The organism is Candidatus Kaistella beijingensis (assembly GCF_020084865.1).
In the GTDB taxonomy this organism is placed as follows: Bacteria; Bacteroidota; Bacteroidia; order Flavobacteriales; family Weeksellaceae; genus Kaistella; species Kaistella beijingensis.
The window spans coordinates 1-57,671 of record NZ_CP071953.1 but is presented as its reverse complement, the minus strand read 5'-3'; the positions used below and the strand labels follow the sequence as shown (position 1 = coordinate 57,671).

Annotated in this window: 41 protein-coding genes and 3 tRNA genes (1 of these 44 running past the window's edge); 26 read left to right on the top strand and 18 right to left on the bottom strand. The window is 37.8% G+C overall.

Annotated features, from left to right (window positions below):
• The 3 genes from J4771_RS00220 to J4771_RS00210 all read right to left on the bottom strand — a co-directional run.
• Positions 1–2,131: the 5' portion of a M16 family metallopeptidase gene (locus J4771_RS00220; protein WP_224135486.1), read on the bottom strand. It extends 785 nt beyond the left edge of the window; only the first 2,131 of its 2,916 coding nucleotides appear in the window; its start codon is at positions 2,129–2,131; the stop codon falls past the left edge of the window.
• Between the two features lie 147 nt (positions 2,132–2,278).
• Positions 2,279–3,673, bottom strand: a complete 1,395-nt coding sequence (gene aspA, locus J4771_RS00215) for an aspartate ammonia-lyase (protein WP_224135485.1) — start codon at positions 3,671–3,673, stop codon at positions 2,279–2,281.
• 122 nt (positions 3,674–3,795) lie between these two features.
• Positions 3,796–4,815 carry an N-acetylmuramoyl-L-alanine amidase gene (locus tag J4771_RS00210; RefSeq protein ID WP_224135484.1) on the bottom strand — a complete coding sequence of 340 codons (1,020 nt, stop codon included), beginning with the start codon at positions 4,813–4,815 and terminating at the stop codon, positions 3,796–3,798.
• A gap of 134 nt (positions 4,816–4,949) precedes the next feature.
• Between J4771_RS00210 and J4771_RS00205 the strand changes: the two genes are divergently transcribed.
• The 4 genes from J4771_RS00205 (at position 4,950) to J4771_RS00190 (ending at position 6,124) form a co-directional block, all read left to right on the top strand.
• A tRNA-Ser gene (locus J4771_RS00205) sits at positions 4,950–5,034 on the top strand.
• 20 nt (positions 5,035–5,054) lie between these two features.
• Positions 5,055–5,129: transfer RNA gene (locus J4771_RS00200), tRNA-Pro, on the top strand.
• A gap of 39 nt (positions 5,130–5,168) precedes the next feature.
• Positions 5,169–5,242 (top strand) — tRNA-Arg (locus J4771_RS00195).
• A 186-nt stretch (positions 5,243–5,428) separates the two neighbouring features.
• Positions 5,429–6,124, top strand: a complete 696-nt coding sequence (locus J4771_RS00190; protein WP_224135483.1) for an ABC transporter ATP-binding protein — start codon at positions 5,429–5,431, stop codon at positions 6,122–6,124.
• 61 nt (positions 6,125–6,185) lie between these two features.
• Here the strand turns inward: J4771_RS00190 and J4771_RS00185 are convergent, their stop codons facing one another.
• Positions 6,186–6,572: an SRPBCC domain-containing protein gene (locus tag J4771_RS00185; RefSeq protein ID WP_224135482.1), complete on the bottom strand. Its 387-nt coding sequence runs from the start codon at positions 6,570–6,572 to the stop codon at positions 6,186–6,188.
• A 32-nt stretch (positions 6,573–6,604) separates the two neighbouring features.
• Between J4771_RS00185 and J4771_RS00180 the strand changes: the two genes are divergently transcribed.
• Positions 6,605–7,210, top strand: coding sequence for an NUDIX hydrolase (locus J4771_RS00180; RefSeq protein ID WP_224135481.1), 606 nt, complete (start codon positions 6,605–6,607; stop codon positions 7,208–7,210).
• Here the strand turns inward: J4771_RS00180 and J4771_RS00175 are convergent.
• Positions 7,207–8,481 (bottom strand): UDP-N-acetylmuramoyl-tripeptide--D-alanyl-D-alanine ligase, encoded by a 1,275-nt coding sequence (locus J4771_RS00175; RefSeq protein ID WP_224135480.1) that lies wholly within the window; start codon positions 8,479–8,481, stop codon positions 7,207–7,209. The two genes, J4771_RS00180 and J4771_RS00175, sit on opposite strands and share 4 nt — an antisense overlap.
• A 64-nt stretch (positions 8,482–8,545) precedes the next feature.
• Positions 8,546–10,153 (bottom strand): gliding motility lipoprotein GldJ, encoded by a 1,608-nt coding sequence (gldJ, locus tag J4771_RS00170; RefSeq protein WP_224135479.1) that lies wholly within the window; start codon positions 10,151–10,153, stop codon positions 8,546–8,548.
• A gap of 162 nt (positions 10,154–10,315) precedes the next feature.
• Between gldJ and porU the strand changes: the two genes are divergently transcribed.
• The 3 genes from porU (at position 10,316) to J4771_RS00155 (ending at position 17,703) form a co-directional block, all read left to right on the top strand.
• Positions 10,316–14,236 (top strand): type IX secretion system sortase PorU, encoded by a 3,921-nt coding sequence (gene porU / locus J4771_RS00165; protein ID WP_224135478.1) that lies wholly within the window; start codon positions 10,316–10,318, stop codon positions 14,234–14,236.
• Positions 14,237–14,264: 28 nt separating this feature from the next.
• Positions 14,265–15,395: a type IX secretion system outer membrane channel protein PorV gene (gene porV, locus J4771_RS00160; RefSeq protein WP_224135477.1), complete on the top strand. Its 1,131-nt coding sequence runs from the start codon at positions 14,265–14,267 to the stop codon at positions 15,393–15,395.
• A gap of 73 nt (positions 15,396–15,468) precedes the next feature.
• Complete coding sequence (locus tag J4771_RS00155; RefSeq protein ID WP_224135476.1) at positions 15,469–17,703, top strand: FUSC family protein; 2,235 nt, start codon at positions 15,469–15,471, stop codon at positions 17,701–17,703.
• 94 nt (positions 17,704–17,797) lie between these two features.
• On the opposite strand, the gene J4771_RS00150 is transcribed toward J4771_RS00155, so the two are convergent.
• Complete coding sequence (locus J4771_RS00150; protein WP_224135475.1) at positions 17,798–18,409, bottom strand: 4'-phosphopantetheinyl transferase family protein; 612 nt, start codon at positions 18,407–18,409, stop codon at positions 17,798–17,800.
• A 97-nt stretch (positions 18,410–18,506) separates the two neighbouring features.
• Between J4771_RS00150 and J4771_RS00145 the strand changes: the two genes are divergently transcribed.
• The 6 genes from J4771_RS00145 (at position 18,507) to J4771_RS00120 (ending at position 27,192) form a co-directional block, all read left to right on the top strand.
• Positions 18,507–18,881 (top strand): hypothetical protein, encoded by a 375-nt coding sequence (locus tag J4771_RS00145; protein WP_224135474.1) that lies wholly within the window; start codon positions 18,507–18,509, stop codon positions 18,879–18,881.
• A gap of 132 nt (positions 18,882–19,013) precedes the next feature.
• Positions 19,014–20,096 carry an efflux RND transporter periplasmic adaptor subunit gene (locus J4771_RS00140; protein WP_224135473.1) on the top strand — a complete coding sequence of 361 codons (1,083 nt, stop codon included), beginning with the start codon at positions 19,014–19,016 and terminating at the stop codon, positions 20,094–20,096.
• A 13-nt stretch (positions 20,097–20,109) separates the two neighbouring features.
• Positions 20,110–23,310 (top strand): efflux RND transporter permease subunit, encoded by a 3,201-nt coding sequence (locus J4771_RS00135; protein ID WP_224135472.1) that lies wholly within the window; start codon positions 20,110–20,112, stop codon positions 23,308–23,310.
• Positions 23,294–24,745, top strand: coding sequence for a TolC family protein (locus J4771_RS00130; protein WP_224135471.1), 1,452 nt, complete (start codon positions 23,294–23,296; stop codon positions 24,743–24,745). Before J4771_RS00135 ends, J4771_RS00130 begins: the two co-directional genes overlap by 17 nt.
• Positions 24,746–25,024: 279 nt before the next feature.
• Complete coding sequence (ahcY, locus tag J4771_RS00125; protein WP_224135470.1) at positions 25,025–26,338, top strand: adenosylhomocysteinase; 1,314 nt, start codon at positions 25,025–25,027, stop codon at positions 26,336–26,338.
• Between the two features lie 236 nt (positions 26,339–26,574).
• Positions 26,575–27,192, top strand: a complete 618-nt coding sequence (locus J4771_RS00120; RefSeq protein ID WP_317196382.1) for a GDSL-type esterase/lipase family protein — start codon at positions 26,575–26,577, stop codon at positions 27,190–27,192.
• A 6-nt stretch (positions 27,193–27,198) separates the two neighbouring features.
• Here the strand turns inward: J4771_RS00120 and J4771_RS00115 are convergent, their stop codons facing one another.
• From J4771_RS00115 to purM, 7 genes are all read right to left on the bottom strand, one after another.
• On the bottom strand, positions 27,199–28,551 hold the full coding sequence (locus J4771_RS00115) for a DEAD/DEAH box helicase (protein WP_224135469.1): 1,353 nt from the start codon (positions 28,549–28,551) through the stop codon (positions 27,199–27,201).
• A gap of 117 nt (positions 28,552–28,668) precedes the next feature.
• The gene (gene guaA, locus J4771_RS00110; protein WP_224135468.1) at positions 28,669–30,198 is read right to left on the bottom strand and encodes a glutamine-hydrolyzing GMP synthase; all 1,530 of its coding nucleotides are present in this window, start codon (positions 30,196–30,198) and stop codon (positions 28,669–28,671) included.
• 246 nt (positions 30,199–30,444) lie between these two features.
• On the bottom strand, positions 30,445–31,680 hold the full coding sequence (purD, locus tag J4771_RS00105) for a phosphoribosylamine--glycine ligase (RefSeq protein WP_224135467.1): 1,236 nt from the start codon (positions 31,678–31,680) through the stop codon (positions 30,445–30,447).
• Positions 31,681–31,876: 196 nt separating this feature from the next.
• A complete protein-coding gene (gene purH, locus J4771_RS00100; RefSeq protein WP_224135466.1) occupies positions 31,877–33,430 on the bottom strand; it encodes a bifunctional phosphoribosylaminoimidazolecarboxamide formyltransferase/IMP cyclohydrolase in 1,554 nt (517 codons plus the stop codon).
• Positions 33,431–33,667: 237 nt separating this feature from the next.
• The gene (locus J4771_RS00095) at positions 33,668–34,651 is read right to left on the bottom strand and encodes a helix-turn-helix domain-containing protein (protein WP_224135465.1); all 984 of its coding nucleotides are present in this window, start codon (positions 34,649–34,651) and stop codon (positions 33,668–33,670) included.
• Positions 34,648–35,214, bottom strand: a complete 567-nt coding sequence (purN, locus tag J4771_RS00090; protein ID WP_224135464.1) for a phosphoribosylglycinamide formyltransferase — start codon at positions 35,212–35,214, stop codon at positions 34,648–34,650. Before purN ends, J4771_RS00095 begins: the two co-directional genes overlap by 4 nt.
• 74 nt (positions 35,215–35,288) lie before the next feature.
• A complete protein-coding gene (purM, locus tag J4771_RS00085) occupies positions 35,289–36,278 on the bottom strand; it encodes a phosphoribosylformylglycinamidine cyclo-ligase (RefSeq protein WP_224135463.1) in 990 nt (329 codons plus the stop codon).
• 354 nt (positions 36,279–36,632) lie between these two features.
• On the opposite strand from purM, the gene J4771_RS00080 reads away from it, so the two are divergent.
• The gene (locus J4771_RS00080) at positions 36,633–37,523 is read left to right on the top strand and encodes a DUF808 domain-containing protein (RefSeq protein ID WP_224135462.1); all 891 of its coding nucleotides are present in this window, start codon (positions 36,633–36,635) and stop codon (positions 37,521–37,523) included.
• Positions 37,524–37,589: 66 nt separating this feature from the next.
• Here the strand turns inward: J4771_RS00080 and metG are convergent, their stop codons facing one another.
• Entirely contained in the window at positions 37,590–39,623 is a 2,034-nt protein-coding gene (metG, locus tag J4771_RS00075) for a methionine--tRNA ligase (RefSeq protein ID WP_224135461.1), read from the bottom strand.
• A 367-nt stretch (positions 39,624–39,990) separates the two neighbouring features.
• Here metG and J4771_RS00070 point away from each other — a divergent pair, with 367 nt between their 5' ends.
• The 11 genes from J4771_RS00070 to J4771_RS00020 all read left to right on the top strand — a co-directional run bounded on the left by J4771_RS00070 (position 39,991) and on the right by J4771_RS00020 (position 54,793).
• The gene (locus tag J4771_RS00070) at positions 39,991–42,720 is read left to right on the top strand and encodes a SusC/RagA family TonB-linked outer membrane protein (protein ID WP_224135460.1); all 2,730 of its coding nucleotides are present in this window, start codon (positions 39,991–39,993) and stop codon (positions 42,718–42,720) included.
• 10 nt (positions 42,721–42,730) lie between these two features.
• On the top strand, positions 42,731–44,323 hold the full coding sequence (locus tag J4771_RS00065; RefSeq protein ID WP_224135459.1) for a RagB/SusD family nutrient uptake outer membrane protein: 1,593 nt from the start codon (positions 42,731–42,733) through the stop codon (positions 44,321–44,323).
• A 15-nt stretch (positions 44,324–44,338) separates the two neighbouring features.
• Positions 44,339–45,466, top strand: coding sequence for a SusE domain-containing protein (locus J4771_RS00060; RefSeq protein WP_224135458.1), 1,128 nt, complete (start codon positions 44,339–44,341; stop codon positions 45,464–45,466).
• A gap of 19 nt (positions 45,467–45,485) precedes the next feature.
• Positions 45,486–46,922, top strand: coding sequence for a SusE domain-containing protein (locus tag J4771_RS00055; RefSeq protein ID WP_224135457.1), 1,437 nt, complete (start codon positions 45,486–45,488; stop codon positions 46,920–46,922).
• 81 nt (positions 46,923–47,003) lie between these two features.
• Positions 47,004–49,160: a glycoside hydrolase family 97 protein gene (locus J4771_RS00050; RefSeq protein WP_224135456.1), complete on the top strand. Its 2,157-nt coding sequence runs from the start codon at positions 47,004–47,006 to the stop codon at positions 49,158–49,160.
• Between the two features lie 37 nt (positions 49,161–49,197).
• On the top strand, positions 49,198–51,054 hold the full coding sequence (locus tag J4771_RS00045; protein WP_224135455.1) for a glycoside hydrolase family 13 protein: 1,857 nt from the start codon (positions 49,198–49,200) through the stop codon (positions 51,052–51,054).
• A gap of 106 nt (positions 51,055–51,160) precedes the next feature.
• Positions 51,161–51,670 carry a nuclear transport factor 2 family protein gene (locus J4771_RS00040; RefSeq protein WP_224135454.1) on the top strand — a complete coding sequence of 170 codons (510 nt, stop codon included), beginning with the start codon at positions 51,161–51,163 and terminating at the stop codon, positions 51,668–51,670.
• 71 nt (positions 51,671–51,741) lie between these two features.
• Positions 51,742–53,127, top strand: a complete 1,386-nt coding sequence (locus tag J4771_RS00035; protein WP_224135453.1) for an MFS transporter — start codon at positions 51,742–51,744, stop codon at positions 53,125–53,127.
• 125 nt (positions 53,128–53,252) lie between these two features.
• Complete coding sequence (locus J4771_RS00030) at positions 53,253–53,789, top strand: NADPH-dependent FMN reductase (RefSeq protein ID WP_224135452.1); 537 nt, start codon at positions 53,253–53,255, stop codon at positions 53,787–53,789.
• A gap of 49 nt (positions 53,790–53,838) precedes the next feature.
• Entirely contained in the window at positions 53,839–54,312 is a 474-nt protein-coding gene (locus J4771_RS00025) for an Mpo1 family 2-hydroxy fatty acid dioxygenase (protein WP_224135451.1), read from the top strand.
• A gap of 82 nt (positions 54,313–54,394) precedes the next feature.
• Positions 54,395–54,793, top strand: coding sequence for a hypothetical protein (locus J4771_RS00020; protein ID WP_224135450.1), 399 nt, complete (start codon positions 54,395–54,397; stop codon positions 54,791–54,793).
• Position 54,794: 1 nt separating this feature from the next.
• Here J4771_RS00020 and J4771_RS00015 read toward each other — a convergent pair whose 3' ends face one another.
• From J4771_RS00015 to dnaA, 3 genes are all read right to left on the bottom strand, one after another.
• Positions 54,795–55,493 (bottom strand): SAM-dependent methyltransferase, encoded by a 699-nt coding sequence (locus J4771_RS00015; RefSeq protein WP_224135449.1) that lies wholly within the window; start codon positions 55,491–55,493, stop codon positions 54,795–54,797.
• Between the two features lie 106 nt (positions 55,494–55,599).
• On the bottom strand, positions 55,600–56,052 hold the full coding sequence (locus J4771_RS00010) for a low molecular weight protein-tyrosine-phosphatase (protein ID WP_224135448.1): 453 nt from the start codon (positions 56,050–56,052) through the stop codon (positions 55,600–55,602).
• Between the two features lie 164 nt (positions 56,053–56,216).
• Positions 56,217–57,671: a chromosomal replication initiator protein DnaA gene (dnaA, locus tag J4771_RS00005; RefSeq protein WP_224135447.1), complete on the bottom strand. Its 1,455-nt coding sequence runs from the start codon at positions 57,669–57,671 to the stop codon at positions 56,217–56,219.

The following is a 57,671-nucleotide window of genomic DNA, read 5'->3' as shown; positions in this document are numbered from 1 at the left end:
CTTCAGATTTAATGGCGTTCAGTCTTTCTTTTGAAACCACATCTGTAAATCTTGATTCTTTACCGAATTTGGCATAATTAGAAAGTGCGTTCATAATTCTTGCCTTGTCTTTTTTGGCAACATCGCGACTTTCCAATATGGTTTTCACCGTTTCCTGATATATTTTTTGGTCAGGTTTTGCGTTTTGCATCCAACTTTTCAAAAGCTCGATTCCTTTCGGCATATTTTCTTCCAAACCAGTTAATGAAATGATTAATTGATCAGGTGCAGTTCGGAAATCGTTGGTAATTCCGATCTTAAAGAATTCCTTCTTCAAATCTTCTGCAGAAAATCGATCGGTTCCCAAATATTGCAAAACTTGTGTCGCCAAACCAAGCTCTTTATCATGATCGCTTCCAAACGGAAAAATGTAGTGAACTTGCGCAATATCGTTGTATTTATTCGCAACAAAACTTACCTTTTTGTCACCAATTTTATCGGTTTTAATGGCTTTTGCATAATCGATGAATTCCGGTTTTATTTCAGACGATTTCTCGTTCAAAATATTTTTCAAGAATGGCGATTGCGATTCTTTGTTGAGTTTTATCGGCGTAATTCCCGGATTTTCAACTCGAACCAATTTGTCGTTTACACCTTTTTCTTTTTTAATGACTACATAATTGTCTTTAAAGAAATCGTTCGCAAACTTCACCACATCGGCTTTGGTGATTTTTTCATACTCATTGATTTCATTCAGTTCTTGTTCCCAATCTTGTTTGTTGATATAGGTTTCGTAAAGTTGTGTCGCCAAACCATCCGCAGTTTCATAACTTTTCATACGTTGGATTTTCATGTCGTTCACGATTGCCGGAATTAGCCAATCAGGAAAATCACCTTTCTTAACTAAATCAATTTGCTCCAACAACAATTTTTTGGCATCATCTAAAGTTTGGTTATTTTTCGGAACAATCACCATCGAGAAAGCTCCATAATTTTTGAAAGCAGATTCATAAGCCAATGCGCGCAACGCTTTTTGTTTTTGGTTGATGTTCAAATCAATCAAACCTGATTCGCCGGAATTGGTCAAGATATTGGCAACCAAATCTGCAAGTCGAGCTTCCTGAGTTCCGTAAGAATCAGTTCTCCACGCCATTTGAAGTCGTGGTGCGGAAGGACTTTTCACTGTTCTTTCCACGATTTTGGTCATCGGTTCTTCAGAAACCATTTTCTTCATCGGCAATTCCTTGAATTTAAAAGTCCCGAAATATTCATCAACCAATTTTATAGTTTTGTCGAAATCTAAATCACCCACCAAAACCATTGCGTAATTATTTGGTACGTAATACTCGTCAAAATATTTGTGAATTGCGACCATTGAAGGGTTTTTCAAGTGTTCCGATTTTCCGATCGTAGTTTGTTGTCCGTTCGGATGTTTTGGGAAAAGTGCGTCCATCAATTCATAATTCACCAAACGGGAATCGTTGTCTTGAGCCCGGTTATATTCTTCGTAAACCGCCTCTAATTCGGTATGGAACAACCTCAATACCAATTCTGAAAATCGCTCTTTTTCAACTTTCAGCCATTTTTCGAGTTCGTTGTTTGGAATGTTGTTTTTGTAAACGGTCTCGTCCAACCAAGTGTGTGCATTCGTTCCGGTTGCTCCGAGTGAAGAAATGGCTTTGTCGTATTCGTTTGCAATAGCGTATTTACTCGCTTCCTGGGAAACTTCGTCGATTTTTTTGTAAATCGCCTTCTTTTTTTCGGGATCTTTTTCGGCTTTGTGTTTTTCGTACAAATCAGAAATTTGGGCAATCAGGACTTTTTCTTTTTCCCAATCGGAACTCCCCAATTTAGAAGTTCCCTTGAACATCATGTGTTCCAAATAATGCGCTAAACCCGTATTGTCCGAGGGATCGTTGTTGCTCCCCGTTCTTACAGGAATATAAGTCTGAATTCTCGGTGCGTCATCATTTTTTGCCAAATAAACCTTGAGACCGTTTTTTAAGGTATAAATTCTTACTCCGGTTTTGTCGTTTTGTACAGTTTCGTAAGTGTAACCGGATTTATCGGTGATTTTTTTTGTTTCAAATTTTTGTGCGTTCGTCATTAGTATCGCTCCTATTATTGATAATGTTGTTAAAAATTTCTTCATTTATTTTTATTAAAATTATTGATTTTAGTTATTAAATATTTATTAAACAAAAAAATATTTACTAAAGGTTGTCAATTTTGGCTAAAGCCAATGGAATTTCCACTATTTAAAAACGGGCTAAAGCCCGTTCCTACTGTTATTTTCAAATTAATGTGGATTCAACATGTTTTCGGGATCCAAAATTTCGTCTAATTTTTCTTGTGACAAAACTCCTTTTTCCAAAACCAAATTATAAACGCTCTTTCCTGTTTCTAGAGCTTCTTTCGCAATTTCGGTAGAATTTTTATATCCAATGTATGGATTTAAAGCCGTTACAATTCCGATGCTGTGTTTCACCATATTCAGGCAAACTTCTTTATTGGCGGTGATTCCGTTAATGCATTTTTCCCTTAAGGTATCTAAAGCATTTCCGAGGAAAATATTGCTTTCCATGATGGCATGAGAAAGAACGGGCTCCATCACATTCAATTGAAGTTGTCCTGCTTCTGAAGCGAAAGTAACTGTTAAATCATTTCCGATCACCTTGTAACAAACCTGATTCACTACTTCCGGAATTACAGGATTTACTTTTCCTGGCATAATCGAAGAACCGGGTTGCATCGGCGGAAGGTTGATTTCAAAAAATCCTGCTCTTGGTCCCGAAGAAAGCAATCTCAAATCATTACAAATTTTTGAAAGTTTTACCGCAAGACGTTTCATTGCCGAAGAATAAATCACATAAGAACCTGTATCAGGAGTTGCTTCCACTAAATTTGGTGCGGAAATAATTGGAAAACCTGAAAGTTGGGCTAAATTCTTCGCACACAAATTCGCGTAACCAAGCGGCGCATTCAAACCCGTTCCTATTGCAGTTGCACCCATGTTGATTTCTACGAAAAGATTGGCGTTGGCGTTGAGTTTCGAAATATCTTCTTCCAAAGTTGCCGCAAAAGCTTCAAATTCCTGTCCCAAAGTCATCGGAACCGCATCTTGAAGCTGCGTCCTTCCCATTTTGATGACCTTTGAAAACTCCTTCCCTTTTGCACGGAAAGCTTCAACAATTTTTTTGAGTTTTTCCACCAATTCGATGTTCATATTCAACAACGCAATTTTGATGGACGTTGGATAAGCGTCATTGGTGGATTGTGATAAATTGATATGGTCGTTTGGCGAACAAAACTGATAATCGCCTTTCTCTTTGCCTAATTTTTCTAAAACTACGTTTGCGATGACTTCATTCGCATTCATGTTCACGGAAGTTCCTGCACCACCCTGAATCATGTCGATTGGAAATTGATCGTGGTATTTTCCGGCAATCAGTTCATCGCAGGTTTCTGCAATTTTTTGGTAGAGATTCTCCTCCAACAAACCCAATTCATAATTGGTTTTTGCAGCGGCTTTTTTCACCATTCCTAATGCCGCGATAAAGTGAGGATAAGAGGAAAGATGTTGCCCCGAAATTTTGAAATTATCAATCGCTCTCTGTGTTTGAACTCCATAATAAGCATTAAGCGGAACCTGTAATGTGCCCAATAAATCGCTTTCATTTCTGAAATTTTCCATAAAAATAATTTGTGGAAAAGATAAGATTTTTTGTGGAATCCTTAAAATTGATTTTCACCGATAACAAAATAAGAAACGGGCGATTGAATGTCGCCCGGATTATTCTGAATTGAAATTTGAATTTATTTATTAGGATATTTCTGGTTTAAAGCCTGTAAAATTGCCCAAGTTTCGGCATCCATAATTCCATCATATTTCTGTGGACGGAAATGATATTGAAAAGCCTCGATTGTCTTTTTCGTAGCATCATCAATCGTTCCAGATGCAGCCAAATCATAACCAAAAGTTTTCAAGGCTGACTGAAATTTATAGATAAATTGTGGTGTATTTTGTTGCAAAGCAAAATCTTCGGAATTGGCTTGGTTTAAAAATGCATCTTTAGAAGCATCATCATACCACATCCCTATTTGGAATTCGTCATACAGTTTTTTCCACGGAAATTTCGGACCGGGATCCTGTTTTCTTGTGGGCGCAATATCGGAGTGCGCTAAAATATTGGTCGGCGGAATCATGTAACGCGTTGCAATATCTTTTACCAAAGCTGCCACTTTTTTCATCTGATGTTCATCAAAATCAGGGAAAATTTTTGCTCCCGAAGCATCGGTCGTATAACCGGGATTTACGATTTCAATTCCTATCGAGGTGTCATTCAGCATTTTGTCATTCCTCCAAGCACTGATTCCCGCATGATAAGATCGTTTATTTTCGTCAACCAACTGATAAATATCCTTATCACCTAAATTGTTAACTAAATAATGCGAACTCACCGATTGTTGTGTTAAAACGGAAACCGATTTTTCATCGTTCAACGCCGTATAATGGAGGATGATGTATTTCTGCCTAAAATTTTGAGCCACCGCAGGAAAATAATCCTTTACCACTTTAAAACCTTGTGGATCAGCAGAAACGATTGAGCCGTAACTGATTGTATTGTCGTTTTTGCTTACATCTCCAATATTGGTTTTGTAAAAATCATAGCTGCCTTCGTGCTTCACTTGCGGCTTTTGCGGAACGGGAGTTTTTGGAGTTGGATTGGTTGTTATTGATGTTTTTGGTTTAGCTTCAACTTTCTGTACAGGTTTCTGTGAACCGCAAGAAAATAGTAATGAAGTTAAACCGATGAAATATAACGAATTACGCATTGTTAAATGATTTATGATGATTTAAGTTTCAAAAATACAAAAAAAATTAAGCAAAAAATTTTGGTTAATATTGAAAACTATTATATATTTGCACTCGCAATTACAGAAAAGAAGTTCTTACAAAATATTGCAAAGGAGGGTTGCCGGAGTGGTTAACGGAGCAGTTTGCTAAACTGTCGACCCGCAAGGGTCGCGTGGGTTCGAATCCCACACCCTCCGCAACCTTTGGACAAAATTCTCGGGGCGTAGCGTAGTCCGGTCATCGCGCCTGGTTTGGGACCAGGAGGTCGCAGGTTCGAATCCTGCCGCCCCGACTTTTAGTAATTCCTTCGGGAATTTTTTTTTACCGCAATGGGTGCGTAGCTCAGCTGGATAGAGCATCTGCCTTCTAAGCAGACGGTCATAGGTTCGAATCCTATCGCGCTCACTTTACAATCAAAACCTTCTTTTCCTAGGAGGTTTTTTTCATTTTTTAGAGATTCTTCTCTGTAATTTTAAGACTTCTTAATTTCATAACAGCAAATCAATTACGGTGCCGATGAATAAAATTAAATTTTAAATTATCCTAAATTTCCTTAATAAATGTAAATTTGCATTCCATTAAATATCATTTATGTCACTTCAAGTTATTGAACTAACCAAAAAATTTGGGGAGCAAACTGCATTAAGCCAAGTTAACATTGAAATTGGAAACAGCGAAATCATTGGGCTTTTGGGACCAAACGGCGCTGGAAAATCAACGCTGATGAAATCGATAGTCGGAGCTTTGAAAATTGATGAAGGACAAATTCTCTTTAATGGAAAAGATATTACAGAAAACGATATTGAAAGTAAAAAAAACATAGGTTTTCTCCCCGAAAACAACCCGCTTTATCAGGAAATGTACGTGAAGGAATACCTGAATTTTGTTGCTGATCTTCACAAAATTCCAAAAGAAAGGCTTGATGAAGTCATTGCGCTCGTAGGAATTGTACCAGAAAAATCGAAGAAAATTTCTCAGCTTTCAAAAGGCTACAAACAGAGAGTGGGTTTGGCTCAAGCAATCCTGCACTCACCGGATTTGCTGATTTTAGATGAGCCGACGAACGGTCTTGACCCCAACCAAATCATCGAGATTAGAAATGTGATAAAAGAAATTGGGAAAGAGAAAACGGTGATTCTTTCTACACACATCATGCAGGAAGTGGAAGCACTTTGTTCGAGAGTGATTCTAATTCACCAGGGAAAAATCATGCAAGATTCGCCCATTGAGGAATTCAAAGGAAAGTTTGGAAGTTTGGAAGAAGCCTTTGCGAGTTATACGAACTAATGAAAAATTTGAACATAAAAATCCCTGAAACCAATAGATTTCAGGGATTTTTAATTGAACCTTACAGTTTTTCAATATTATCTGTAAGTGAATTGATAAAATTCTGTAGTGGCTTCTCAACCATCATTTTGATGAACGGATTAAATTTTCCGTCAAAAAGCAGCTGAACTTCTGTTTGATTTTCGTTTACCGGATTCATCGCTCCAGTCAAAGCAAAATCCAAACTTGAACTTGCGGATTTCAACACGATTTGCTTGTCGGAAACCTCATCGATAGTCAAGGCGATTTCCGGCATTCCTTTTAAACTGAATTTAAAACCGTTGTCTCGAACTTCGAAACTTTGCAGCGATTCCGGCATCAAATTTTTGTAATCTTCGGGCTTGTTTAGCATTTCAACCAGCTCATTTACCGATTTATTTACCACAACTTTACGTCCTTCTAAATTCATTTTTATATTTTTGTATGATTAAAACGCTGCAAATGTATAAAGTTTTTGTGAATGAAAAAAAATTAACTTTAAGTAAATATCCGGAAGACATAGAAAAGAAACTGCGGTTCGAGGGTTTTGCCACTTTGGAAATTGCGGTGGATCTTTTGGAGAACACTTCGTGCCCGGAACTTAACGTTTATGGTGAAAATATCGAGGATTTATGGGAAGATTTCACTCACATGTTCAAAGTAGTTGAAGCTGCAGGTGGCGTTGTAAGCAATAAAAATGGCGAAATTCTCTTTATCCGACGAATGGGAAAATGGGATCTTCCGAAAGGTAAAATCGAGAAGGGCGAATCGCTGGAACAAGCTGCAATTCGCGAAGTGGAGGAAGAAACCGGAATTAGGGAATTAATTTTAGAGGAATTTCTCAACAATACTTTTCATATTTATAATGAAAGAAACGGGGAAAAAATCCTCAAAACGACCTACTGGTTCCGAATGAATTTTGTAGGAGACGAAACGCCTGTTCCTCAAATAGAAGAAGGGATTTCTGAGGTTTCCTGGAAAAATAGGGAGGAAATTATGAGTGACGTTTTCCCGATGACTTTCAAAAATATCAAACTTATTTTGAACGATTATTGGGATTTGAATTAATTGATAAATTCCAATGCTTTTTCCAAAGCGATTCCGCGTGAAGCCTTTAACAATACATTTTTTGAGCTGATTTTTTCAGATTGTAAATATTCTGAAAGTGCTGCCGAATTTTCAAAAGCTTGCGATGATTTATTTACGTTTTTGAAATGTTTACCAACGGTAATGATTTCATCAAAACCCATTGAATTAGCCAATTCCAGAATACTTTGATGTTCCACTTCAGATTCAGTTCCTAATTCAAGCATATCGCCGATAATGATGGTTTTTGAGCCCTCGAATTTGCTAAAATTTTTAAGAGATTCCGCCATCGAACTTGGATTGGCGTTGTACGTATCCAGAACAAAAGTTTTCCCGTTCTTTTCTAAAATTTGGGAACGCATATTGGTTGGCGTATAATTTTGGATCGCAGCTCTTATTTGGGCGAACTCTAATCCAAAATGAAAACCTAAACTCGCTGCAGCACAGAGATTGGTAAAATTGTAATTTCCTGTTAATTTCGATTGTGCCTTATTTCCGTTAAAACTTAAACCAACGAAATTGTCTTTTGAAAATTCTTCGAAGAAATAATCCGAACCTTCTTTTCCAAAGGTGATTTTGGGTGAATAGTTTTCCGTTTTTTCAAATTGAATAGGATCATTTTCATTGACTAAAATCGTTTGCCCATTTGATTTTAGATCATCATATAGTTCTGATTTTCCTTTAATTACGCCTTCAAATCCGCCAAAACCTTCCAAATGTGCTTTTCCGAAGTTGGTGATATAGCCAAAATTGGGTTGTGCGATTTTACAAAGAAGTTCAATTTCTTTTTGATGGTTCGCTCCCATTTCGATCACCGCCATTTCGTGTTCAGGTTTAATGGAAAGCAATGTTAGGGGAACTCCGATATGATTATTAAGGTTTCCGAAAGTGTACTGAACATTAAATTTTTGCGACAAAACCGCGTGGATTATTTCTTTTGTAGTCGTTTTTCCATTACTTCCTGTTAAAGCGATAACTGGAATTTTCAACTGATTTCTATGGTACGTCGCCAATTGCTGCAAAAATTCCAAAGTCGAAGGAACATAATAGATTTTTCTCTGCTTATTTTCGAATTCTCTCTGTTCCACAATAACCGCGAAAGCTCCTTTATTTATGGCATCTTCTGCAAGAGTGGCCGCGTTGAAATTTTCACCTGAAAAAGCAAAGAAAATGTCATTCTTTTCAATTTTTCGGCTGTCGATGGTTATTTTGGATGACTGTAAAAATAACGGATAGAAAGTTTCTGGATTCATTGTTCAAAAATAAAAAAATCCTTCTGCAATTGCGGAAGGATTTATAAAATATTTTTCTAAAAAATTATCTTTTTGTTCTGCCTTTACCGGAGGATTTAGCGTCCTGTGCAACACGGAAACCAACCCACCCGAAAGATTTTGCCTCGTCGCGGAATCTTCTTTGCCCTGGATCTAACCAGTAAGCTCCGTCTAACCAAGACCCTCCTTTAATAACACGTACTTCATTGGAAATTCTGGTAGTTCTTGAAAGTGGGTCTTTTTGTAAAATAACTCTTCCTCTTTCATCTACGATAAATCTTTTCTGCTTGGAGTTATACATATTATAGCCCATCGTTGTACTGTCTTCTGCTCTTCCGTAACCTGCATCAAGCGAGGATTGGAAATCCCCGTCACGGAAATTTCTGTTATCCGCAACTGTTTCTCTTTCATACTGACCAGGAAGACCTTTATAAACTAATCTTCCGTCGGCAAGTGTATCGTATTTAGCAGCGTCAATTTTTTTGAAAGTACCGTCAGCATTTTTCACCACTTCTTGTGGAACGTTTCCTCTGTAGTAGTTGAAATCACTCGCTTCTTCGTCAATAATTGGTCTGTAAACATCTGCTGTCCATTCTGCAACGTTACCGAACATTCCAAAAATACCTAAATTGTTTGATGGATACTGTTTCACGTCAGCTGTTGTAGGAGAACCGTCATTTTTCCAACCTGCAACTCCGGAATAGTCACCTCGTCCTTGCTTAAAGTTTTCAAGATACATCCCACGATTCTTACCTTTTTTACCTTTCAATTCTTCGATTTCAGGTTTTTTGTTTTGGTAAAGGTTGTATTCTCTCTCTTTTTGCATTCCTAAAGCAGCGAACTCCCATTCCACCTCTGTTGGAAGCCTGAATTTCTCAACAACACCAGCTGTAGCATTACGGTTTGCCGCCATAATTCTCTGATTGCTGGTTTTGATCCCTGATTTTTGCTGCAATCTTTGCTGATTGATGTACGCTTCCATTTCAGGATCATTTGCTTTGAACTTGTCTAAGTTAAATGAGTTTGGACCTTGATTGTTCGCATCGTTGGTATAGAAATCTTTTGAAATGACACCTTGTTCCATCAAAGCCTTCTCGTTTGCTCTGTCGGTTAACCAATCGCAATATCTGGAAGCTTGCAGCCATGAAACTCCTACTACAGGATAGTAATCATATTCTGGCCTGCGGAAATAAGTTTCCGCGAAATCGTTTCTGGAGAGCTTATTGTTCCACACCAATGTATCAGGAAGCGCTCCTTTGTAAATTTCTTTAAAACTAGGATCAGATGGAGGAAATACAAATTTTAACCAGGTAACGTATTCACGATATTCGTAATTGGTAATTTCAGTTTCACCAATAAAAAATGAGCTAACCTGCATTCTTCTAGGGGTATTGTTCCAGTCATGCATTACATCGTCTTTCACCAATCCCATGGTAAAGGTACCGCCTTCTACATAAACCATTCCCGGCCATCCTTTTTGTTTCTGTTGTTTTCCGGTGAAGAACCAACCTTTCTGATCGTTGGGTTTCCAACCGGTTTTACTGGTAAAACGTTTTGTACCACCGCCCTTCTTTCCGCCGCCGCTACCGCCGCAACTTACTAAAAGCATAGTGGAACTCAACGCTATTAAAGAAAACAACTTAAGTTTATTCATAGTCAATATAGATATTTTCAGAGTACAAAGAAAAAAGAAATTATTTAATAAATCAAATTATGTATTGATTTTTTTGCAAAACGTTAACAAATTAATTTTATTGTATGATATTATTATTTATTATTTTTCGTTTAATTTGTAACCGCGAAAAAAAAACTTCAGATGAAACGAATTTTAACTTTATTATTAATCAACATTTTTATCATATCGGCTTATTCTCAAAACGTCAAAATTGAATGGGAAGGAAGCCGGATCATGGATTTCGGGAGCTATAGTGTTACCGTTCCGTCATTTAAGAATGATGGTTTTGTGTACGAAGAAGGTTCTGTTTTTTATCGTTCGACCAGTAAATATTCAGGGGCGGACCAACAAATATCCAATATTGTTTGGGAAAAAATAAGTCCGAAAGAACTTTTCGAAATCAGCAGCAATCGCATTCCTTCAAAAGATTTTGCGGACGTAAGTTACTACACCAATCCTTACACGAAGGAGAAAACGACCAATCTTCGGGTTTCTGTCTTAAAAAATGAAAACGGAAACTTTTACCGCCTGACTTCTTTCAGTATTGTGAACAGTGGTACCAATTCTTTAAACCAAAACTTGACGAAGAGATCCGGAACTACCGATAATCCACTAAAATCTGGAAACTTCTTTAAAATTAAGGTTGATAAAACAGGGGTTTTCAAGATTACAACCAAGTTTTTACGCGATAATGGAATCAACCCGGCAAATATCAACCCGAAAAACTTCCGAATCTATGGAAACGGCGGATTAACCTTGCCAGAACACAACCAAGATTTCCGATTTGCGGCTTTACAGGAAGACGCAATACAGGTTGTGGGAGAAAATGACGGTGTTTGGAATGAGGATGATTACGCTCTTTTTTACGCACAGGGACCTCATGGATATAATGTTTTCAAAACTTCCAATGACAGAAACGGAAACGGAAACCGAAGATTTGAGACTAGAGCAGACAATTCTTATAACTTTATGAATGTATATGAGGATTTCGCTTATTATTTCATCAATTTTGATTTAGGTCCCGGAAAAAGAATTCAGGATAGCGATGTAAACGTAAACTCCAACATTATTTCAAGGTATGATGAGTATCAATATATTAACGAAGAGAAATTCAATTTGATGAAAGTAGGCCGTATTTGGATTGGAGATTCTTTTTCCGAACCTAAGACAGTTACCTTTACCACAAGATTCCCTCTTCAGACAACAGACGTTATAAAATACCGTGCAAGACTTATTGGATATCAATCAAATGGCAACAAGGTTGATTTCAATTTAAACAATACGGAATCCGGAGTATTTGCCGTTCAGGCTACCGAAAAAAATGAGTATGTCATGGGTTACTTTTTTGGTAATACCTCCAACTTTAGCGGCAATCAGCTTAGTTTTAATTTTACTCCCAGCTTTTCAGCAAATCCACAGGGAAAATTTTTCTTCGACTATGCAGAAGTTCAGTATAAGCAGGATTTAAAGTTCAATAATACACAGATGAATTTCCGAAGTTATGATATCTCCGAAGGCAGCGGTACTACTTATACTTTTAGTATGAGCGATGCTTCATCAATTGAGCAGGTTTGGCAAGTTTCGGATGTTACCAATGTTACAAGAAAAGTGAACAAGTCCGGAGGAAATGCAAACTTCGATTTCGGGTATGTTGCAAATAGCGACCTTTTCGTCAATGAATTTGTGGCTTTCAAGAGTGCAGACGCATTTTTACCATCATTTGTAGGGAAAACTGAAAATCAGGACTTATCAGGTCTTCAAAATGTGGATTACCTTATGATAACAGTTCCAGAAATGATGGGGCAAGCCCAGAGATTAGCAAACTACTACCAAAATAAATACAACGTAGCCGTAGTTGATGTCAACAAAATTTACAATGAATTCAGCAGTGGAAGTAAAGATATTACAGCCATTCGAGATTTTGTCACCAAACTCAATACTCCTGCTGGAAAATTAAAATATGTGTTCATTTTAGGCGACGCCTCTTATGACCACCGTGGTAAAAATAACCCTGGTTCAGACATTGTGCCTAGTTATGAAAGTGAGGAAAGTGCTACCTATTCTAATTCTTTCGTAACGGACGATTATTTTGTGATGACCGCTCCGCAAATCGCGCCACTTAATCCTGCAGAACCACCAACCTATATTTATTCACTTCTACCCGACTTGCCGATAGGAAGACTTCCTGCAGCTAATGTTTCAGAAGCAAAACTTTTGATCGACAAAACCCTTGCCTACTACAACGCTCTTCCAGGCCAGTCAACACCTTTTGGTGAATGGAGGATGAAATTAGATTTTGTGGCAGACGATGATGCGGACAATGTTCTTCCATTCCACAATACAGTGAATACTGCAATTGTAAATTCTTTTGAGACAGGAACCGAACGTAAGGAATATAACGTACGAAAATTATTTTTAGATTCATTTGCGGCTCAGTCAGCTTCTGGCGGACAGCGGTATCCGCAAGTGAACCAAGCTATTTCTAATGATGTAGGAAACAGTTTGTACCTCCTTTATTTCGGTCATGGCGGTATTAACGGTTGGGCGCAAGAAAGAGTCTTGAGCATCGATGATATCCAAAATTTCAATAATTACAATAACGTTTATTCACGGTTTCCTTTGGTTTCCACGATAACTTGTGAGTTTACTTTGTGGGATGAGCCAGGAACTTCTTCCGCAGGTGAACAGGTGATCAAGCACAAAACGGGTGGTGCCGCAACAATGATCACCTCTAGCCGTGCAATTTCGGTGGTTTACGGGGAACTGTTTAGCTCCATATTGATAAAGAATATTTTTGCTCTAAACAATGATCAATTCAGCACGCTTGGTGATGCGCTTTTAAAAGCTAAAATTGAAAAAGGTCCGCAAAGTGACCACTTGAAGGTAAATTTCCTCGGTGATCCTGCCGGAACTTTGAGCCGACCAAAACGTTTACTGAAAATTGACAACGTTGAATCTCCTGTTCCTGGACAGCTCCGCGCTCTTGATTTTGTAAAAATTACAGGACATATCAATAAGGAAGACGGTACTTTGGACAATACTTTTAACGGAAGAGTAGCCATTAACATTTTTGATAAAAGGCTTAACAAGAAAACACTGAATAACGACGGATCACCAAAATTAAATCCGGTGCTTCAGTACACCGAAGAGGGTTCGCCTATTGTAAAATCTTCTGGAGTTGCCAAAGATGGGGTTTTCACTGTAGAGTTTTACGTACCGAAAGACATCAACTATACTTTAGGAACAGGTAGAATTTTAGGTTATGCAGACAACAAGGTGTTTGACGTATTTACCAACCAGGCGCAAACCATTGGTGGAATTAATCCCGATGGAATTAATGATAATGATCCACCAAAAGTGAAACTTTATATGAACAACACTAATTTTGCAGATGGCGGTATTACCAATGAAAATCCAACTTTGTTAGCTTGCGTCACCGATGATAAAGGAATCAATTCTACAGGATCTGGAATTGGCCACGACATTACTGTAGTTCTCGATGGAAAAATTATCGACACGGTGGTCTTGAACGACTTCTATTTTTCTGGGGAAGGAAATGGCTGTACAAACCCTAGTTTAGCAGATTATCAGAAAGGGAATGTAAATTATCCTTTCCGAAATTTAACCCCCGGTCCGCATCAATTAACTTTTAAAGTGTGGGACATCAACAATAATTCCACAACTGCCACGTTAAACTTTGTAGTTAAGGGCGAAAACGACCAAAATTTAGTGGTTAACAAACTGCTAAACTGGCCAAATCCATTTACCAATAAGACGTATGTTCAATTTGAGCATAATTGCAATGATATTTTAGATGTAAATGTGCAAATTTTCACCATCACTGGAAAACTGGTAAAAACCATTTCTACTGCTGTAACGGCAGAACCTTTCTTCCAAGGTTTCCGCACGCCAAGAACCGCGATTGAATGGGATGGAAAAGATGATTTTGGGGATTCGGTTGGAAAAGGAACCTACATCTTCAAAATTTACGCTAAAAGCCAGAACCAGGATAAATGTAAAGGAAGTGCTACAGCTGTTGAGAAAATGGTATTATTAAAATAAAAATTCTATAAACGAAAAAAACGATTTTATGACATTGACTAAAAAACTCTTTTTAGGTTTGGGATTAGGGATGAGTGTCGCCGCTTATTCTCAAATTGGAAATATTTACCCGGTACTTACCGGAGCTCCCTTCTTAAGAATTTCTCCTGATGCAAGAGCAGGTGGAATGGGTGATCAAGGTGTGGCAACTACAACAGACGCTTTTTCCCAGTTTTGGAACGCAGCAAAATACCCCTTCAGTAAAACAACTTCTGCTGTAGGAGTTAACTATACTCCTTACATGAGTAAACTTACTAATGATGTATTTTTGTTATACGGTGCCTATCATCAATTTTTAGGAGATGAGGAAAGAGCCACCATTTCCGCAAGCATCTATTATTTCAACATGGGTTCTGTGGATTTAACAAAACTTGTTGGGACGGAAGTTGTTCAGGAAGGTACCGCAAAACCAAATGAGTTTTCTATTGACGTTGCGTACGGATTAAAGCTTTCAGACTATTATTCCATGGCGGTTACAGGTAGATTTATCCGTTCAGATTTGTCTGGTGGATTCAATTCCGACAATACTTTAAAACCAGCGAATTCCTTTGCAGTAGATGTTTCAGGATATTTTCAATCCGAAAAACACACCAGTATCAACGACTTTGAAGGCCGTGCAAGAGGTGGTTTTGCCATCCAAAATCTAGGACCAAGACTGGATTATACCGGAGATGACGAGTCAAGATCTTATTTGCCGACAATGGCTCGATTAGGAGCGGGCTACGATTTATTTATTGATGATTTAAATCGCGTGGGAATAAATTTCGAAGCGTCAAAACTTTTGGTTCCTGGACCCGATAAAACTGGAAACGTACCAAATGTGGGCGTAATGTCCGGAATCGGGAAATCTTTCAGCAACCCGAAAAGCTTAATGCTAAGTGGCGCTGTGGAATATGAGTACGACAACGCTTTCGCAGTAAGAGGAGGTTACTTCCATGAAAGTCCTGAACAAGGGGGAAGACAATACGCAACCGTTGGTGTTGGATTAAAATACCAATCTTTTGGTTTGGATATGTCTTACCTCATCAATACATCAAAAGTAAATTCCGCTTTGGACAACACTTTAAGATTCGGGCTCACCTGGAATATCGGCGAAGAATCATCCAACGCAGATTACTAATCAAAATCAGATTTAAAACAAAGTCCCGATTCGTTGGGACTTTTTTTGTGGAATAAAACTTTAAATTTGTACAATGAACTACGCCACCGAACTTAAAAAATTTGCAACCAGCCAGTCGATTTATTCCGGCGTGCGAATTTCTTTGGCAATTGTAATTCCAAGTATTATTTTGGCGCATTTCGGTTTGCTGAAAGAATTCTTCCTGTTTCCGCTTGCAACCAGTTTTGTGGGATTAACTGATCAAGCCGGACCATTTATCAGGCGAAGGAATGCTTTGCTTCTCGCAATTTTCAGTTTTTTAATAGTTGCGACCGTGGCGAGTTTAGTTAAAGATTTTCCTCTACTAATTTATCTCGAAATCATTCTCTTCGGAATGTTTTTCTCACTGATTGGTGTTTATGGACAACGATTGGCGGCAGTTGGCGGACTTTCGTTGGTCGTTCTCGGCATCTTTATCGACGGACATTTAACGGGGCAAAACATCTTTAAAAGTTTATTGATATTTTTTGCCGGATCGGTTTGTTATTTTCTGATATTTCTGATTGTTTCTAAAATTCAGCCTTACAAATTGGCAGGACAAATGATTGGTGAAAACTATCTTGAACTGGCAGAATATTTAAAAATTAAATCCAAATTCTATCTAGAAAACCCTGATTTTGATGAGCTTCACCGACACGTCATCTCGCAACAGATAAAGATTAAAAATTTACAGGAAGAAACCCGCGAAACCGTTTTTAAGACCCGACAAATTGTAAACGAATCTACCACGACAAGCCGTCTTTTAATGTTGATGTTTCTAAATTCAATCGATTTGCATGAAAAACTGATGACTTCGGAAACCGACTACCGAAAAATGCAGGAAAGTTTCGGGAAGAGCGGTTTTTTGAATTCACTGAGTGACTACTTGTCTAAACTCTTAGAAGAACTTACAAACATCGGCATCGCCTTACAAAGTGGAATTAAGGCTAAACCAATTCATCATATCGACTCTGAACTCGAAAAAATTTTTGAAGAATATTTCGATTTAAGGAACGAGAAACTAAATCCCGAAACTCTTGAAAACTTCATGATCATGCGTCTGATTTTGGTTCGGATTACCGACATCGCGGATGAAATCAAAACGATGTACAAAGTTTTCAGTCAAGACAAAAACTTGGCGAAAAGTCTTTCGAGCGGCCTTGATTTAGAAAAATTCGTGACCAACAACGAAAAGCTGAACATGAAAGTTCTGCTAAGCAACTTTTCATTAAAATCATCACATTTTCGACATTCAATTAGAATCACAATTGCTTTGTTAATCGGTTATTCCATTTCCAAATTCCAATTTTTGGGAATTGGTCATTCGTATTGGATTTTAATTACGATTGTTGCGATTATGCGACCTGCATATTCCACGACAAAACATAGAAATCTGCTTCGTTTGTACGGAACTGCTGCAGGTGCCGTAATTGCTTATGGAATTTTATTTTTTGTGAAAGACACCACTGCACTTTTAGTAATGCTTTTTTTTAGTATGATTATGTGTTTCAGTCTTTTAAAGGAAAAATATTCTTGGGCAGTTTTTTTTATGACGATCTATATTTTTCTGAGTTTTAATTTCCTCAATCCCGGAAATGTAAACCTTATTTTTAAAGATAGAATTCTTGATACGGCAATTGCAGGAATTGTCGCTTTCGTCGTCTCCTATTTCGTTCTTCCTGTTTGGGAACATACACAAAATATCGATTTGATGAAACGGTCATCCATCAGTAATCTAGAATATTTTAGGGCGGTGATGGATCTTTTCTCAGAAAAAAAATTAGGGGTTGAAAACTACAAGCTGAAAAGAAAAGACGCCATCATCAGTTTGGCAAATCTTTCCGATAGTTTTCAACGCATGATTTCCGATCCCAAAAACCAGCAGAAAAGGCTTGAAAATGTACACCAATTCGTCAACACAGGGCATTTGATTACCGCCTATATTGCTTCTCTTTCCCAATATACAAAAAGTGCAGACCAATACCCTGAAATTGATTTCGAAGGTTGGAACACCAAAATTTCGGCGGAACTCCGTGCAACTAATCTCATCTTGAATCAAGAGACTGCATTTGAGCAAACACTTCATGAAAGCCAAATTCAACCTGAGGATTCCGTAGAAAAACTCTTGGAAAGAAGAAAAAAAGAAATCAGCGAAACCGAAGTTTTCAACCGTCGCGACCCGAATAGAATCACTCATTTAACGGAACTGAAAAACTTAAGCGAAATTCTCGACCTGCTTTACGATGTGGCAAAAGAACAGCGTAAAGTGGCAGAGAAATTAGGCTTGTGATTTTGTGGGTGAGTCGTTGAGTTTTGAGGAATTAAGAGTTTGAGAATGGAAGTTTTTGAGTTTATTAAAAAGCTGGCATCTCGTATCTCGAACCTCAATCCACAATGGTCAAACAATAGTTGTCAAAAAATTCAACTCGGGCTTTAAACAAATCGGAAACTTTTTCGTCGTGAACCCTGCACCTAATTCCGTAAGGAAAATCCAGGTCGAAAGGTTTTACCTCATAATGCTTTTTTAGCGACCAATAATTCGAGTGGTGAATTTTGTAAAGGCTCTCTTTCAGCGACCAAATCACCGTGAGATAAGCAACTTCCCTACTCTTTTCAATAAATTCGGCCTCTTCAGGAAAAAGAAATTTGTCTTTAATCCTTAAAATTTTCTGGTTAAAAGGTTCGATATCGATTCCTACTTTATTTTTTGAAATTGCCAAAGCCGCAAAAGGAAAGGAATGGGTAATTGAAATCTCAAAATCTTTGGGATACAGCAAAGGTTCTCTTTCTTTGTAAAGAATTTTGTGATGGGGTAAAACTGATTTCAAGATCTTTCTTACCAAAAGATGTTCCTTTAACTTCGTTGGGTGATAATCTTTAATCTTTTCGTAGTCTTCCTTATCCAAAAGAAATTCTTCATTCAATTCCTCATTTTCGTCATACTTCCATAAAAGAATAGTGGCATTTTGGTCAGAAAAATCTCGGTAAAGCGGCATTGTTATTAAATTTTAACAAATATATGAAAACATTAAATTCTCATTAAATTTTGTCATCTGGATTGTAGCTTTATATTAAGCTTTGTAATTTTGTACCGTGAAAAAGGGAATAATTTACTTTTTAGCCGTAATTTTTGCAGTATTTATTGTAGGAAATAGTTATGAAATGGCATTAGGTCAGGAAATTTCAAACACAACAATTTCTCTACAAACAACCGCAAAAAATTCTCACTTTCACCAAAATGTCGAAAAAAAGCAGCACAAGAAAAATTTTGAAAAATTCTTAAAAACTACGGTGACTGAGGATAATTTTCAGGGACTGGATACCGACATTATTACTTTTGTTGCTGCACTTTCACTTTTTTCAAGTCTGATATTTTTACTCAACGGAAAATCAGATTTCACTGGTTTTAATCCTGAAGTTGTCCTTACTTCAAAACGTTATCTCGTTCTGAGAAACCTCCGTATTTAAAATTTTTATTTTCTTTTAAGAAGTTGATTATCAGTAATAATCAGCGGAAAATTTTGTGTTTAATTTTATGAATTGAATACATAAGTCACATTAAAAAATTCAAAATTATCTTTCTAAAAACGTAATCAACTTATGTTTAAATTATTTTCAGGCATTGCTTTGTGCAGCGCGTTACTGTTGGTTTCCTGCTCCAAAAAAGAGGAAAAAAATGAAGAAGCCGCTGTTTACCCCATCACCAATCCCATAAAACAAGACACCGTTCTCACCAAAGAATATGTCGCCCAAATAAAATCGGTAAAGAATATTGAACTTAGGGCGCAGGAAAAAGGTTTTCTGCAAAAAGTTTTTGTGGATGAAGGTCAATATGTGCATCAAGGACAGGTGATGTTTCAGATTATGCCGCAAATTTATCAGGCAGAGTATTTGAAAGCGAAAGCCGAAGTTGCACAAGCACAAATCGAGTTGCAAAACGCATCGACTTTATCCAAAAACAATGTCGTTTCTCCGCAGGAAAGAGCGATGGCGAAAGCAAAATTAGACGGCGCAAATGCCGAAATGAGATTGGCGCAACTCCACCTTTCTTTTACAAGTGTAAGAGCGCCGTTTTCGGGAATTATCAACAGACTACCTTTAAAAATTGGAAGTTTAATTGATGAAGGCGATTTGTTGACCACGCTTTCCGACAATTCCGGAATTTTTGCCTATTTCAATGTCGCTGAACCGGAATACATCAATTATATGACGCATTCATCTGAAAATCAACAAACTTCAGTTTCATTAATGATGGCAAATGGTGAAAAATTTCCGGAAAATGGTTATGTTCAAACGGTTGAAGGTGAATTTGACAATGAAACAGGAAACATCGCATTCCGTGCGAAATTCCCCAATTCTAAAGGTATTTTGAGAAACGGCGAAACTGGAAAAATTCAGATGGCTGTTCCTTTGATTGGTGCGATTATCATTCCACAAAAAGCAACTTACGAAATTCAGGATAAAACTTATGTTTTCGTGATTGATAAAAACGGTCTCGCAAAATCCAGAGAAGTAAAAATCGGAAACGAACTTCCAGATATTTACATCATTTCTTCAGGATTGACCGAGAATGACAAGATTTTGTTGGATGGCGTTCAGAAAGTGAAAGACGACCAAAAACTGAAAGTGAAGTTTGAAAAACCTTCCGATGTGTTCAGAAATTTGAAATATAAAGCGAATTAAAAACAGAGAAAAAATGTTTAATAAATATATTCGCAGACCAGTTCTGTCCATCGTCATCTCGCTAATTATCGTGTTTTTGGGAATTTTATCATTATTAAAACTTCCTATTACCCAATTTCCGAGCATTTCGCCCCCAAAAGTAAATATCACCGCAGAATATCCCGGAGCAAACAACGAACTTTTAATAAAATCAGTCATTATTCCTTTGGAACGCGCCATGAACGGAGTTCCCGGAATGAAATATATGGAAAGTGACGCCGGAAACGACGGTGAAGCGTCCATCAATTTGGTTTTTCAATTGGGAACCGACCCGAATGTTGCAGCGATTAATGTACAAAACCGCGTTTCTTCGGCGATTAACAAACTTCCGCCGTTGGTTGTTCGTGAAGGTGTGAAAATTACTCGTGAAGAACCGAACATTTTGATGTATGTAAATGTGTACAGCGACGACAAAAAAGTGGACAATAAATTTGTTTACAATTTTGCCGATATCAATATTTTGCCGGAATTGCAAAGAATTCCAGGGGTTGGTGAAGCCGATATCGTAGGAAACCGCGATTATGCGATGAGGATTTGGCTGAAACCGGACAGAATGACGGCTTACAACATTTCTGCCGATGAAGTAATGGAAGCATTAAGCGCACAAAGTTTGGAAGCGTCGCCCGGAAAAACAGGCGAAAGTTCGGGGAAAAAATCTTCAACTTTTGAGTATGTCATCAAATATCCCGGAAGATACACCAACGAAAAGCAATATGGCGAAATCATCGTAAAATCAAATTCCGACGGGCAATTTATCAGATTAAAAGATGTTGCCGATATTGAATTTGGAAGCAGTATGTATGATATTTACACCACATTGGATGGGAAAACTTCGGCTGCAATTACCATCAAACAATCTTACGGTTCCAATGCGAGCGATGTAATTACCAAAGTAAAAGCATTGATGGAAGACATTGGAAAACACAACCTTCCGAAGGGAATGCACTACAAAATCAGTTACGATGTTTCCCGATTTTTGGACGCGTCGATTGAAAAAGTAGTTCACACGCTTTTTGAGGCATTTGTTTTAGTGGGAATTGTGGTATTTCTGTTTTTGGGAGATTGGCGTTCCACGATTATTCCGATTATTGCGGTTCCGGTTTCGTTGATTGGCGCATTTGCGGTGATGTCGGCGTTTGGAATTACTTTAAATTTAATTTCACTTTTTGCTTTGGTAATGGCAATTGGTGTCGTTGTAGATGATGCAATTGTCGTCATAGAAGCAGTTCACTCCAAAATGGAACATGAAGGACTTTCGCCTTTACGAGCGACGGAAAAAGCGATGCACGAAATCAGCGGTGCAATTGTAGCGATTACTTTGGTGATGGCTTCGGTTTTCATTCCGATTGCGTTTATGAGCGGTCCGGTTGGCGTTTTTTATCGTCAGTTTTCCATCACAATGGCTTCTGCGATTATCCTTTCGGGAGTTGTGGCATTGACTTTAACACCGGCTTTATGTGCTTTAATTTTAATAAATAATCACGGAAAAGAAAGAAAGAAAACGCCGATTAATCTGTTTTTAGATAAATTCAACAATATCTTTAACCTCGGACAGAAAAAATATGAAAATGTTTTAAGCAAAACCGTTTCCAGAAAGATGATTACGCTGCCTTTATTATTACTTTTTTGTGGATTGATTTATCTTCTGGGCAACAAACTTCCGTCCGGATTTATTCCTCAGGAAGACCAAGGAATGATTTACGCCATTATCCAAACTCCGCCCGGTTCAACTTTGGAAAGGACAAATAATATTGCGCTTCAACTTCAAAAAGTGGCAGAAAAAGTAGAAGGCGTTCAATCCGTTTCTTCATTGGCAGGTTTTGAAATTTTAACGGAAGGAACCGGCGCAAACTCCGGGACCTGTATGATTAATTTGAAGGATTGGAAAGACCGAAAACTTTCCGCCCAAGAAATCATTAAAGAATTAGAGGAAAAAAGCAAAGATATTACAGGAGCCGACATTGAGTTTTTCCAACCGCCGTCAATTCCCGGTTATGGAGCAGCAGGAGGTTTCGAGATGCGACTTTTGGATAAAGCCGGAAGCGGCGATTTCCATATGATGGAAAAAGTGTCTAAAGATTTCGTGAAAGAATTAAAAAAACGCCCCGAAATTGGTGAAGCCTTCACTTTCTATTCCGCAAGTTTTCCGCAATATTCCCTCAACGTTGATAATGACATTGCGCAACAAAAAGGCGTTACTTTGGACAATGCGCTCAACAATCTCTCAACTTTAATTGGTTCCAATTATGAAACTGGTTTCATTCGTTTTGACCGTCCTTACAAAGTGATTGTTCAAGCAGGTCCGCAATATCGTGCAATGCCGCAAGATTTGTTGAAATTGTATGTGAAAAACAACAAGGATGAAATGGTGCCTTATTCCGATTTTATGAGTTTGAAAAAAACCTACGGATTGTCGGAAATGACGCGCTACAATATGTACAATTCCTCGGAAGTAAGCGGAAACCCCGCATCAGGATACAGTTCGGGAGAGGCGATAAAAGCCATTCAAGAAGTTGCCGACAAAACTTTGCCGAGAGGTTATGGAATTGATTGGGCGGGAATTTCAAAAGACGAAGTTTCGCGCGGAAACGAGGCGATTTATATTTTCTTGGTCTGTCTCGGATTTGTTTACCTTATTTTATCGGCGCAATATGAAAGTTTCATTCTTCCGTTACCAATAATTTTATCGTTACCGACGGGGATTTTCGGGGCATTTCTGTGTCTGCAATTATTCGGTTTGGAAAATAATATTTACGCCCAAATCGCAATGATTATGTTGATTGGCTTGCTTGGAAAAAATGCAGTTTTAATTGTAGAATTTGCCGTTCAACGAAAAAATGAAGGAATTTCTGTTCGTGATGCTGCTTTGGAAGGTGCTTCATTGCGTTTCCGCCCAATTTTGATGACTTCGTTTGCATTTATCGCAGGTTTGCTTCCTTTGGCAATGGCGACAGGACCAGGCGCAGTTGGAAACCGAACCATTGGAACGGCTGCAGCAGGAGGAATGCTTTTGGGAACGATTTTCGGGCTGTTTTTAATTCCGGGACTTTATTATATTTTCGGATTGATTGCCGCGAAATCACGATTGGCAAATTATGAAAAAGACAATCCTTTGAGTGAAGAATTGGATGACCACAATACAAGTTTAATAAGAGGAGATGAAGAACAAATTTAATTTTAAATATTTTGGCGTTGCAATTGGTTTTTTGGCTTTAATGGAAAGTTGCAAAGCACCGATGGCGACCGTAATTGCAAGTAAAGCGAAGGAAGAAGTTCCGCAAACGTATCAAAATCAGGAAAACAATTCCGAACAAAAAAATAGCGGTTTAATTCCGTGGAAACAGTTTTTTACCGATGCAGATTTGACGAATTTGATAGAAATCGCTTTGAAGAATAATCAAGATTTAATGATTACGCTTCAAGAAATCGAAATCGCGAAAGCCAATGTTCTGTATAAAAGCGGCTCATTGAAACCAACCGTTTCTGCAGGTGGAGGAATTGGCGCAGAAAAAACGGCGAGATACACTTCTTCCGGAGCCGGAAATGCTTCAACAAAAATGGAAGGCGACAAAAACATTCCAGAACCGCTTCCGGATTTCAGGTTTGGTTTGTCGGCAGATTGGGAATTCGATATTTGGCATAAATTAAGAACGGAAAAAGAAGCGGCAGTTGCGCATTATCTTTCCACGGTGGAAGGAAAAAATTTCGTACTTTCTTCTCTGATAGCTGAAGTTGCGGATAATTATTATGAACTTTTGGCTTTGGATAATCAGTTGGATATTATTCAGAAATACATTGTTTTGCAGCAAAAGGCGTTGGAAGTTTCCAAAATCCAAAAACAGGCAACAGCGACGACGGAATTGGCGGTAAAGAAATTTGAAGCCGAACTCGCCAAATCAAAAGCAGCGAAATTCGACCTCAACCAACAAATTACAGAAAAGGAAAACATCATTAATTCTCTTTTGGGAAGATTTCCGCAACCAATTGTGAGAAATAAGGAAAACTTTATGAAACTCGTTCCGCAAGCCGTTTACACCGGAATTCCGAATGAACTTTTGGACAACAGACCCGACATCAAAGCCGCTGAATTGGAATTAAAATCCGCAAAATTGGATGTGGAAGCCGCAAGAAAAGAATTTTATCCGTCGCTGCATATTGGTGCGACTTTGGGTCTGCAGGCGTTTAATCCGACTTATTTAACCAAAATTCCAGAAAGTATTGCATCAAATCTTGTTGGAGATATTGCTGGTCCGTTGATTAACAAAACCGCAATTCAAGCAAATTTTAAAACGGCGGATGCGAAACAAATTCAGGCGCTGTATGAATACGACAAAACGGTTGTGAATGCTTATTTGGATGTTTCGAGTTTGATGTCGAAAATTAAAAATATGGAAGGTTACTATAAATTGAAAGCGGAACAATCCAAAGCGTTGGATGATAGTAATGAAATCGCAGTTTTGCTATTCAAAAATTCCCGCGCCGATTATTTGGAAGTTTTACTGAATCAACGCGATGCTCTGGACGCCAAAATGGAACTGGTGGAAGCGAAGAAAAACCAGTTGAACGCGGTGGTAGATATTTATAAAGGATTGGGTGGTGGTTGGAAGTAATTTTTTGAAAATTTTTTGAAAATCTCTGATGTCGCCACTTCGTGGCTTCTTTAATCGAAAAATTTCATTTTTCTCTATAAACCGAAACTCCGTCGCGAAATTTTTGTGGCGGAGTTTTTTTGATATTAAATTTTGGCTAAAGCTAATTATAAATTCCTCCTTTTAAAAGCGGTCTAAAGCCCACTCCTATCGATATTTTAATTGAATTTATAAATTGTTCTATTCTTCAAAAAAACTTAAAAAAATATGTCGTATTTTTGCAAAAATTTTCTAAAATAAATGGAAACTACAACACAATACGTTCCTTACAAAGTAAAGGACATTTCCCTTGCAGAATGGGGAAGAAAAGAAATTGAGCTTGCCGAAGCAGAAATGCCGGGATTAATGGCAATTCGTGAAGAATATGGCCCTTCTCAACCGTTAAAAGGAGCAAGAATTGCGGGATGTCTTCACATGACGATTCAAACTGCGGTTCTTATTGAAACTTTGGTGGCTCTTGGTGCAGATGTTACTTGGTCTTCTTGTAATATTTTCTCCACGCAAGACCACGCTGCTGCTGCAATTGCTGCTGCAGGAATTCCTGTTTACGCTTGGAAAGGAATGAACGAGGAAGAATTCGATTGGTGTATCGAGCAAACTTTGTTTTTCGGTGAAGACAGAAAACCATTAAACATGATTTTGGATGATGGTGGAGATTTGACAAATATGGTTTTCGACAGATACCCTGAATTGACAAAAGACATCAAAGGGCTTTCTGAAGAAACCACAACCGGAGTTCACAGACTTTATGAAAGAATGGAAAAAGGAACTTTGGTAATGCCTGCAATCAACGTAAACGATTCTGTTACCAAATCCAAATTCGATAATAAATATGGTTGTAGAGAATCTGCGGTTGATGCGATTAGAAGAGCAACAGACGTGATGTTGGCTGGAAAAAGAGTAATCGTTTGTGGTTTTGGTGATGTTGGTAAAGGAACTGCCGCTTCTTTCAGAGGTGCAGGTTCTATCGTAACAGTTACAGAAATCGACCCAATCTGTGCGTTGCAAGCTGCAATGGAAGGTTACGAAGTGAAAAAACTCGACAACGTAATTGAAACTGCGGATATCATCATCACGACTACAGGAAATTACAACATCGTAAGAGGTGAACATTTCAAAAAAATGAAAGACAAAACCATCGTTTGCAACATCGGTCACTTCGATAATGAAATTGACATGGCTTGGTTGAACGAAAATTATGGTTCTACAAAATCAACCGTAAAACCACAAGTTGATATTTACAATGTGGATGGAAACGACATCATCATCCTTGCAGAAGGTCGTTTGGTAAACCTTGGTTGTGCAACAGGACACCCAAGTTTTGTGATGAGTAATTCATTCTCCAACCAAACTTTGGCACAAATTGAACTTTGGACAAACAGCGATGCTTACGAAAACCAAGTCTATATGTTGCCTAAAAAATTAGACGAAAAAGTAGCGATGCTTCACCTGAAAAAAATTGGTGTAGAACTGGAAACTTTATCACCAGAACAGGCTAAATACATCGGTGTAGAGGTTGAAGGACCTTATAAGCCGGAATATTACAGATACTAGGAAATACGAACTACGAAATTCGAATTACGAATATGACTCCTCGAAAATTTTCGGGGAGTTTTTTTATGCGGTTTTTTTGAAATTTAAAGGTGAGGTTCCTTTCAGTTTTTAAAAGTTCGGCGAAATGTGGAAACACATTGTATGATTATTAATGATGCAAAGCCTATCCAAATAATCAAAAAATAAATTGTGATCAATGAAAAAACTATTTTCTATTACCTTTCTTTTTTTTATTAATTTTAAATATTTCGGCACAAAACAAACCTACTTTTTGGGATGATATTCAATATTTTAACCAATTAAATAAAGACAATCCACCTAAAAAAGATGCAATACTTTTTTTAGGAAGTTCCTCATTTACAAGATGGACTAATATCTCAGATTATTTTCCAGATAAGACCATTATTAACAGAGGATTTGGCGGCTCAAGTTTATCCGACCTCAATTTTTATTCAAAAGAATTGTTACAACCTTATTCGCCAAAACAAATTATTATTTATTGCGGCGAAAACGATTTTGCCGCTGATGAAGAATTGAAACCAAGACAGGTTTTCAAGAGATTCAAAAAGTTTTATTGCGAAATCAGGGATTATTATCCGGATATTCAGGTTGATTATATCTCAATAAAGTTATCACCGAGTCGGCAACATCTTTGGACAAAATATTGGGCAACAAACGAATTGATTAAAAAATTTATGCACAGAAAGGAAAATGCTCATTACATCGACATTACGAGAGCAATGAACGATGTAAATGGAAATGTGCGTAAAGATCTGTTTTTGGAAGACATGTTACACATGAAACCGGAAGGTTATCAAATCTGGGCAAGAGAAATGAAACCTTTTCTGAAATAGATGAGTCTATTTTTTTCTCTTCGATTTCGACTTTGATTTTTGTTGCGCTCTATTTGCACCCACTTTTTTAGCAGGTTTTCTTTTGTGCGGACCGCCCCAATTTTCCTTCTTGTTCTTGTCTTTTTTATCGTGAAAAGCGCCTCCTCCTTCTTCAAATTTTACCGTGTGTGCGTTTTTCATCTTCACTTCTTCTTTTTCGGAAGCTATTTTTAAAGGATTGATTTTAACTTCCGCAGGAAAATCTTTGAAAGTCAATTCTTTATCCATCAAAACTTCGATATCCAACAAAAGGGGTTCTTCTTTTTTCGTTATAAATGAAACAGAAACCCCGTCTTTATCGGCTCTTCCGGTTCTTCCGATTCGGTGAATGTATTGTTCCGGAACTTCAGGAATCTCAAAATTGATGACGTGCGTGATATCTGAAATATCCAATCCTCTCGCCATAATATCGGTGGTAATCAATCCACGAACTTGTTGGGTTTCGAAACTTTTCATCGCATTCAAACGGTAATTCTGCGATTTGTTGGAGTGAATCACATCAAACTCTCCCGGAAAAAGCTCATCTATTTTGGTGAAAAGATAATCAGCGTGTTTTTTATTGTTACAGAAAATCAATACTTTAGAAAACTCTGAATCCGTTTTTAATAGATTTTCTAAAAGATTTATTTTGGTATTGAAGTTTTCAACTTTGTAGGCAATCTGTTCAATTTTTTCGAGCGGAGTTCCTGATTTTGCCAAAGAAATTTCCACAGGACCTGCAAAATATTGTTCCAATAATGCGTCAACTGCTTCGGTCATCGTTGCAGAAAAAAGGATGTTTTGTCTTTTCTCACGCATCATTTCGAAAATGTGGGTTAACTGGGCTTTGAAACCGAGATTCAGCATTTCATCAAATTCATCGATGACCAATTTTTGAACTTCCTTTAAAGAAATCGCATTGTCAATCGCCAAATCCATCACTCTTCCCGGAGTTCCGACTAAAATATCGCAACCGTCATTAAACAAAAGTTTTTGGGTATTAATATTTTTTCCGCCATAAATTCCGATGACTCTTGCTGAAATATTTTGGGTTAAATTCTCCAAAATCTCGGTGACCTGAACGACCAATTCACGAGTTGGAACCAAAATCAAAACCGTAGGATTCCCCGATTTGTTATACTTCCACATTTTCAAAACAGGAAGAAGGTACGCCAAAGTTTTTCCCGTTCCGGTTTGTGCAATTCCCATCACATCGCGACCTGAAAGAATCGGTTTCAGTGCTTTTTCCTGAATCGGCGTCGGTTCAAAAAGATTGGAATCTGCAAGTACGTCAAGGATCTTTTCAGGCAGTTCGAAATCGGCAAAAGTGAGTTTTTCCATTTTGCAAAGATAACGTTTTAGCAGAAAGATGGATGTTGGAAGAGGGAAGTTTAAAAATTCACCAAAATAAATGCTATAATTTTTAAATTCTCAAACTCCCAAACACACCCACTCAAATCATTCCCACTCAATCGTTGCAGGCGGTTTGCTGGAAATATCGTAAGTCACCCGATTAATTCCGCGAACCTCATTGATAATTCTGTTGGAAACCGTGTCTAAAAATTCGTACGGAAGTCGGCTCCAAGTCGCGGTCATGAAATCGATTGTGTTTGCAGAACGAACAACCGCAGTGTATTCATAAGTCCTTTCATCGCCCATTACACCGACAGATTTTACAGGAAGTAAAACGACGAAAGCTTGAGAAACCTTTTCGTAGAGGTTATTTTTATATAATTCTTCGATGAAAATATCGTCAGCTTCTTGAAGAATTCGTACTTTTTCAGCATCAACATCACCTAAAATTCTAATTCCTAAACCAGGACCAGGAAACGGATGACGATGAACCAAATGGTGCGGAATCCCGAGTTCCTCACCAACTTTTCGGACTTCATCTTTGAATAATTCCCGTAGAGGTTCCAACAATTCAAAATCCATTTGTTCGGGAAGTCCGCCTACATTGTGATGGGATTTGATGACTGCAGAAGGACCTTTTACCGATTGAGATTCGATAACATCGGGATAAATGGTTCCTTGAGCTAAAAATTTTGCACCTTCAATTTTATGGGATTCTTCATCGAAAACTGCCACGAATTCGTTTCCGATAATTTTACGTTTTTCTTCAGGTTCAGAAATTCCTTTTAGCTTATTTAAAAACCTTTCGGAAGCGTCGATTAATTTGATGTTAAGATGGAAATGTTCGCCGTAATTCGTCATTACTTTTTCGGCTTCATTTTTTCTTAAAAGTCCGGTGTCGACAAAAATACAAGTGAGTTGGTCACCGATTGCTTTGTGGATTAAAACTGCGGCAACGGAAGAATCTACACCACCGGAAAGTCCGAGAATAACTTTTTGGTTTCCTACTTTTTCCCTAATTTCGGCGACGGTTTTATCGATGTAATTCGTGAGTTTCCAATTTTTTGGAGCGTTGCAAATATTGAAGACAAAATTTTCAATCATTCGGGAACCTTCTTCCGTATGCGAAACTTCGGGATGAAATTGGACGCAATATATTTTTTTTGATTCGTCGGAGATTGCAGAAATTACATCGGTATTTCCATTAATTTGAAAACCTTCCGGAGCAATTTCCACCTCATCAAAATGGCTCATCCAAACTGTTGAAAATCTGCTGATTCCGGAAAGAAGTGCGTTTGATTTTTGGATTTCAAACTTGGCTTTTCCATACTCTCCTTTTTCCCCTTTTTTTACTTTTCCGCCCAAAAGATGGGTCGTTAACTGCATTCCGTAACAAATTCCGAGAATGGGAATGTTTTTTTCAAATAAAGCTTTGTCCACCAAATGTGCATTTTCTGCATTCACGGAACTCGGCCCGCCAGAAAGTATGATTCCTACTGGATTTTTGGCAAGAAGTTCTTCTAAAGGGGTATTAAATGGAAGAACTTCTGAATAAACGCCGAGTTCGCGGATTCTTCTTGCGATTAACTGATTGTATTGCGAACCGAAGTCGAGGATGATGATGCCGTTGTTCATGAGAGGGTGTATTGGTGAGTGGGTGAGAAATTGGTTTGAGAGATTCAATAGGTTCAAATTGTTCTACGATTAAAACCCTGATTGTCTTTTAAAAATATTTTTGATTAGAAGCCGGAAATCGTAACTAGCCCCGATTGCAGCGACATCCTTTTTGTGAGGAGGAACGACGAGCAAAAAGATACAGCGGAAAGCGGGAAACAGCTCCTAATCATCCACAAAAAATGGGAGACGAATCCCCCAATTTTTCTAGAATTTTCCGATGTCGTCTCTGTAATATTCGTAATCGAAATTGATTGTTTTCGCATCTGCGTAAACGGTTTTTCTCGCTTCTTCATAAGAATCGGCGGTCGCGACCAGACACAAAACTCTACCGCCTGTCGTAAGAACTTTGTTGCCGGAATTTCTTGCACCTGCAAAAAGTACCTGGCTGTGCGCTTTTTCAAGATTTTTTATTTCAAAACCTGTTTGGATTTTTGCAGGATAACCTCCTGAACACATCACCAAACAAACCGCTTTTTTGTCGCTGAATTTTAATTCTACATCTTTCCCGTCGAGACAATCGTTAATTACGTCGAGCAAGTTGTTTTCCAGCAAAGGAAGGATTACCTGTGTTTCCGGATCGCCCAATCTCATGTTGTATTCCAGCAAATAAGTTCCGTCGTTGGTAACCATCAATCCGAAGAAAATGAAGCCTTTGAAATTGATATTGTTCGCATGAAGTCCCGCCAAAGTTGGCGTTAAAATATTGGCTTCAAAATCTCTATAATTTTCTTCCGTAAAATCCGGACAAGGAGCTACACTTCCCATTCCGCCGGTGTTTGGACCTTTGTCGCCGCTTCCTGCTTTTTTGTAATCCTTCACGGGAATACATGGGAAAAGTTTGGAACCGTTGGAAAATGCAATGATGGAAGTTTCAAAACCTTTTAAATATTCTTCAATCACCAACTGAATTCCCGCGTCGCCATAAATTCGGTCAATCATAAAACGGTGAATCGTGGATTCTGCTTCCACCAAATTATCTGCAATCACCACTCCTTTTCCGCCTGCAAGTCCGCTCGCTTTGATGACCAAAGGGAATTTCTGTGTTCTCACATAATCGATTGCGTCTTGGTACGCATCAAAAACTACCGCTTTTGCTGTTTTGATATTGTTGGTCTGCATGAATTTTTTAGAAAAAGCCTTGCTTCCTTCCAATTCCGCTGCTCTTTTTCTAGGACCGAAAATCTTGAGGTCGTGTTTTTTGAATTCATCTACAATACCTTCCACTAAAGGAGCTTCCGGACCTACAATCGTTAAATCTATTCTTTCTTTGATGGCGAAGTTTCGCAAACCTTCCACGGTTTCCTCGTACACATTTTGTCCTAATTTATCGGTGGTCGCAGTTCCTTTTGCGAAAAACATTTTGGTAATTCTGCTGTCGTCTTTCAGCTTCATAGCGAGAGCAGATTCTCTTCCGCCGTTTCCTACAATTAATATTCTCATTTTTTAAATTACTTTTCTAATATTACAAATTTAATGATTTGGTTTCAAATTTCCGATACTTTTAGGTGCAAGTTTCATGGCGCAGTTGGTGCAAGTTGCAATTGGTGAGATGTAAAAAGATAATATTGAAAATTTAAAATCATACACAAAACCAATTTCATCCGTCTGCAACTTGCACCAACATTCACCAAAAAAATTAATGCAGAAAATGTCTCATTCCCGTCAACATCATTGGTATTTTGTGTTCGTTTGCGGCTTCGATGGAATCTTGGTCTTTTACGCTTCCACCGGGTTGAATGATGGCTTTGATTCCTTCTTTTGCACAAAAATCAACCACATCGCGGAACGGGAAAAACGCATCGGAAGCTAAAACTAAATCTCCAGAAAACTTTTGCCTCAATAAACTCGGCGAATCTCCTCCGTCGATTTCTTTTGCTCGATTTACTGCCTGTTCTGTTGCCCAAATTCTGTTGACTTGTCCACCGCCGATTCCTAAAGCCTGAGTTCCGTTTGAAACTACGATGGCGTTGGATTTAACATATTTCACCACTCTTTGAGCGAACAATAATGCTTTTTTCTGTTCTTCGGTTGGCTGAATTTCCGTGACGGTTTTGATTTCCTCAGAGAATTGATTGTCATTGTCCTGAACCAAAATTCCGCCATCAATTTTTACCCAGGTTTGTTGGTCGGAAACTGGATTTTTGATTTTGATGATTCTTAAATTCTTTTTCTTTCTTAAAATTTCCAGGGCGGCTTCATCAAAATCGCTTGCCATTACAATTTCGAGGAATGTTTTGTTGAGTTCTTCGGCGGTTGCGGCATCGACTTTAAAATTCATCGCGATAATTCCACCAAAAATGGAAATTGGGTCGCATTCAAAAGTTTTCCTGTAAGTTTCTAAAGGAGAATTTCCGATCGCAACGCCGCATGGAGTAGAATGTTTTACTGCGCAACACGCCATTTCATTTTTGAATTCGTTGACGACTTTCCAACATAAATCCATATCGCGAAGATTGTTGAACGATAGTTCTTTTCCGCCTAAAATTTCAAAATCTTTCATCGCGCCGTTTTCAAACGTGGAAACGTAATATGCAGCGGTTTGATGCGGGTTTTCGCCATAACGTAAATCAGAAACTTTTTTGTAGGAAGCATTTAAGTATTGTGGGTAATCTTCATCCAACAGCATTTTTGAAATCGCGGCATCGTACGCAGAAGTTAAGTTGAACACTTTTCCAGCCAACTTTTTCCTTGTTTCTAAAGTGGAATCTCCCGTTTCTGAAATTTCATTTTGAATTTTAGAATAATCTTCTACATCTGTAATCACCGTAACCGAATTGAAATTTTTCGCGGCAGAACGCAACATCGAAGGTCCGCCAATATCGATGAACTCTACTTTTTCATCCAGAGAAATATTTTTATTCACATTTTCAAAAAATGGATAAAGATTGACGATAACCATATCAATCAAACCTATTTCGTGTTCTTGAACGGTTTTCATGTGTTCTTCGTTATCGCGAACTGCAAGAAGTCCGCCGTGAACTTTTGGGTGCAACGTTTTCACACGACCGTCCAACATTTCAGGAAAATTGGTGACCTCATCAATTTGAATTGGGCTTAATCCTGCTTCTTTCAGATGTTTAAAAGTTCCGCCTGTGGAAATGAGTTCGTAATTGCTTTCTTCTAAAAATTTTGCGAAATCAATGAGTCCAGATTTATCGGAAACACTGATTAATGCTCTTTTCTTTGACATTTTCTTTCTTTTTAACTTTTTATTAGATTTTTGGCATCGCCAATTTTTTTTTTTAATAATACATTTATTTAGATTGGGTACAAAGCAAAAGAACTTTCGGGACGAATCCCAAAAGTTCTAAAAACACAAATGATGAAAAAAAATTTATACCTATGTGAATAGATACTGGTGCAAATGTAATCCTTAAAAAACGCTTTGGAGATACGTAAAGTCATATTTTTACTACGCTAAATCAAATTATTGCTCAAATTTTGAGTTTAAATATTCAGTGGGTGTGATAGAAAAATGTTTTTTGAAAGCGGTACTGAAGTGATTGGGGTTTTTGTAACCCATAATGATTGCAATTTCCTTCACGCTATAATTGTTCAGCAACATTTTTTTTGCTTCATTAAATCTTAGGTTATTCCAATACTGAAAGATTGTAATGTGGTAATGCTGTTTGAACGAATTACTCACCGTACTACTATTGGAGCCCAGTTTCTTGGCAATGTCCCGCAGTGTAAACTCGGCAAATGTATTTTGCTTGATAATTTTATGGATGCTTTGTGCCAGTTTTTTTGTGGGATCTACCTTCTCTTCAGTATATTCCTGCTGTTTCAATGATTCCAGCTGAAGCATAAGAAGTTCGTAAAGTTTCGACTCAAGGAAAAGTTTAAGGAAAATTCCTTTTCTTTTGGTTTCAATGATTTCAGAAATTACTTTAAGCATTTCGTCGTTGATGATCTCACCGTCCTCTTTGAATATCCATCTCTCGCCTTCCGATAATTTGGAAAACCCATCATCCAGAATATTATTGTCTTTCCCAATGCATTTCAGAAAGAAATTTTTGTTCAAAAAAACATTCACTAACTTGATATGCTGGTTTTTCTTATAATACGTATTTACTTCCCTACTTTTCCAGAAGAAGATATTGTGGGTGTTGGTTTTTGATTCGTAGGTCTGCAAAGTATCTACTGAGGAATTTGTTAAGCTGCCTTCCAGAATAAAATAAAGACAAACCACCTCACCTTCGATATTAAACCTATAAGAAAAATCTTTCTTAGAGTCAATTTCCGAATACTGAAATACCGCATCCTCCATTTGAAAAATAAGATTGGTCACGGATTTCATCTCATTCGAGAACTCCAAACGCTTTTCCACGACATCTTCATTCCCGTTAACCGGAAAAAGGCTAATTTCAGGAATAATTTCTCCAGCTTCATTAAATACCCTGGTTTTCACTTATAATTTAATATTTTATTGATGGCTTTTGGGAAAATATCATATTCAACGGCGTGTACTTTTTCTGCCAAACCTTCGGGAGTTTCATTTGCTCCTATTTCAAAAGACTGCTGCAAAATAATTCCGCCTTCATCAATTCCCGCTGTCACAAAATGAACCGTTGCTCCACTCTCCTTTTCTCCGGCTTCCAAAACAGCATTGTGAACATTCATTCCCCACATTCCCAAACCGCCAAATTTGGGTAAAAGTGCGGGATGAATATTGATGATTTTATTTTGAAACTTTTTACAAAATTGCTCATTTAAAATGGATAAAAAACCTGCAAGTACAACTAAATCAATATCTTCAGGAACAATTTTTTCTAACTTTTCCGAAAAAGATTTTCCGCGTTTAATTAATTGGTGTGGAATCCCCGCATTTTCGGCACGTTGAAGCCCGTAACAATCGCGGTCTGCAACGACGAGTGAAATTTTCGTGTCAGCAATTTCTCCGCTTTCTACACAGTCGATGATGCGCTGAAGATTGGTTCCGGAACCGCTGATTAAGACAACAATTTTCTTCATAATCAAGATTTCAGATTTCAGATTTCAGATTTCAGATTTTAAAAGTCTGTTGTCTGATGTCTGAAATCCGATGTCTATACTAATTTAATTTTTTCTGAACCCTCCACAATTTCCCCGATTTCATAAGCGTCCTCCAACAAATCCATTACTTTTTCGGAGTGTTTTGCGTCGATAATCACCACCATTCCGACACCCATGTTGAACGTTCCATACATTTCCATCCGGTCGATGTTTCCACGTTTTTCGAGTTCGAGCATGATGGTTGGAATTTTAATTTTCGAAGTATCGATTTTAGCACAAAGATTGTCGGGAATAATTCTAGGAACATTTTCAATCAAACCGCCGCCTGTAATGTGCGCGATGCCGTAAATTTTCACTTCCTCCAAGAGTTTATGAATGGGGTTGAAATAAAGTCTTGTAGGAATTAAAAGTGTTTCATAGAGAGGTTTTCCTTCAAACTCTTCATTAAAATCCGTGAAAATTTTTCTTACCAAAGAAAATCCGTTGCTGTGGAAACCGGAACTCGGCAAAGCAATAATTTTATCACCTCTTTTGATTTTTTCTCCTGTAATTACTTGGTCTTTTTCCACAATTCCGACGCAAAAACCGGCAACATCATAATCTCCCGGTTGATACATTCCCGGCATTTCAGCGGTTTCGCCGCCGATTAATGCACATTCATTGTCTTTGCAGGCTTTCACCATTCCCATCACAATTTCGGCTGCAATTTCAGAATCGAGTTTTCCGCACGCTAAATAATCAAGGAAAAATAATGGTTTTGCGCCGTGACAAAGAATGTCGTTCGCACACATCGCGAAACAGTCAATCCCGATGGAATCGTATTTTTTGGAATCTAAAGCGACTTTCAGTTTGGTTCCCACTCCATCTGTTCCGGAAACCAAAACAGGATTTTTGTAGCCCGCAATTTCATAAAACGCCCCGAAACTTCCCAATCCCGAAAGCACATTTTTATTATGGGTTTCTGCAACGGCAGATTTTATTTTATCAACGGTTTTGTAGCCTTCTTCTTTGTCGACTCCGGCGGATTTATAGGTGTTGCTCATTTTTACTTTTTTGTTTCAAATTGATGCAGGTTGCAAGGTTTGAAATTGTTTGACATCATTTGATTTTGTTTGAAATCCAATCTTCAGTCTTCGGACTTTTCAAAACAAAAAAAGCCGACAATCTTACGGACGTCGGCTCAATATTTTGGGGTGGCGCAGATTTCATTTCCAAAATTTTGGAATTTTTCTTTTTCTGAAAATGATGGCTGCGTTTTCATTTCTTTAAAAATTTCGTTCTGCGAAAATAGTAATTTTTAATGAGTTTTAAAAGCGAAATTTATCCACAAAATAAATATGCAAACGTAAAAATCTGCTTTAAAAAACCTATTTTTGCCCCAATTAAAAATAAAGAATATGGCTTCAGGTTTTTTTGCAATTTTAGATGATATTGCCGCATTGATGGACGATATCGCCGTAACTTCAAAGATTGCAACCAAGCAAACCGCAGGAATTTTGGGCGACGACCTCGCTGTGAATGCCGAAAAAGCGACCGGATTTTTGTCATCACGGGAAATTCCCGTTTTGATGCAGATTATGAAAGGTTCTTTCATCAATAAACTCATCATTTTACCGATTGCGTTTCTTTTGCAATGGCTTTATCCACCCGCAATTAAGGTGATTTTAGTTTTAGGGGGACTTTATTTGGCGTATGAAGGTGTGGAGAAAATCATCGAATATTTTTTTCATAAAAAAGAGGACGAAGAAACCGGACAAGAAGTGATTACAGCAATTGAAGAACCAAGCGACGCTGGCGAAAATGAAGAAAAAGCAAAAATTAAATCCGCGATTACCACCGATTTTATTTTGTCTATTGAGATTGTGATCATTGCTTTAGGAACAGTTCTCAATCAGAGTTTGGCGATTCAGATTATTACGGTTTCCATCGTTGCAATTCTCGCGACTGTAGGTGTTTACGGAATTGTAGCATTAATTGTAAGAATGGATGATGCTGGTTACAAATTAATCAGAAAATCTAAAAAAGAGAAAGGATTTTTAGTTTCTTTAGGAACATTTTTGGTGAAGGCTTTACCTTGGGTAATTAAAGGTTTAGGTGTTATCGGAACAGTTGCCTTAATTTTAGTTGCAGGCGGAATTTTCGACCATAATATTGATTATTTGCACCATTTATTACCAAACGTTCCGTCAATGGCAAAGCAAGCGATTTATGGAATTATGGGAGGTTTGTTGATGGTCCCGTTTATTATTTTGTTTAAAAAGATATTTTATTCACTGAAAAAATCATAAAAAAATGCGCATCGTTTTGATGCGCATTTTTGTAATCTTCCGTTTTCCAACTTTCATCTTCTGACTCTATCCTATTTCAATTCCGTTTTCCACTTTTTCGTCGGGAGTTACGAAGGATAATTTTCCGTCGGGTTTTGTTGTTAAAAGTAACATTCCTTGCGATTCGATTCCTCGGATTTTTCGTGGAGCCAGATTTAATAAAATCATTACCTGTTTCCCAATTAATTCTTCCGGCGAGAAACTTTCCGCGATCCCGGAAACTACGGTTCTAATATCAACGCCGGTATCCACTTTTAGTTTTAAAAGTTTGTCGGCTTTTTCTACCTTTTCCGCTTCCAAAATGGTTGCGGTTCTCAAATCTATCTTAGTAAAATCGTCAAATTGGATTTCGTCTTTCATGGGTGTTGCGTTGGGATTTGTTTTGGCGTTGGACAGTTTCGTATTTTCTAATTTTTGAATTTGGAAATCGATGGTTTCGTCTTCAATTTTTGAAAATAAAAGTTCGGATGGATTGATTTGGTGTCCTGTTTTCACAAGAATTTTTTGGTTTTCAATATCCCTCCAATTCATTTGTGAAACGTTGAACATGTTCAATAATTTTTCTGAAGAGAACGGCATAAAAGGTTCCGAAATCTGCGCTAAACCAGCTGCAATCTGCGCCGCAACGAACAGAGAATTAGCCGCTTTTTCAGGGTTTTCTTTGATGGTTTTCCACGGCTCTTCGGTTTGAAGGTATTGGTTTCCAAATCTCGCTAAATTCATCAATGATGATAGAGCGTTTCTGAATTCAAAATTTTCCAGGAACGTTTCAATTTCTTTTGCGTGTTTGGCAACTTCGTTTAGTTCTTCAACATTTTCATTTCCGTCTGGAATTATTCCATCATAGTATTTGTGGATCAGAACTGCAACTCGATTAATGAAATTCCCGAAAATTCCCACCAATTCAGAATTATTTTTGGTTTGAAAATCTTTCCAGGTGAAATTATTGTCTTTGGTTTCAGGAGCCGAAGAAAGCAAGGCATATCTCAAAACATCTTGTTGACCAGGAAATTCTTCTACATATTCATGTGCCCAAACCGCCCAGTTTCTGGAGGTTGAAATTTTGTCGTTTTCTAAATTTAAAAATTCAAAAGCGGGAACGTTGGCCGGCATCACATAATCACCGTGAGCTTTCATCATTGCCGGGAAAATAATGCAGTGGAAAACGATATTGTCTTTTCCGATAAAATGGATTAAATCTGAATTATCGCTTTGCCAATAGTCTTTCCAGTTTTTGCCGTTTTTCTCTGCCCATTCCTGGGTGAAAGAAATATAGCCAATTGGTGCATCAAACCAAACATAAAGCACTTTTCCATTTGCATCTGGAAGTGGGACAGGAACGCCCCAATTTAAATCTCGCGTCATTGCTCGAAGTTTCAAGCCGTCGTTTAACCAAGATTTTACCTGGCCGTAAACATTGGGTTTCCAATCATCTTTATGACCTTCGATAATCCATTGGTTGAGGAAATTTTCGTATTCATTTAGAGGGAGGTACCAATTTTTGGTTTCCTTTAAAACAGGAACATTTCCGCTCAACATTGATTTTGGATTGATCAATTCTGAGGGTGAAAGGGTGGAACCACATTTTTCACATTGGTCGCCGTAGGCATTTTCGTTGCCGCAATTGGGGCAGGTTCCCACGATATAGCGGTCTGCAAGAAATTCCCCGGCTTGTTCATCAAAGTATTGTTCGGAAATCTCTTCAACAAATTTGTCCTTATTATATAGTGTGGTGAAAAAATCCTGGCTGACCTCGTAATGTTTGTGGGATGTGGTTCTGGAATACTCGTCAAACGAAATTCCTAAATCTTTGAATGATTTTTTGATGATTTCGTGATATTTGTCCACGATATCTTGCGGAGTAACCCCTTCTTTTTTAGCTCGAATGGTGATTGGGATTCCGTGTTCATCGGAACCACAAATGAATGCTACCTCTTTCCCCATTCTTCTCTGAAATCGTGCATACACATCTGCAGGAACATACACTCCCGCCAAATGCCCAATGTGAACCGGACCGTTTGCATAAGGCAACGCCGCCGTAATCATCTTTCTATCTGACATATTTTTGTTCTGAATTTGTTGCAAAGATAAGCGTTATGCATTTGAATTAAAAATTAATAAAATATTACAGAAATGTGAACAACTTAAAATTGAAAATTACAAAAAGCCGATGTAACGCGCCATATTTTGTTAAACATTAGTTTAACTTTTTGTTAAAATATTATAGTCTCCCGATGAGAAAATGAATATTTATTTTACTGAATATCAATACTTTAAATAAATTCAACTCGCTTAATATATGATAATTCTCATTAATAATTAACAATTTTATCAAAAAATTAATAATCATTGAATTTTTGATTAAATTGCAATGCTTCTTTTACAGAAGTAATTATGTATTGAATATTAATCCTTAAATTTTATTTTTGTGAGAAACTATACTAAAGTTTTGAAAATTGCTCCCGCTTTTTTACTGGCAGGAACAATGTTGCACGCACAAACCAAAGATTCGCTAAAAACTGCTGACATTGAGCAGGTGGTACTCATTGGTTACGGTAAACAGAAGAAAACAGATGTTACGGGATCCATCTCTTCTATTTCTTCTAAAGATTTTAACGGTGGGGCAACTTCACCGGCGCAATTGATTCAGGGTAAAACTCCCGGAGTTTCAATTACAGGAAATAGTGGTGCTCCTGGTGCAGGTTCATCCATTAGAATTCGTGGTATCGGTACTTTGAACGGATCGCAATCTCCATTAATCGTAATTGATGGTGTTCCACAAGATTTCAACGGTATTTCTGGAGCTGCAGATCCATTGTCATTGATCAACCCGAATGATATTGAAACTTTCGATATCCTGAAAGATGCTTCTGCAACTGCGATTTATGGTAACAGAGCTTCAAACGGGGTAATCTTGGTAACGACAAAAAGAGGTTCAGCCGGAAAATTAAAAGTAAATTTTTCTACTTTGGCTTCGGTTTCCACCAAGATGAAAAATACACCTGTCTTAAATGCGGCTGAATTCCGTGATTTTATCAACGCTAATGCTTCTGCAGCCTATGCAGCGAAATTAGGGAATGCTGATACCAATTGGCAAGACTTAATTTACCAAACAGCATGGGGAACAGATAATAACGTTGCGTTGTCAGGAGGAATTAAAGGTTTGCCTTACCGTTTGTCTTTAGGATACAATGAGCAAAATGGTATTGTAAAGACCAACTCTTTCCGTAGAACTTCTGTTGGTTTAAATTTAACACCTAAATTTTTAGACAATCACTTATCAGTTACAGTTAATGCAAAAGGAACTTTTACGGATAATCAGTTCGTTGCAGGTGGAGTAATTGGTGAAGCCACTTACTTTGACCCAACTCAACCAGTTTATTCAGGAAATTCTGCGTACGGTGGTTACTACGAGTGGCTGTTGAATGGTGGTTTGAATGTTAACGCAAACGCAAACCCACTTGCAAGATTGGCTGCGACAAGAGATGTTTCTTCAATTTGGAGAGGTTTGGGTAATATTCAATTAGATTATAAATTCCATTTCCTTCCTGATTTACATTTCAATGTGAATGCCGGTTACGACTACGCAAAATCCGATGGAGCAAAAACCGAAAACGGACTTTATAAAGTTGCTTTTGCTGACAAAGGAAGATACAGAAGCTATTCGCAAGAAAAGAAAAACAAATTATTGGAAACGTATTTAAGTTATACCAAAAATGTGGAAGCCATTAATACCAATGTAGATTTGGTTGGTGGTTACGCGTATCAAAATTTCTACAGATTCGAGCCTTTTGCACCAACATTTAACGGCAATAATGTACCACCAGTAATGGGGAACAATGTGGAAGTAAGAAACGTTCTACTCTCGTTTTATGGTAGAGGTATTTTCACGATTGCAAATAAATATATCGTTTCTGCATCAGTAAGAAGAGACGGTGCTTCAAGATTTTGGAATGGAGTTGACAAGAAAAATCTTTGGGGAACTTTCCCAGGAGTTTCATTAGCTTGGAAAATCAATGAAGAAAGCTTCTTGAAAGGAAAAGGAATTAACACCTTAAAATTAAGAGCTGGTTGGGGTAAAACAGGTAATCAAGAATTAAGGGATGTTGCAGATTATCCAGCCTATTCATCTTATAACTTGAGTAACGGTGGTGCACAATATTACATGGGCGACACTTTTTACCAAATGTTAAGACCAAACATTTTCAACCCGAACTTAACCTGGGAAACGACTACAACCAAAAACATCGGTTTAGATTATGGTTTTGCAAAAAACAGAATTTTTGGTTCAATCGATTTATTTGAGAAAGTTGCTGACGGATTATTGGTAGATTCACCAATCGCTGCCGGAGACGTTTCTAACCACAACGCTCTAAATGCAGGAACAATGAATTCTAAAGGTATTGAAGGTTCAATCACTTTAGTTCCAGTAAAAGCTGAGAATACAACTTGGGAACTTTCTTTCAACGCAACTCATTATAATTCGGAAATCACTAATCTGGTTAATGGAGCCGATGCAAATTATTACATTGCAGTTGGAGATATTTCTGGAGGTGTAGGGAACAAAATTCAGGCACATGTTGTAGGAAACAGACCTTACGCATTCCTAGTTTATCAACAGGTTTATGATAATGCAGGGAAACCTCTAGACGGTGTTTATGTTGACAGAAATGGCGATGGTAAAATTAATGCTTCTGACCAGTATTATTACAAATCAACTCAACCGGATGCGATTTTAGGTTTCAACACCAAATTCACGCACAGAAATTGGGATGCAGGTTTAAGCGCAAGAGCAGTTATTGGCAATTATGTTTATAACAATGCAGCTTCAAACAGTTCACTTCAATCAGGTTCAACCAACGAATATTTGCAGAATGTTTATTACACTGCTGTTGACAACAAGTTTTCAATTCCACGTTATTTCTCCGATCTTTTTGTTGAGAATGCTTCATTCTTCCGATTGGATAATGTGAATGTTGGTTATAACTTTAGAGATGTGTTCTCTCCAGGATCAAGCTTGAGAGTGTATGGTATGGCTCAAAATGTTTTGGTTATTACCAAATATACCGGAGTTGACCCGGAAGTTTTTGGCGGTATCGACAACGGTTATTATCAAATGCCAAGAGTTTATTCATTAGGACTTAACTTTAATTTTTAATTAAGAAAAGATGAAATCATATAAAATAAAATTAAAAACACTTATTGCAGCAGCATCTGTTGCAGCACTTTTCTCGGTTACATCTTGTATGAAGGATTTGGAACAGACTCCAATTGTAGATGTTACTGCTGAAAATATTTACTCGAATTTCGCAAACTATCCGAACGCTCTAGCTAAACTGTACGGAGGTTTTGCACACGGTGGACAGGAAGGCGGTGGTGGAAACCCCGATATTAATGGTATCGACGGGAACTTCTCGCAGTACACTCGTCAGCTATTCACTTTGCAGGTTTTGCCAACCGATGAAGCGGTAATCGCTTGGAATGACGGCACTTTGCAGAATATCCACAAAATGAACTGGGATTCCTCAAGCGAGTTTATCGGTGCATTTTATTACAGAGTTTATACAGAAATTGCTTTCTGTAACGACTTCCTTAGAAATACGACCGATGAGAAATTAGCCTCATACAACATCACTGGTGAAAATTTGGTACAGGCTAAATACATGCGTGCTGAAGCAAGATTCTTGAGAGCTCTTGCATATTACCATGCCTTGGATTTGTTTGGAAACGTTCCTTTTGCAACCGTAGAAAACATGCCGATTGGATCAACAAACCCACCGCCAAGAATTACAAGACCTGAACTTTACAAATTTGTTGAAGCTGAACTTTTGGCTTGTGCAAATGATTTGAAAAACCCTAAAGCTGCCGGTTACGGAAGAGCAGACAAAGCTGCGGCATGGTCTGTGTTGGCAAGACTTTATCTTAATGCGGGTGTTTACACAGGAACTACTCAGTATGGGAAAGTAATTGAATATGCCAATAAAGTAATTACTGCCAATTATGGTTTGAAATCAAAATACCAAGACCTTTTCCTTGCTGACAACGAAAAAAACAACCCTGAAGTTATCTTCCCGATTGTTTTCGACGGTCTTAAATCACAGACTTACGGTGGAACAACTTACCTGGTTCACGCAGCTGTTGGTGGAACAATGCCTGCTGCAGATTTCGGAATCAACGGTGGTTGGTCTGGTCTTAGAACAACTAAGGCTTATGTAAACCTTTTCGGTGGTGCAGGAACCAGCGATGTGAGAGGAAACTTTTATACCGATAAGCAAACTTTGGAGATTGATGATATAGGAAACTTCTCAAACGGTTACCCATTCATTAAATATAAAAATGTTACCAGCACAGGTGCTCCAGGTTCAGATGTTGCAGGAAATTTCGTTGATGCTGATATACCATTATTCCGTTTAGCAGATATCTATTTGATGTATGCGGAAGCTAACTTAAGAGGAGGTGGCGGCGACGCAGGAACAGCTCTTGGTTATGTAAACGCGTTAAGAACTAGAGCAGGTGCACTTCCGGTTGCTTCGATCAATCTTAACTTCATTCTTGACGAGAGAGGTAGAGAACTTGGTTGGGAAATGACCAGAAGAACAGACCTAATCCGTTACGGTAAATTTACTACCGCTTCTTATTTATGGCCGTGGAAAGGTGGTGTGAAAGAGGGACAAGCTGTGGAAGATTACAGAAATCTTTATCCAATCCCGGCAAAAGATCTTATTGCCAATCCAAATTTGGTACAGAACCCGGGTTATTAATTTTCAAATTTTTAAATGAATCATAATACAATGAAAAATAATCATATATACAAAGCATTATTTGCATTACTGATCGTACTGGGACTTTCGTCTTGTGATGACAGAGAATTGGTGCAGGTTGAAAATACCGCTGCGCCCATCGTAATGGATTTGTCGGCTGAAAACATTTTCCTCGACAAAAATTATCCTGATAACCCTGCGCTAAACGTAAGCTGGACTCAAGCGGGATACTCTACCCCTGTTTCAATTAACTATAAAATTGAAGTTGCGAAAGATGCAGATTTCAAAACACCATATACTTTGGGAACTGTTGCAGAATCGGTGAGAACCGCAACTTTCACGGTTAACCAATTAAATACGGCGGCACAAACCATCGGTTTGGTGAAAGATGTACCCGGAAAAATGTATATCAGAGTATCATCTTCTTTAGGAAACGGAGTTTTAACTGCAGTTTCAAATGTCACTTCAGTTATGGTTACGCCTTATGCACTTACCTACCCTACTTTCTATTTGGTGGGAGCAGCTAGTTACGTGGGCTGGAATTCAGGAACTGCGCAAATGCTTTACAAGAAAGACAGCAAATCGATGATTTATACGTACATGACTCCCGAGAATTTCAGATTCCTCGGTCAGCAAGCGTGGGGACCAACGAACTACAGTATTGATGCTCCTGGAACTGATGCAGCAAGCAGATATTTCAAACAAACTTCTACAAATATCATATTCGGTGATAATGAAAACATGAAATTTACTGATCCTGAAGGAATTTATATGCTTGAAATTGATGCCGATGGTACAAAACAAACATTAAAAGCTACTCCATCTCCGCTTGGATACAAATATGACAACCTTTATTTGGTGGGTTCAATGAACGGATGGAGCGATACCAACGCAATGCCTATGACCAAAGTTAGTGAAGGTGTATTTGAAATTACTACAGCTGTTCCTACTGATGCTGAATTCAAGTTCCTTGGACAAAAATCATGGAATGGCGCATTAGAATGGGGACATATCCTTAAAGACAACAACGGTGACTCAGGCTTCCTAGGCCCGAAAGGTGACAACTCAAACATCGTTTACAAAGGTGCAGGAGGAAACAAAATTACGGTCAATCTGAAAGCAGGAACTTATACTATTCAATAACAATTAGTAGATTCAAAAAATGAAAAATATATTTAAAATTTTGATGGTATTTATCTTACCATTACTTTTAATCAACGCTTGTAGAGACGAAGCAGATCGAAACTGGACTTCACCTGATCCTTCGATCCATCTGTATAATACCACCTTAAGCAGCAATACGCTTTACCCGTCAATGGATAATAATGCATTCCGACTTGTTTGGGATCCCGTTGCAGGAGCGAGTGGAAACTATACAGTGCAGTTTTCAAAAACTGCGGATTTTAAAACTCCGATCACATTTGGAACTTCTGCTACCAACAGCTTGACAAAAACGATTCAAGACCTTAATACTTCGCTATTGCAGGCTGGTTATTCGCCTTACGCACAAACCATGCTTTACATCAGAGTAATAAACGGAACTAATGTTTCAAACGTTATTTCTCTTGGCGTAACACCATATCCGGTTTCAATACCAGTTATTACAAATCCTTTGGCTGGTCAGTCCGTTGTTCTGAATGTAAATACTCCAACAGAAACGGCACTTACGATTAAGTGGAATGACTATGACTATGGAACTGATGTAAATTATTTGGTAGAGATTGCTAAAAAAGGATCCGCAGCGTTCAGCGAATTGGGATCTGTGCAGAATGTAAAAGAATTAGTATTGTCACATTTTACATTAAACGAAGCTGCATCCAAATTAGACTTGCCTGTGAACGTTGCTTCTGAAGTAGACATTCGTGTAACAGCTAAAACTGAATCTCCTGGTGGAATCATTACAAAAGTTTCTGATATTGTTACTTTCAAAGTTACCCCATACCAACCTGCGTACAAAGATTTCTATTTAGTAGGTGGTGGTACTGCCGTGGGCTGGAATGCAGGTGGTGCTCAACTTTTGAAAAACACGCAAAACCTTGCAGAAATATATACTTATCTTGAAAATAACGGAGAATTCAGATTCTTAGGTCAACAAGACTGGAACCCTATCAATTACAGTTTGAATACACCTGGAATTAAAGATGCGTACAAATTTTTCAAAACTTGGTCTTCTAACTTAACAATTGGTGGCGGTGATGAGAACATGAAATTCACAGGAGATTCCGGAATGTACAAAATTACCATTGACCAGAATACAAAAAGTATTACGGTAACCGCATCTCCTATTCCAACAATTCCGGCTGAATTGTACTTAGTAGGATCAATCAACAGCTGGAATGCGGGTTCTGCATTTACCATGGATCTTGTTGGGGATGGTGTTTTTGAATACACCATTGCTATTCCAGACGGTGCGGAGTTCAAATTCATCGGACAGCAATCTTGGGGTCCGTTGGAATGGGCGAATATCCATTCTTCGGGGAATTCAGGATTTTTAGGTCCAAAAGGAGATAATGACAACATCAAATTCAATGGTGGTGGTGCTACTTATAAAATCACCGCAAACGTGAAATTAGGTACCTATAAAATTACGCCACAGTAATTTTTGACAGTAATTAAGAAGGAAAACTGTTGCTTTTTAGCAGCAGTTTTTTTATTTTTAAAGATTGAAAAAAAAAAGAATATGAAAAACCTAAAAATATCCGCGCTCTTCCTATTGATGGGAAGTTTTGCCATTAATGCACAAACGTTAAAATCTCCCGACGGAAAATTTGAGATGAACTTTCAATTAAAATCCGGTGTACCATATTATCATTTAAAATATCAGGGAAGAACGGTGGTTGAAGATTCCAAATTGGGATTGAGATTGAATCGAGACGGTGATATTCAGTTCGCTTCTGAAATTGAAAGAAAAGACCAAAAAGGAAAAGATCTCAACAATGGTTTTGAGAAAACTTCTGAAAAATTTGATTCCAAAAATGAATCCTGGAGCCCAATTATGGGTGAAAAAAAGTCATACGTCAATCATTACAACGAACTCGCTGTGACACTGAATCAGCCTGAAAATGACCGATATATGGTGGTAAAATTCAGGTTATTTAATGACGGATTAGGTTTCAGATATGAATTCCCTGAACAAAAAAATCTAAATTATTTTATCATTAAGGAAGAAGACACTGAAATCGACCTTCCAGCGGATATGAAAACCTGGTGGATTCCAGGTGACTACGATTCTCAGGAATATCTCTACACAGAAAGCAAAATCTCGGAAATCCCTGCGAAATGGCCAACTTCTTATGACGGGAACGCTTCCCAAAATTTAATCAAAAACGGAATTCAAATTCCAACCATCATGAAATGGGAAGGCAAAAACCCTTTGTATTACAGCATCTCGGAAGCCGCGGTCATCAACTATCCCACCGCAAATGTGGAAGTCGATGCCGTAAATTTCAAATTAAAAACACACTTAACTCCAGATGCACAAGGAGCAAAAGGTTATATGCAGACCAGCATGGTTTCGCCGTGGAGAACGATTATTATTTCGCCCAAAGCCGAAGAAGTATTGGATTCGAAAATGATTTTCAACTTGAACGAACCAACGAAGTATAAAGATACTTCCTACATAAAACCAACAAAATATATGGGAGTTTGGTGGGAAATGATCATCGGTAAATCTCAGTGGGCCTATTCTACGGCAAACAACGTTCATATAGGAAAAACCGATTTTTCAAAACTCACTCCAAACGGAAAGCACGCTGCAAACAATACTAAAGTTAAAGAATACATTGATTTTGCTTCTGCAAATGGTTTCGACGCACTTCTCATTGAAGGTTGGAATACCGGTTGGGAAGATTGGTTTGGTCACTCCAAAGAATTTGTTTTTGATTTCATCACACCTTATCCGGATTTTGACATTAAAATGTTGAACGATTATGCGCATTCAAAAGGGATGAAACTGATGATGCACCACGAAACTTCGGGTTCGGCAACCAACTACGAAAGATGGGCAGATAAAGCCTTTCAGTTGATGAATAAATATGATTACCCTTCCGTGAAAACGGGTTACGTTGGAAACATCATTCCTCGTGGAGAACACCACTATTCGCAATGGACCATTAATCATTATATCAGAATTGCAGAAAAAGCAAACGAGTATAAACTTATGGTGAATTCCCATGAATCTGTTCGCCCAACAGGTTTGAACAGAACCTATCCAAACTGGATTGCCGCTGAAGCCGCTCGTGGAACTGAATTCGAAGCATTCGGTGGTAATAATCCTGACCATCAAACAATTTTACCCTTCACCAGATTTATGGGCGGACCAATGGATTATACACCGGGAATTTTCCAAACCAAGTTGGATTATTATTTTCCAGGTGACAACAGATTCGTGAAAACTACATTGGCAAAGCAGTTGGCGTTGTATGTGGTGATGTATTCTCCGCTTCAAATGGCGGCAGATTTGCCGGAAAATTATGCTCGACACATGGATGCTTTCCAATTTATCAAAGATGTTGCACTTGATTGGGATGACACCAAAATTTTGGCAGCTGAACCGGGAGATTATATCCATACAGCAAGAAAAACAAAAGGAAAGGATGAATGGTTTGTCGGTGGAATTACCGATGAAAACGCTAGAAATTACACAGTTGATTTCTCTTTCCTACCAAAAGGAAAAAAATACGAAGCCACCGTTTATGCAGATGGCGATACTGCCGATTACATCAAAAATCCGCAATCGTATAAAATCTATAAAAAAATGGTAACAAACACTTCAAAATTACCAATGAAATTGGCAAGAAGTGGTGGTTATGCGATTTCTGTGAAGCCGATTAATTAGAAAAACTATGGTAAACTTATAAGGTTTCCTCCAAACTATGAAAAAAACACTCCTCTTCCTCCTCATTTCAACTTTCACCTTCGCTCAAATCCAACGCGTAGAACCCGCATTTTGGTGGAAAGGAATGAAAAATCCCGAACTCCAAATTTTGGTGTATGGGAAAAATATTGCCAATCAAACTATTGAATTATCCAACGGTATTCAGGTTAAAGAATTCAAAAAAGTAGAAAACCCAAACTACGTTTTCATTACGTTAAACACTGATGAAATCACCGTTCCTAAATTCAAAATCAATTTGAAGAACGGAAAAAAATTGGTAAATTCTTTCGATTATGAATTGAAGCAGCGAAATCCAAATTCTGCAAGCCGAAATTCATTCACTTCCAAAGATGTGATGTATTTAATTATGCCCGACAGATTCGCAAACGGCGATTACAGCAACGATTCTCAACCCAATCTCACCGAAAAAGCCAACCGAAATTTACCAAGTGGAAGACACGGCGGAGATTTGCGCGGCATTATCAAAAATTTAGATTATCTGCAAAATTTGGGTGTTACCGCACTTTGGTTAACGCCTGCGAACGAGGACAATGAAAAACAGACTTCCTATCACGGTTATGCGCAAACTGACTTATACAAAATCGATGGTCGTTACGGAACCAACGAAGAATATCTTGAACTTTCGCGCGAACTACAAAAACGTGGAATGATGCTCATTCAGGATTATGTGACGAATCATTGGGGAATTTCGCATTGGCTGATTCAGGATTTGCCGACCAAAGATTGGATTCATCAATTTTCGGATGGTGAAGGAAAATATGGCTTCAAGCGTTCCAATTACCGTACAACGTCGCAATTTGATACCAATGTTGCAGAAATCGATAAAAAGGAAGCCTTAAACGGTTGGTTCGATACAACAATGCCCGATTTAAATCAAAGCAATCCATTGGTTTTAAAATATTTAACTCAAAACGCAATTTGGTGGATTGAATATGCAGAATTGGGCGGACTTCGCGTTGATACCTATCCTTACAACGACAAGGAAGCGATGTCGAAATGGGCGAAAGCGATTACGGATGAGTATCCAAACTTCAATATTGTCGGCGAAGCGTGGATGTATTCTCCCGCTCATATTTCGTATTGGCAAAAAAATTCCAAAATCGGCGAAATTGACGGCTACAATTCCAACCTTCCGTCGGTTATGGATTTTACGCTTTATACCGATTTACCGCACGCTTTGAAGGAAGAGGAAAGTTGGGACAAAGGCATGATTAAGATTTACAATTCTTTCGGCAACGATTTTCTTTATCCCGACATCAACAATATTTTGGTATTCTTTGAAAACCACGATACAGAAAGGTTTAACGAAATTTTCAATGGAGATTCCAGGTACTACAAAATGGCACTAACTTTAATTTCCACCGTTCGGGGGATTCCGCAGATTTATTATGGTTCCGAAATTGGGATGCGTGGCGACAAAAATAAAGGCGGTGATGCCGATATCCGAAGAGATTTTCCCGGTGGCTGGAAAGAGGACAAACAAAACGCTTTCAACATACAAACTCAAACAAAGGAACAAAAAGAATTCTACGATTTCACTCAAAAAATCTTGAATTGGCGTAAAGGAAAAGAATTGATTCACACCGGAAAGACCAAGCATTATATGCCGAAAGAAAAGGTTTATGTGTATTTTCGTTACAATGAAAAAGAAAAAGTAATGGTGGTTTTAAACAATAATGAAAAGGAACAGACTTTCGATTTAAACCGCTTTTCAGAAAGTTTAAACGGAGTGTCCAAAGGAAAAGATGTAGTTTCAGGAAAAAAATTTTCTATCTCAACTCAAAATAAATTGACCATCGCACCAAAATCTTCACTAATTTTAGAACTTGAATAAATTAAAAATCTTTGATTTTTAATCTTTTGTGACCTTATTTGTAGAATAAATTTCCACCTTAAAGTTAAATTAAACTTTTGTGACTTCTGTGGTTAAAAATAAAACTATGAAAAATATTGTTTTTTTAATGTTAATTTGCGTTGCAACATTCGCAAACGCCCAAACCAAAGGCTTCTACGAAAACGTTCAAAAGAAAAACGTCTCCAAAGTTTTGGATGATTTAAACACTTTCGCAGCCAACGCGGATTTCAAAAACTACTTCAATTTATATGCAGAAGAATCCACCTTCATCGGTACCGACGCCACAGAAGTATGGAATAAAAAAGAATTCATGGATTATGCAAAACCACATTTCGACAAAGGTAAAGCATGGAATTTCAAATCCTTAAAAAGAAACATCACTTTCAGCAAAGACGGAAAATACGCTTGGTTTGATGAACTTTTGGACACCCAAATGAAAATTTGTCGCGGAAGCGGTGTTTTAGAAAAAATCGGCAACCAATGGAAAATCAAGCAGTATGTCTTATCGATGACGATTCCCAACGATGTCACCAAAGAAGTCATCAACGCAAAATCATCAATTGAAGACTCACTCCTTCAAAAATTAAAACAATAAAAAATCTTTGCAACCTGCATCAATTGCATCATGCAACAACTTGAAACTTTGAACTTGAAACAAAAATTTATATGTCAAAAAAAATAAAACCAAACCTTTCCCTGCTCCAAATTATCAACATGAGTATGGGATTTATGGGAATTCAAATGGCGTTCGGATTACAGAACGGAAACGCGAGTAGAATTCTCGCCAACTTGGGAGCAGATGTGCATCAACTTTCATGGTTTTGGCTTGTTGCGCCATTCACGGGACTTATCGTGCAACCGATTATCGGACATTTGGGGGACAATACTTGGAGTCCGCTTGGAAGAAGAAAACCTTACTTTTTAATCGGTGCCGTTTTGTGCGCGATTGGTCTGATGTTACTTCCGAATGCGGCTTCTGTAACACACATTATTGCAGCAAATGTTTTGCTTCTTGCCGTAATTTTCCTTGCAATGATGGACGCTTCTATTAATGTGGCGATGGAACCGTTCCGTGCTTTGGTTGGTGATATGTTGCCGAAACATCAAGGAACAATCGGATTTTCAGTGCAAACGATTTTGATCGGAATTGGTGCAGTTCTCGGTTCTTACATGCCTGATTGGTTAACAAAATTAGGAGTTTCCAATGTGGCTCCACAAGGTTTTGTTGCGGATAACGTGATTTACTCGTTTTACATCGGTGCAGGATTTTTATTGTTAACCATTTTATACACCATCATTACCACCAAAGAATATTCGCCGCAGGAATTTGCTGAGTTTGAGGACGGCAAACAAATGGTGGAAGAACATTCAAAATTCTCGGATATTTTCAAAGATTTTGCGAATATTCCTGCACAAATGAAAAGATTGGGCGCAGTTCAGTTTTTCTCGTGGTTTGCATTGTTTACGATGTGGGTTTTCACGACAAGTGCTTTAGCGACGCATCATTTCGGACTTTCCCCAGAAGACACACACTCCGAAGCTTTCAACAAAGCGGGAGATTTAACAGGGAAATTATTTGGATATTATAATTTGTGGGCGATTCCTTTTGCTTTTCTATTAACGCCGATTGCCAAAGTGATTGGTAAGAAGCAAACCCACGCTTTAGCCTTACTTTGTGGTGGTTTGGGATTGATTTCAATGTATTTTATTAAAGATGTTGCTTATTTGAAAGTTTCGATGGTCGGACTTGGCTTTGCCTGGGCAAGTATTTTAGCGATGCCTTATGCAATGTTGATTGACAGTATTCCGATGCGGAAAATGGGAGTTTACATGGGTATTTTCAACTTCTTCATTGTAATTCCACAAATCATCAACGGAATCTTCGGCGGACCAATCGTTTCCAATATTTTTGGGAAAATGGCCATCGATTATGTAGTTGTAGGTGGAGTTTGTATGATTATCGGAGCGATTATCACGATGCTCTTCATTAAATCAGAATCGAATGAAACACCGAAAGAAGTGGAAGAAGAAATTCAGCAAGTTCACTTTTAATTCAAGATTCAAAAATTTAAAATTTAAAAATTCCGTCAAACTTTTGGCGGAATTTTTATGCTAATTGAATTTCACTAATCTCACCCTGAAAATTTTTACTAATTTTAAACATCAATATCAATTTTATGAAAATACTCGCCTTTGCAGGAAGCAATTCCGAAGTTTCCATCAACAAAAAATTGGTCACATTTGTCACTTCTTTTTTTAAAGATGACGACGTGGAAATTTTGGATTTGAATGATTTCGAGCTGCCGATTTACAAAAACGAGCGAGAAATAAAGGACGGAATTCCACAACCTGCGCTCGATTTTGCCAAAAAAATTGATGACAGTGATTTAATTTTACTTTCAACACCCGAACACAACGGAAATTTTCCTGCCGTTTTCAAAAATTTGATGGATTGGATTTCAAGAATCAAAGGACGAAAAATCTTCAATGGAAAACCGATGTTATTGATGGCAACTTCAGGTGGAGCAAGAGGCGGCGCAAGTGTTTTGGAAATTGCCGAAAAACGTTTTCCTTTCGATGGTGCAGAAATTTTGCAGACATTTTCATTACCAAAATTTCATGAAAATTTTGAGGTGGAAAAAGGAATTTTAGATGATGAAAAATTGAAAGAATTAAAAGAGAAAATCGACAAAATAAAATCGGAATTAGCATAATTTATCGAGTATCCACAAATAATTTTAAAATATTTTAAGATTACCAAATATGCGCAAAATCGACCATCTTTTTTCTGAATACGCAGAAAGCCACCAAAACTCCACCAACAAAACCATTCACTGGATTTGCGTTCCACTCATTCTCTGGAGCATTTTGGGCTTCATCTCACTTATTCCTTCTCCACATATTTTCATCGAATATTTTGGGATGATAAGCATTGTTTCGCTGGTTGCAATTTTTTTGGTTACCTTTTTCTATTTCAGACTTTCGTGGAGAATTGCTTTAATAATGGTTTTCATCATGTTTTTAATGGAACATTTGGTGTATTTCATCAACATAGAATTTCAGCACAAATCCTGGATCTTTTTTCTTTCCGTTTTTGTTTTATCGTGGATTGGCCAGTTTTACGGACATAAAATTGAAGGCAAAAAACCAAGCTTCCTGAAGGATTTGCAGTTTCTTTTGGTGGGACCAATTTGGCTTCTTCATTTTATTTTGAAAAAATTTGGAATTAAATATTGATTTTAGTCAGCAATTAAAATTTTAAACGTCTTAAAAGGAAATAATTTTTATTGAAACCTTAACTTTGATGAAATTTTAAGAAATGAGAAAAGTGATCATATTGCTTCCTTTTGTTTTACTTCTGTTCACCAATTGTAGTAAAAGAGAAGACGAATTAAGCAACGAACTTTTTGTTGGAACCTGGAACTGGAAATCTACTACATTTTATGAACCTCCATCTACCGAAACTCCTGCTTCGACTGGGATTGTAAGAAAAATGCAACTGCTGGAAAATTACCACTACAGCATTACGGAAAACGACGTGGTAAAAAGTGAAGGAAATTACAGCATACAGAAAGGCACAACGAATACCGATCACACTGAACAGAAGTACTTGGTTTTTTCAAATAATGGCGAATTAATTATTGTTTCCGTTGATGCGTCAAAGCTTATTCTAAAAACAGATGGTTACGACGGAGCAACTTACGAATATCAGAAATAGTTTATTTACCTAATACAAAAACCGCCGGAATTTTATGAAGTTCTGGTTTGTTTTTTTGCCAATCCTTCATGCTTAAGGTTTTGATGAATTCTGTTTGTGGATCATTAATATTTGCGGCGATACAAAGTTTTGTATTTGGATTCAAAAACTTTATTAAATCTTCTAAGAGCTGGTTATTTCGATACGGAGTTTCCATGAAAATTTGGGAGTATCCCGTTTTCTGAACTTGATTTTCCAACCATTGAATTTTTGATTTTTTTTCGGATTTATCAATCGGGAGATAACCGTTAAAAGTAAATTCCTGCCCGTTGAAACCAGAAGAAATCAAAGCCAAAATAATCGATGATGGGCCATTTATAGGAATGACTTTAATATTATTTTCATGACACCATTTCACCATCAAATTTCCTGGATCCGCGATACACGGAAGTCCCGCTTCGGAAAGCAAACCGAAATCCTGATCGTTTTTCATTAAAGTTTGTGATTCCTGTAAATCAGAAGTTTCCGAATATTTATCCAAAAGAAAAAGCTTCAAATCCGACTGTTTCTTTTCGGGGGCAAAAAATTTAATGACTTTTCTGGCGGTTTTCTCGTTTTCCACAAAAAAGTAGTCAGTCTTTAAAATATATTCTTTAATGATTGGCGCGAATTGCTCCATCGGGGAATTTTCGGAAAGATAGGCGGGAATTAAAAAAAGCATTCGATTTTAGTTTGATTGGGTTTGATGTTGTTTGATGCTGTTTGATAAAGTTAATCATTCGTTCGAACAATTTCAAATCGTTCAAATAATGCCAAACAAAATCAAACTAATTTACAAGTTTTTGCGCAATCTTGGAACTCGCTTCATCAATCATTTGATACACGTTTTCAAAATCTGCCAAATTTCCCCAATACGGATCTGGAACTTCATTATTTTCTCCATTATTACCAGCAGCTTCCAAAAAGAGCGAAATCTTTTTTCTTTGTTCCTCATTTTTCGCCATGGAAATCACATCTTCATAAACACTCAAATCCATACAATAAATATGGTCGAAGTTTTCCAAATCTGCCTTTGTAATCGGACGTGCCCTTTGTTTTGAAATATCTATTCCATGATTTTTTGCGATTTCAATTGACCTTTCATCGGGTTTCTTTCCTTCATGCATTGAAATGGTTCCCACAGAATCTACCACAAAATTTTCGGGAAGTTTCGATTTCAAAATTCCTTCACCCAGCGGACTTCTGCAAATATTTCCGAGACAAACAACTAATATTTTCATGAGTAATGAGTAATAAGCAATGAGTAATAAGCAATGAGTAATAGTACAAAAAAATGAAGAATATTTATACCCTTCATTTATATATTTGATGAATGATGATTGATAAGTGATGAAGCAGTATGATTTAATTTTTCACAACCCACTCACCGACTCACCAACAAATTTTACTGTTTTATCTTCTCCGTCAATTCCTTCACGTATTTCTTCAATTCCTTGTCGATTTTAGAAACATCTTTTATCGTGTCACATGCATACATTACGGTTGAATGGTCCTTTCCGCCCATTTCTTCGCCGATTTTGGTAAAGGTTGCATTGGTAAATTCCTTTGCAAAATACATCGCCAATTGTCTTGGTAAAGCGATTTCTCTCTTTCGGGTTTTCGATAAAAGTTGCTCTCTCTGGATCCCGAAATATTCGCAAACCACATCCTGAATGTACGGAATGTTGATCACTTTCTTTTGGTTTGCCGCAATTTTGTTGATGGTTTCCTTTAAAAGTTCCAAACTTAAATCCGACTTATAAATGGTGGAGTAAGCAATCACAGAATTGATGACACCAATCAATTCTCTTACATTCGTTTTCACTTCAGATGCCAAGAAATCAAGCATATCTTCCGTCAAAACAATTCCGTCTCGGCTTAATTTGTCAACGATGATTTTTCTTCTGGTATCGAAATCCGGCGATTTAATTTCCGCTGAAAGTCCCCATTTGAAACGGGAAACAATTCTGTCCTGAATATCTAAAATATCAACCGGCGCTTTATCGGAAGTCAGGATAATCTGTTTTCCGTTTTGGTGCAGGTAATCGAAAATATGGAAGAAACTGTCCTGCGTCGATTTTTTCCCGGAGAGGAATTGGATGTCGTCGATAATCAACACATCCACCATTTGGTAAAAATTAGCAAATTCTGTCTGTTTGTGAGCTTTCGCAGCAGAAACAAACTGTTGGATGAATTTCTCCGAAGACAAGTACAAAACCACTTTATCCGGAAAAGCATTTTTCACTTCCAATCCGATTGCGTGACCAAGATGCGTTTTCCCAACTCCGTAACCTCCGTATAAAAACAGCGGGTTGAATGCAGTTGCTCCCGGTCTTTTTGCGATCGATTTTGCAACAGTGGACGCAAACTTGTTGCTCTCTCCTTCCACATAATTATCGAACGAAAAATCTGCTTTCAAATTTGAATCGATATTCACCTTCTTCATTCCCGGAACGACGAAAGGATTGATTAAATTTTGGGAATAAGATGGCGGCAAAGTTTCCTGCATTTTGGGTGTGGAAATCGTTTTACCTTTTACGTTGACCGTGATCGGTTTTTCCTGACCTGCAGGTTTGTTTTCCATAACGGAATACCAAAGCTTCACCCCTTTTCCGATGTTCTTTTTTAATGCAGCTGAAAGCAAGGACAAATAATTGTCTTCGATATATTCTTTGTAGAAATCACTTGGTACTAATAGCGTAAGATTATTGCTCACCAAAGAAATGGGTTGCACATTATCAAACAGTAAATCAAAAGAGTTCTCCAGTTTTTTCAGGTCGGTATTGTCTTCAGCAGCATTTAGATTATCCCTCATAAACTGAAGACATTTTTCCCAAACAAGCATTAAATTTTCGTCCAT

Excerpts from the sequence above, each read along its gene's own strand:
- aspA (WP_224135485.1), bottom strand. The coding sequence starts at position 3,673 with ATGGAAAATTTCAGAAATGAAAGCGATTTATTGGGCACATTACAGGTT.
- J4771_RS00210 (WP_224135484.1), bottom strand. The coding sequence starts at position 4,815 with ATGCGTAATTCGTTATATTTCATCGGTTTAACTTCATTACTATTTTCT.
- J4771_RS00190 (WP_224135483.1), top strand. The coding sequence starts at position 5,429 with ATGTCACTTCAAGTTATTGAACTAACCAAAAAATTTGGGGAGCAAACT.
- J4771_RS00185 (WP_224135482.1), bottom strand. The coding sequence starts at position 6,572 with ATGAATTTAGAAGGACGTAAAGTTGTGGTAAATAAATCGGTAAATGAG.
- J4771_RS00180 (WP_224135481.1), top strand. The coding sequence starts at position 6,605 with ATGTATAAAGTTTTTGTGAATGAAAAAAAATTAACTTTAAGTAAATAT.
- J4771_RS00175 (WP_224135480.1), bottom strand. The coding sequence starts at position 8,481 with ATGAATCCAGAAACTTTCTATCCGTTATTTTTACAGTCATCCAAAATA.
- gldJ (WP_224135479.1), bottom strand. The coding sequence starts at position 10,153 with ATGAATAAACTTAAGTTGTTTTCTTTAATAGCGTTGAGTTCCACTATG.
- porU (WP_224135478.1), top strand. The coding sequence starts at position 10,316 with ATGAAACGAATTTTAACTTTATTATTAATCAACATTTTTATCATATCG.
- porV (WP_224135477.1), top strand. The coding sequence starts at position 14,265 with ATGACATTGACTAAAAAACTCTTTTTAGGTTTGGGATTAGGGATGAGT.
- J4771_RS00155 (WP_224135476.1), top strand. The coding sequence starts at position 15,469 with ATGAACTACGCCACCGAACTTAAAAAATTTGCAACCAGCCAGTCGATT.
- J4771_RS00150 (WP_224135475.1), bottom strand. The coding sequence starts at position 18,409 with ATGCCGCTTTACCGAGATTTTTCTGACCAAAATGCCACTATTCTTTTA.
- J4771_RS00140 (WP_224135473.1), top strand. The coding sequence starts at position 19,014 with ATGTTTAAATTATTTTCAGGCATTGCTTTGTGCAGCGCGTTACTGTTG.
- J4771_RS00135 (WP_224135472.1), top strand. The coding sequence starts at position 20,110 with ATGTTTAATAAATATATTCGCAGACCAGTTCTGTCCATCGTCATCTCG.
- J4771_RS00130 (WP_224135471.1), top strand. The coding sequence starts at position 23,294 with ATGAAGAACAAATTTAATTTTAAATATTTTGGCGTTGCAATTGGTTTT.
- ahcY (WP_224135470.1), top strand. The coding sequence starts at position 25,025 with ATGGAAACTACAACACAATACGTTCCTTACAAAGTAAAGGACATTTCC.
- J4771_RS00115 (WP_224135469.1), bottom strand. The coding sequence starts at position 28,551 with ATGGAAAAACTCACTTTTGCCGATTTCGAACTGCCTGAAAAGATCCTT.
- guaA (WP_224135468.1), bottom strand. The coding sequence starts at position 30,198 with ATGAACAACGGCATCATCATCCTCGACTTCGGTTCGCAATACAATCAG.
- purD (WP_224135467.1), bottom strand. The coding sequence starts at position 31,680 with ATGAGAATATTAATTGTAGGAAACGGCGGAAGAGAATCTGCTCTCGCT.
- purH (WP_224135466.1), bottom strand. The coding sequence starts at position 33,430 with ATGTCAAAGAAAAGAGCATTAATCAGTGTTTCCGATAAATCTGGACTC.
- purN (WP_224135464.1), bottom strand. The coding sequence starts at position 35,214 with ATGAAGAAAATTGTTGTCTTAATCAGCGGTTCCGGAACCAATCTTCAG.
- purM (WP_224135463.1), bottom strand. The coding sequence starts at position 36,278 with ATGAGCAACACCTATAAATCCGCCGGAGTCGACAAAGAAGAAGGCTAC.
- J4771_RS00080 (WP_224135462.1), top strand. The coding sequence starts at position 36,633 with ATGGCTTCAGGTTTTTTTGCAATTTTAGATGATATTGCCGCATTGATG.
- metG (WP_224135461.1), bottom strand. The coding sequence starts at position 39,623 with ATGTCAGATAGAAAGATGATTACGGCGGCGTTGCCTTATGCAAACGGT.
- J4771_RS00065 (WP_224135459.1), top strand. The coding sequence starts at position 42,731 with ATGAAATCATATAAAATAAAATTAAAAACACTTATTGCAGCAGCATCT.
- J4771_RS00060 (WP_224135458.1), top strand. The coding sequence starts at position 44,339 with ATGAATCATAATACAATGAAAAATAATCATATATACAAAGCATTATTT.
- J4771_RS00055 (WP_224135457.1), top strand. The coding sequence starts at position 45,486 with ATGAAAAATATATTTAAAATTTTGATGGTATTTATCTTACCATTACTT.
- J4771_RS00050 (WP_224135456.1), top strand. The coding sequence starts at position 47,004 with ATGAAAAACCTAAAAATATCCGCGCTCTTCCTATTGATGGGAAGTTTT.
- J4771_RS00045 (WP_224135455.1), top strand. The coding sequence starts at position 49,198 with ATGAAAAAAACACTCCTCTTCCTCCTCATTTCAACTTTCACCTTCGCT.
- J4771_RS00040 (WP_224135454.1), top strand. The coding sequence starts at position 51,161 with ATGAAAAATATTGTTTTTTTAATGTTAATTTGCGTTGCAACATTCGCA.
- J4771_RS00035 (WP_224135453.1), top strand. The coding sequence starts at position 51,742 with ATGTCAAAAAAAATAAAACCAAACCTTTCCCTGCTCCAAATTATCAAC.
- J4771_RS00030 (WP_224135452.1), top strand. The coding sequence starts at position 53,253 with ATGAAAATACTCGCCTTTGCAGGAAGCAATTCCGAAGTTTCCATCAAC.
- J4771_RS00025 (WP_224135451.1), top strand. The coding sequence starts at position 53,839 with ATGCGCAAAATCGACCATCTTTTTTCTGAATACGCAGAAAGCCACCAA.
- J4771_RS00020 (WP_224135450.1), top strand. The coding sequence starts at position 54,395 with ATGAGAAAAGTGATCATATTGCTTCCTTTTGTTTTACTTCTGTTCACC.
- J4771_RS00015 (WP_224135449.1), bottom strand. The coding sequence starts at position 55,493 with ATGCTTTTTTTAATTCCCGCCTATCTTTCCGAAAATTCCCCGATGGAG.
- J4771_RS00010 (WP_224135448.1), bottom strand. The coding sequence starts at position 56,052 with ATGAAAATATTAGTTGTTTGTCTCGGAAATATTTGCAGAAGTCCGCTG.
- dnaA (WP_224135447.1), bottom strand. The coding sequence starts at position 57,671 with ATGGACGAAAATTTAATGCTTGTTTGGGAAAAATGTCTTCAGTTTATG.